The sequence below is a fragment of the Marinobacter sp. SBS5 genome, assembly GCF_048285575.1.
Taxonomy (GTDB): domain Bacteria; phylum Pseudomonadota; class Gammaproteobacteria; order Pseudomonadales; family Oleiphilaceae; genus Marinobacter.
The window spans coordinates 852996-910666 of the sequence record NZ_JBLWAZ010000001.1 but is presented as its reverse complement, the minus strand read 5'-3'; the positions used below and the strand labels follow the sequence as shown (position 1 = coordinate 910666).

The following is a 57671-nucleotide window of genomic DNA, read 5'->3' as shown; positions in this document are numbered from 1 at the left end:
CTGAGCTTTCAGAACCGTTATACTTTACCTCACGCGAACGGATGCACGGAGCATGGGGAAATGTCCGACAGGAAACAGTTTCTTACGGTAATGATCGTCGCCGCACTCTTTGTGGGCTGGATTGGTTGGCGTGGCTTTGAAGTCACTAGCCTCAACAACCAATTAAAAGCCGACAAAATGGTGTCCAGCTACCCCTATCAGCACCGGGTACTGCGTGTAGAAGGCGATACAGCCACCATCAGCTCGCTGCGATCCCATACCGTTTCAACACAACGAGCTTTATCGGTGGTTTTTCCCGGGATGACCCATCTGGCCGACACCCATCGAGACTGGCAAAAAGCTGAACGAGAACTGGCTCAGGTGCAGGCACGGGCTGGTGACATTGTTTTGGCATCTCCGAGCATTAACCGCGTACGCTGGGAGCTTGATGAAAACTGGTACCATCTGCAATTCATGAAATCTCAACAACACTCGGCCTTCTGAATACTATGCAACATGAGCCTTCTGACATAACCGCTTCTACCCACCCGTACGACACTCTGACGCCGGAAGTTATTCTGGATGCCCTGGAAGAAGCAGGCTTTGCTGTCAGCGGGCGACTTTTTGCGCTGAACAGTTATGAAAACCGGGTGTACCAGATCGGATTGGACGAAGGCTCGCCGGTCATCGCGAAATTCTATCGCCCCGGCCGCTGGTCTGATGCTGCCATCCGTGAAGAACATGAATTCACGCTCGATCTGCAGGCTGCAGACATCCCCGTGGTCGCCCCACTGACTCTGAACAACGGCGATTCATTAGGCCACCACGGTGAGTTCCGATTTGCGGTCTTCCCCCAACGCGGCGGGCAAGCACCAGACACCAGCATAACCGACACGCTCTACCGTCTTGGCCAATGGTTAGGCCAGATCCACAATCTGGGCGCGACTAAAACATTCGAGCACCGCCCGGGGTTTAACCTGATTCAGGGCCTGGAAGAACACAACACACTACTGGTCAACGGCGGCTGGATTCCTGATGATCTACGGCCAGCCTGGGACAGCCTGATTCCCGATTTGTTAGATGGCTGCAAGCAACGAATGGACGACGCAGGGGATGTGAGCACCCTCAGAATCCACGGGGACTGCCATGCAGGCAACATTCTCTGCCGGGACGAATCCATGCTGTTTGTCGATCTGGACGACTGCCGCACCGGCCCGGCCGTGCAAGACATGTGGCTGCTACTGAACGGCGAATACAATGAACGCGGCAGCCAACTCGGGGAACTGCTCGAAGGCTACGAGACCTTTCGGGATTTTGACCGTCGAGAGCGGCACCTGATCGAGCCACTCCGCTGCTATCGCCAGATTGCACACTGCGCTTGGCTGGCACGACGCTGGGAAGATCCTGCTTTCCCCCGATTTTTCCCATGGTTTGCTCAGCCCCGGTTCTGGTCAGACCAGATCCTGTCCCTGCGCGAACAGCTTTCAGCCCTGCAAGAGCCCGCCCTGACGCTCCCGGGCCAATTCTGAACTCTGACAAGAGGTAACCATGAGCGAAAGTGAAAACCGCTATTCGGCGCGCGCCCTTATTGTGACTGCGGTGATTGCCATCATCGGTACAGTAACGGCACTGGAAGTCGGCGGCCGCATCAAGCATTCGGACAACAAAGACCATGTTCCAGTGGGTGATTTCCAGGCCATCCATGTGGCACCCGGCGAAGAATTCCGCATGTCTCGCAAGCCCTCAGGGCTGCACGCTGTCTGTGAGAACGGTTACCTTGCTATTGCTGCCGACGTAGACCCTTCCTTCCGCGGCATCCTGGTGGATTACAAGAATCGCGGTGTACGTTGTGCCCGCCCTTCACCAACTGACCGGGATCCGGCACAACCAAAGCCCGGGGATAGCGATGAGCAGTAAAAAACCAACCCCTGCTCCACAGATGACTGACCGCCTGTTTGCGACCGAGCGCAACCCAGAAGACTTTCGTTTCGATGCCTCCGTGGCTCGGGTCTTCCCAGACATGATTCGCCGCTCGGTACCCGGTTACACCACGATCATCCCGATGATCGAAGTGATTACCGAGCAATACGTGCAACCCGGCTCCCATTGCTACGACCTGGGCTGCTCATTGGGCGCCTCTACGTTGGCCATGCGGCACGGAATCCCCCACACCGATTGCACTCTGGTGGGCGTGGACAACTCCACCGCCATGATCGAACGCTGCGAACACTATGTCGCACTGGACGATCACGAACTGCCGGTCACCCTGCGCTGCGAGGACATTCTAACAACCGAACTGAGCCAAGCCTCGGTGACCACCCTGAACTTTACGCTTCAGTTCGTGCCGCCAGAACGAAGAAAAGATCTACTAACACGAATCGCCAATGCCACCCTCCCCGGTGGCGTATTGATTCTGTCTGAAAAGATCCGTTTCGAATCCGAGACAGAACAGAATACCCAAACTCAGCTGCATCATGAATTCAAGCGCGCCAACGGTTACTCCGACCTAGAGATCAGCCAAAAACGTGCTGCGATTGAAAACGTCATGATTCCCGAAACCCTGAACACCCACAAACAACGGCTTCTCGACACCGGTTTTGACCAGGTGCTGGTGTGGTATCAGTGTTTCAACTTTGTTTCCATGCTGGCCATCAAGAACCCTTAACCCCCCGGATACCGCGAGACCTATGGCTGCTTTCGACTGGCGCACACATTTCTCCCCGTTTATCGATTACCTGAATCACAGCGACCAGACAGCTTGGGCGGAGCTTATTACCGGCCAGCTGATCCGCCGTTTTGAAGACAATCCCCACGGCGACATGGCGCGCTGGCAGGCAGCACTTGAGACCCTGCCCACGAACTTTCCAACCAACGTCGACCTAACCTCGTCCGCCGTCACCGTGACCACGGATCAGCCCTTGAGTGAACAGGACGCCGAAAGTCTGGAGCACGGACTGCGCGGACTGATGCCCTGGCGCAAAGGGCCCTTCAATTTTTTCGGCACCCACGTGGATACCGAATGGCGCTCAGACTGGAAGTGGGACCGAGTGGCCCCGCATCTTGCTGATTTAAAAGGGCGAACTATTCTAGACGTCGGTTGCGGCTCCGGTTACCACTGTTGGCGCATGGCTGGTGCAGGCGCTCGACAAGTTGTTGGCATCGACCCCGGCTTGCTGTTCATGTTTCAGTTTCTAGCAGTCAAAAACTATCTCGGCGAAACCCCCGTCGACCTGCTGCCGATACGCATGGAAGATCTGCCGGAAAACCTCGAGCATTTCGACACCACCTTCTCGATGGGCGTGTTGTACCACCGGCGTTCACCAATCGACCACCTGTTGGACCTGAAAGGCACCTTGCGCCGAGGTGGCGAGCTGGTTCTAGAGACACTGGTTGTGAATGGCCCCGAAGGCTTCAGTCTGATGCCGGAAGATCGTTACGGACAGATGCGCAACGTCTGGTTTTTACCCAGCTGCCCCACGCTGATTCGATGGCTCGAGCGCGCGGGCTTCCGGAATGCTCGCGTGGTGGATGTCAGCGACACCACCACCGAAGAGCAACGACAAACCGACTGGATGCGGTTTAACTCACTGGCCGACTTTCTAGATCCGAACGACCCCACGAAGACCATTGAAGGTTACCCGGGCCCGAAACGGGCAACGATCATTGCCGAGAAGCCCTAGCGGGCTATTCGGGGCATAAAAAAACCGCCTGAAGCTCACGCTAAAGGCGGTTTTTTTGACTCTGAAGTTTATTCCCCGAACGGGTGTCTCAGAGTGATGGTCTCTACCCGGTCAGGGCCAGTAGAGATGATGTCGATCGGCGCTTCGATCTGCTCTTCCAGGAAGCGGATATAAGCTTTCGCGTTCTCCGGCAGTTCCTCAACGGTGGTCAGACCAAAAGTGCTTTCGCTCCAGCCTGGCAGCTCTTCGTAGATGGGCTCGATGTCTTTGAAGGTGTCACAACCGATAGGCGGACGGGTAATTTCCCCGTTCGGCGTTTTATAGCCGACACAAACCTTCACGGTTTCCAAACCGTCCAGAACGTCCAGCTTAGTCAGGCAGATGCCGGACACACTGTTGATCTGGATCGCATGGCGCAAAGCCACGGCGTCAAACCAGCCACAACGGCGGGAACGACCGGTAGTCGTACCAACTTCATTACCTTTGACTGCCAGGTGTTCACCCATGTCGCAAAACAGTTCCGTCGGGAACGGGCCTGAACCCACGCGGGTTGTGTAGGCTTTGGTGATGCCCAGCACGTAATCCAGGTACAGAGGACCAAAACCGGAACCTGTAGCTGTTCCACCCGCGGTGGTGTTGGAAGAGGTAACGTACGGGTAGGTACCAAGATCGATATCCAGCAGAGAACCTTGAGCACCTTCAAACAGAATGTGCTCACCACGCTTGCGGTGGTCATGCAGGATGTCGGTTACGTCGGCAGCCATCGGCAGAATTTCTTCGGCCATTTGCTTCAGCTCAGCCAAAGCCGCATCGATGTCTTCAGCTTCTTCCTTGAAGTATTCGGTCAACACAAAGTTGTGGTAAGACATGATCTCGCGAAGCTTAACTTCGAAGTCTTCCATGTTGTGCAAATCGCCTACACGAACGCCACGGCGAGACACTTTGTCTTCGTAAGCAGGTCCGATACCACGGCCAGTTGTTCCGATTTTGTCTTCGCCCTTCGCCCGCTCACGCGCCTGATCAATGCGAACATGGGTGCGCAAAATGATCGGGCAAGCCAAGCTGATCTTCAGACGATCACGAACTTCAACACCATTGGCTTCCAGTTCACGCACTTCTTTGAGCAGCGCTTCCGGCGACAGTACAACGCCGTTGCCGATCAGACAGTGGACATTCTTTCTCAGAATACCAGACGGGATCAGGTGCAAGGCCGTCTTCTTGCCCTCGATGACCAGTGTGTGGCCGGCATTGTGACCGCCCTGAAAGCGCACCACTGCTGCCACTTTTTCTGTCAGAAGGTCGACGATCTTGCCTTTACCTTCATCACCCCACTGGGTACCCAGCACAACAACATTTTTACCCATGATTCTCTCTCACATCAGGCCGCCCGAAGGAACGCGCCTTGCACATTTACTCAGGAATATTCGTTAAACACTGGTACTAAAAATCAGCCCAGCATCTCCACAACCCATTGCCCGTCTTTTTTCACCAGCTGACGATCACAACCTTGCAACGCGGGATCTGCAGGTTCGTCACCCGGTAATTGTCTAATGACTGTCTCGGTCATTCGCAGGCCGGAAATAACACCTTCCAGTGCTGCATCTTCAACGGCAGGCGCCCAAACAGCACCCGAACGATGGTGCACACGCTCACCCAGAGCCACCAGCGCGCGAATATCCAGACTGAATCCGGTAGCCGGCCGGGCACGCCCGAAATCACTGCCAATGGCATCGTAACGACCGCCTTTGGCAACCGAGTCGCCATGACCGGGAACATAAGCGGCGAATACCAGACCGGTGTGGTAGTTGTAACCACGCAATTCGCAAAAGTCGAAGCCTAGGCTGACTTCCGGGAAATCGCGACTCAGCATCTCGACCACACGAGAAAGCTTGTCCAAAGCTGCGTCAAGCGCCTCTGAAGCACCACCCAGAATCACTCGGGCTTGCTCCAGAGCTTCAACACCACCGCTCACACGAGCCAGCTCACGCAACAGTGCACCGGATGACCCGGCTTCACAGTCGCCCAGCAACCGATCCAGCTCAGGCACCGACTTTCGGGCCATCGCGTCAAATACAGCGGCTTCAGTGTCTTTATCAAACCCGGAGCTGGCAATCAGGCTTTCATAGATAGAAACGTGGGCCAGATCCAGATGCACCCGTGGCAATCCGGCAACCCGGAGGGCTTCCAGCATCAAACTGATGATTTCCAGATCCGCCGCTTCCGAGGTGCTGCCAAACAACTCGCAGCCCGCCTGAATCGGCGTTCGGCCGGTCAGCATATGACGAGGACGGGTATGCAGCACATGACCAGCGTAGCAAAGGCGGGTAATACCTTCCTGGCCCAATGTATGCGCATCAATCCGGGCAGCCTGCGGCGTCATGTCCGCACGCACACCCATCATGCGACCGGTGAGTTGATCAGTCAGCTTGAACGTCTGCAACTCCAGGTCGTGTCCGGTACCTGTAAACAGGGACTCTAGATACTCAATCAGGGGCGGGATCACCAATTGGTAACCCCAGCGTTGGCAGGTGTCCATTACATCCCGGCGCAGGGACTCGATCCGTCCGGCCAGCGGAGGAAGAATGTCTTCGACTCCATCTGGCAGTAACCAGCGATCAGATACTGTCATGAGATTCAGTTGTCCGTTTTTCCGTCACCGGCAAAGGCGCCGGGGGAATGACTCAGGGTTCAGGATGTTCAGGCGAAGAAATGCCCAAACAAAACCGCAAGGATTCTACACCCTTGGCAGACACAAAAAAACCGGAATACCTACGTATTCCGGTTTTCCACCTGAACCAGCGGATTTAGTTAGCTCCGGCAGGGTCCTTCAGATACTTCATGAAAGCACTGTTGGTGTCGATGACCATGATGTCATCCTTGCCGGCAAACGTACTCTGGTACGCCTGCAAGCTCCGGTAAAAGCTATAGAATTCCTCGTTGCTGCCATAGGCGTCGGCGTAGATCTGGGCCGCTTCACCGTCACCTTCACCGCGAGTTGTCTCAGCTTCAGCGAACGCATTCGCCAAAGTTACGGTTTGCTGACGATCCGCATCGGCACGGATACCTTCGGCCAATTCCAGACCACGGGAACGGAATTCCTGGGCTAGTTTTTGACGTTCGGTCGCCATTCGACGATAAACGTTTTCACTGACCGAACCCGGGAACTCAATGGCTTTTACTCGAATATCGAGAATCTCGATACCGAATTCTTTAACCGCCGTCTCGTTGGCACGATCCCGCAGAGCGTGCATAAGCTCGTCCCGCTGGCCCGAAACCACCTCGTGCATGGTGCGCACACCAAACTCATCACGCAGGCCGTTGTCCACACGAGACAGGATCAAGGTTCCGGCACGCAGCTCGTCACCACCGGTCGCACGGTAGAACTGATCCACATTACGGATCTTCCAGGCCACGTAAGAATCCACGTCCAGTGGTTTCTTCTCGATGGTCAGATATTGGCGTGACGGCAAATCCAGCGTCAGTACCCGGATATCAAATTCCCGAATCTGATCAATCACCGGAACTTTGAAATGAATACCAGCCTGGATATCGGTCTCTACCAGCTCACCAAACCGCAGTTTTACGCCACGGTGTGTCTCTGGAATGATAAACACACTCGACAATACAAGCAGGACGACGATAAGGACGCCTGCAAGGCCCAATACACCTTTAGGTCCCATAATTTATCTACTCCTCCGGGTACTTCCGTCCTGACGGGCGCGCAATTCTTGCAGAACCTGGTCAGTCAGCGCCTGAACATCAACCTGCTGGTTACCCGAGCCGGATGATCTGGCTCGAGAGGACGGCACACGCCCCTCTGTCAGCTTGTCCAAAGGCAGGTACATCATGTTGCCGCTGCTCTTGGTATCCACCAGAATCTTGCTGCTGTTACCCAGAACTTGCTCCAGAGCCTGAATGTACATACGCTCACGCGTCACCACGGGTGCTTTTTCGTACACCGCCAGCAGCTGGTTGAAACGGGCAGTTTCACCTCGTGCACGCTCGATCACCTCAGCCTTATAGGCGTTCGCTTCTTCAATCAAACGCTGAGCCTGGCCTCGGGCTTCCGGAACGATTTTGTTCCGGTAGGTTTCCGCTTCTTCCTTCAAGCGTTGCTCGTCTTCACGGGCACGCTGAACTTCGCGGAACGCATCCTGTACCGCAGCGGGGGGCTGAGTACTTTCAACGTTCACTCGGACGATTTCCAGACCGGTCCCATATTCCCTCAGGAAACTCTGCAACCGCTGCTCTACCCTGACCGCCAACTCGGCACGACCTTCTGTCAGCACATCGTCCAGCGAGGAGCTGCCAACTTCGTGTCGAAGCGCACTGTCGGTAGCAAACGCCAGAGCCTGGTTAGAGTCCCTAACGTTCAGTACATAGGCTTTAGCGTCGCCTACCCGGTACTGAACCTGCAGATCCACGGTGACCAGGTTTTCATCTTGGGTCAGCATCTGGCCCGATGAGCGAGCAGTCCGCACGTTGGTGACCAGCACCTTGGTCGCGGAATCAATCAAAGGAACTTTGAAACGCAGACCCGGGCTTTCAGTCCGGTTGTATTCGCCGAAGCGCAGCACAACGGCCCGCTCCTGCTCGTCCACGGTGTAGAACGACTGATACAGCACATAACCAACCGCCAGAATGGCGACCACAGCGAGAATGGCACCAAAGCCACCGTTGCTGCTACCTGAGCCTGAACTGCCGTTATTGCCAGAGCCGCCTTTGCCGCCCAGCATGCGGTTGAGCTTGTCGAGGCCCTTTTTCAGCGCTTCGTCCAGGTCTGGTGGACCCTGATCATTGCCGCGACGACCACCACCGGTTCCCCAGGGATCATTGTCGTTACGGTTACCACCCGGTTCATTCCAGGCCATAATACTCTCCGTTCGTGTTTAATCTAATGGCTGCAAATACTAGGGATTTATCAAGCCCCCGGCAATAGGCGAGCCGCTTCAGAGCTGCCGGTCTTCCAACCGAACTCGCTCTGGGCTAACACCTGCGCGACTCAGCAACTGCATCCAGTCGCGGTGTTGCAGCCGAACCTCAACTACCGTATCACCGCTCTCCCGGTACTCCTCACTCAACACCGAGCCCGCCTCATGAAGCAGTGCACGTAGCTTGCCATCCTCAGGGCCCACCAAAACAAAGTGATGAACCACATCTTCAGCAAGGCGCTCGACAACGGCATCAAAGAGCAGATCCATGCCTGCTCCGGAAATCGCCGACACCCAGACTCTGACCGGAATTCCTTCTTCGTTACGGTCAATTCGGGGCGCGAAGTCATCCAGTAGATCTATCTTGTTGAAAACCTGCAACTGGGGCACCTCATCGGCACCGATTTCCAGCAGCACATTTTCCACTTGCTCGATGTTTTCGTCGCGTCGCTCATCATGACAGTCAATGATGTGCAGCAGCAACGATGCCTGCCGGGTTTCTTCCAGAGTCGCACGAAAGGCTTCCACCAACTTGTGAGGCAAATGGCGAATGAAACCTACCGTATCCGCGACTACGACCGAGCCGATGTCTGGAAGTTCCAGCTTGCGAAGCGTTGGGTCCAAAGTCGCGAACAACTGGTCAGCAGCATAAACCGTCGACGTGGTGACCTGATTGAATAATGTCGACTTACCGGCGTTGGTGTATCCCACCAACGACAGGGTTGGAATGTCAGCGCGCTTACGAGCCCGCCGCCCCTGGTCCCGCTGCTTACGAACCTTCTCCAACCGTTTATGAATCGATTTGATGCGCTCACGCAGTAAACGACGGTCGGTTTCCAGCTGCGTTTCACCCGGACCGCGCAGACCGATACCACCCTTCTGACGCTCAAGGTGGGTCCACCCACGAATCAAGCGCGTGGACATATGTTCAAGCTGCGCCAGCTCAACCTGCAATTTACCCTCATGGGTACGGGCACGCTGAGCAAAGATGTCGAGAATAACCCCGGTTCGGTCTAACACCCGACACTTAAGTTCACGCTCGATATTTCGTTCTTGGCTCGGGCTCAATGCGTGGTTAAACAACACCACATCGGCTTCGTTGGCGACAATCGCATCGCGAATTTCCTCAAGCTTACCTTCGCCGACAAATAGCCGTGGGCTCGGCTGCTTGCGCGTACCGGTGACCATATCCACGGGCTCGACACCCGCCGAGGTCACCAGCTCATGAAACTCACCCGGGTCTTCAGAACCATCATGGGCGGTGAATTCGATGTGTACGAGAACCGCCCGTTCTCCAACGTCAGGACGTTCAAACAAAATATTATCAACTCCATAAAAACAAACACCCGCGGCCAGCTCAGCTCAAAGGCTGCCCTGCACCGCGGGTGTCAGAACCGGAAACACCGGAATTTAATCTTCAGTTTCTTCCTCTCCGGCCGGATTCGCCTGCGGCAAACGCACATTGCGAGCAGGTACAACCGTGGAGATAGCGTGTTTGTACACCATCTGGCTAACAGTGTTCTTCAACAAGATCACGAACTGATCGAAAGACTCGATCTGGCCCTGAAGCTTGATGCCGTTCACCAAAAAAATAGAAACGGGAATGCGTTCCTTGCGCAGCGCATTGAGGTAAGGGTCTTGTAAGGAATGCCCTTTTGACATGAGTATTCTCCTGTTAGAGGTAGGTGCAGATCGTCAATTTGCAGGTTTAAATGTGGTGTGTAGACCTGATTTTTTCAAGGTTTCCAGCACCATTTGTATGTTATTACTATCCAGCCACTGTACATCTGGCCATTTTCGTAACCAGGTGAGCTGGCGCTTCGCCAACTGACGAGTTGCCGCCATGCCCTTGTTCAAATAGGTGTCATGGTCGCACTCGCCGGACAAGTATTCCCAAGCCTGGCGGTAGCCCACGCAACGCATGGAGGGCAAATCAAGGTTGAGATCACCTCGTCCCATCAGGCACCGGACTTCGTCCAGAAACCCTGCATCTTGCATCGCCAGAAAGCGCGTGCGGATCCTCTCGTGAAGGATCTTGCGGTCTGTCGGAGCAAGCGCAAACTGGAAAACAGTATACGGCAGGTCGGCACTTTCGTCTGCCTGCCACTTAGTGAAATAGGTGTAATCCTTAATGTCAGATGTTTTTTGTTCGGCAGCCGTTCCCGAACTAGCTTGCCAATACGCCGAAATGGGCTTCCCGGTTAACCGAATAACCTCAATCGCACGCATCAGGCGTTGACGATTGTTAGGATGAATAATGTCGGCGGCAACCGGGTCTTTGGCAACCAATTCTTCGTACAACGCTGGCCAACCCTGCTCCTCAGCGTCTTTTTCGATCTGGACCCTCAGCTCCGGATCGGCCGATGGCAAGCTCGACATACCGTTCAACAAAGCCTTGAAGTACATCATCGTGCCACCGACCAGCAGCGGAATCCGACCACGCTCGGTGATATCGGCCATTTCCGCCAAGGCATCTCGAACAAAGTCTGCGGCTGAATAGGTGTCTGAGGGATCACAAATATCGATCAGCCGGTGAGGCGCCTTCGCCAATTCGTCCGCCGTTGGCTTGGCGGTTCCGATATCCATGCCGCGGTAGATCATGGCGGAATCCACGCTGATGATCTCGCACGGCAAATGCTCGCATAGGGTCATGGCCAGATCGGTTTTACCCGAAGCCGTAGGCCCCATCAGGAAAATGGCTGGAGGAAACACAGCCTGTTGCTCGTCTGCCATGCTGTTTACCGCCCCCTCAGGAACAATTTATCCAGCTCAGACAATGTCATCAGTGTCCAGGTCGGGCGACCGTGGTTGCACTGACCACTGCGCTCGGTGGCTTCCATATCCCGCAACAGGGAGTTCATTTCCGGAATGGTCAACTGCCGGTTGGCACGCACAGAACCGTGACAAGCCATGGTGCCGAGCAATTCGTGGGTTACCGCTTCAACACGGTCGCTTTGGCCGTTCTGAATCAAATCGGCCAGAACATCACGCACCAACTGTTCGGTATCCGCTCCGCGTAACAACGCGGGAATCTGCCGAACAGCCAGCGTTTCGGGCCCAATCCGCTCGATTTGCAGCCCGAGCTGTTGCAACTCGTCACCGTGACTTTCCGCCAGTGCAGCTTCTTTCTGGCTGACCGCCAGAGAAACCGGCACCAACAGTGGCTGACTCTTCAAATCCTGCTCTACCAGAGCCCGCTTCATACGCTCGTAAGTGATCCGTTCGTGGGCTGCGTGCATGTCCACCACAATCATGCCGGTTCGGCTTTGAGCAAGAATGTAGATGCCATGAAGCTGTGCAATGGCATAACCCAGCGGGGGTTCCTCTTCGCCGTCTTGCGGCGGCGTGGGCATTGGCTGACTTTCAAACCGATCAGGGCGCGGTTCCTGAGTAACACCGCCACCGGCATTGAGAGAACTATAGAAGGCCATTTGATCACTGGCTTTCCAGTCTTGCTGGGGCTGCGCAGGTGCAGCATTGCCGTACCCGGTAGTGTACGAGGATGCTTGCGAAGGTTCGGCCCCCTGCGAGAGTGGGAACGCTGCTGAGCTATTTCCTGTCTGGGACACCTCTGGTTCACGACTCAAGGCCTGTGCTTCAGCCCCCCTGAAGTGATCAGCCGGGCGCACATCAGCCAGCGCCCGGTGCAGCGTGCGGAAAATGAAATCGTGCACCAGCCGGCCATCGCGGAATCGAACTTCGTGTTTGGTCGGATGGACGTTGACATCAACCGTGGCCGGATCAACTTCAAGATAGAGCACAAACGCCGGATGGCGGTTATTGTAGAGCACGTCCCGGTAGGCTTGGCGCACCGCATGAGCCACCAGCTTATCGCGTATAACCCGACCATTTACGAAGAAATACTGTAGATCGGCCTGGCTGCGGGAAAAGGTCGGCAGCGCCACCCACCCCCACAAGCGCAAACCACTGGCTTCGGCCTCGATAACAACGGCATTATCAATAAATTGCTGGCCGCAGAGCGAGCTGATTCGACGCTCTTTATCGATATTCGATTCAGCCGGCCGCAAGCTTTGAATGACACGCTGGTTGTGGCGCAGGGTAAAGCCTGCATCAAAACGGCTTAGGGCCTGCCGGCGGATAGATTCATCGACGTGATTGAATTCGGTCTTTTCGGTGCGCAGGAACTTGCGGCGTGCGGGGGTATTGAAGAACAGATCCCGCACTTCAACGGTGGTGCCAACAGGATGCGCGGCCGGCGAGATTTTTGCATCCATATCCCGGCCTTCCACTTCCACCCGGGCAGCGGCTTCCTGATCCGCCGTGCGGGAAGTCAACGAGAGACGAGAGACAGAACTGATACTGGCCAGCGCTTCACCCCGGAAGCCCAGAGTGCCAACGGCCTCTAGGTCATCCAACGTCAGAATTTTACTGGTTGCATGCCGGCTTAAGGCCAACGGCAGGTCAGACTCAGCGATCCCGAAACCGTCATCCCGGACTCGGATCAGCTTCACACCACCTTGCTCCAGTTCAATATCCACCCGGCTAGCGCCGGCATCCAGAGCGTTTTCGACCAGTTCTTTAACAACAGACGCGGGACGCTCCACCACTTCACCGGCGGCTATCTGGTTGGCAAGCCGGGGCGAGAGCAATTGAATGTGGGGCATAGCCGGGAACTACCTCTTGATCAGGATGAGGGGATACGTATGGTTTGCCCTACCATAACACGATCGTCGTTCATCCCGTTAAAGCGCATCAGCTCACTGACGGTGGTCTGATTTTCACGCGCCACCCCTGACAAAGTATCGCCTCGCTGAATACGGTACTGCCCCAAACGGCCATCGCCTTTGCGATTCTCTTTTTGCCACGCCAATAACGTTCCCGGAGGCGGACTGCGTCGGAAATAATCGTGTATTCCGTCCATCATCGCCTTAGCCAATTTCTCGCGGTACCACTCTGCCGACAGGTTCTTTTCTTCTTTGGGATTAGAAATAAAGCCCGCTTCAACCAAAATCGAAGGAATATCCGGCGACTTAAGCACCGCAAACGCCGCTTGCTCTACGCCTGGCTTGTGCAGCTTAGCCACACTGCCGAGCTGCCCCAATACGGAGCTGCCGACCCCCAAACTGGCGTTGATGCTTGCGGTCATCGACAAATCGAGTAACACGCCTGCCAGCATTTCATCTCGCCCCTCCAGAGACAGCGCGCCGGCACCACCAATCAAGTCAGAACGATTTTCGCTTTGGGCCAGCCAGCGGGCCGTTTCACTGGTTGCTCCGCGCTGAGAAAGAGCAAACACTGAAGCCCCGCTGGGTTGCGGTGTGCGGAAGGCATCGGCATGCACCGACACAAACAAATCGGCATTGTGCTTGCGGGCCAGAATCGTTCGGTTTCTCAAACCAATGTAGTAATCCCCGGTGCGCGTGAGCTTAGCCTGGAAACCGGGCTGCTTATTCACCAGCTCAGCTAAGGTTCTTGCCATTTTCAGAACCACGTCTTTTTCGCGGGTTCCTCGCGGCCCTATTGCACCCGGGTCTTCGCCGCCATGCCCGGCATCGATCACCACAATGATGTCGCGCTTACCCGCGGAGTTCTGCGTGACCGTTGGACTGACGTCTTTTTCAAGCCGCGTTCCCGACTCGTCTATCAAGTCCACCACCAAGCGGTGACCGTATTGCTGATTAGGCTCAAGCACGAAACTGCGAGGCTTGATGTCGCTTTTCAGATCCAGCACGACCCGAAGATCCGTACCATTCCGCGGTGCACTGCGAATGCGTTTGATGGGGCTGCCCGACAGATCTACCTTACTGAAATCAGCGCTTTTGGCGGTATTTTTCAGATCAATCACCAACCGGGACGGCCCGGAAAGCGAAAACATGTTGTGATCCACCTTACCGACCGTATCCAGCACCAAACGGGTATGGTCTGGCGCAGGCCAAATGCGCACGCCCTCAACTTTGGTGACGGCATGAGCAGCGCTTGCCGCCAGCGACAGCAATATACACAGTGCGATTCTCATGAATCCGGACCTATTAATTCAATTTGATTGAGCAACGAGGCACCCCACTCGGAACGCGCCCTCAAAATCACCACTCGACCTTCGCCGTGCCGCTCCATGTGGATCTCGATATCGGGCTCTGGCAACACCCCTTCCCCTCGCTCGGGCCACTCGATCAGGCAAAAATTTGTTGCTGAAAAATAATCGCGAATCCCCATGTATTCGAGCTCTTCCGGGTCACCCAACCGATACAGATCGAAGTGATAAACCGGCGGCACCAAGTGCTCATAGGGCTCAACTAAGGTGTAGGTCGGGCTTTTCACAGCACCCACATGCCCCAAGCCACGCATGACACCGCGACTAAGGGTGGTTTTCCCCATCCCCAAATCACCTTCCAGAAATACCGTAAGGCTCTGCTCCGACTGCTTTGCCAGCCGCGCCAGCTCGCCGCCCAAGCGTTCGGTTTCAGCTTCGCCCTCCAGAAACAACCGGCGTTCGTTACCTACAATGCTCATTCTTCCTCCCGGTCATTTCTGAGGCCGTTAACTTCGGTTTCTTTCAAAACAAAGGGCAAACTTTCGATGACATCGGTGGGGACCAGCCCCATATACCCCAGTCGCTCAGTAGCCCTATTCGCCGCGGCCAGGTGGGCCGATGCAGCCGCAATCGTCGCGTTCCGGATATCGCCTAACTGGCCAATAAAAGCACCCAGAATTCCAGACAAGATATCGCCCATGCCACCCGTGGCCATGCCCGGATTCCCTCCGGCTATAACAACAGGCACTTCGGAGTCAGTGGCGACAATGGTTCCGGCGCCTTTGAGCAACACCACGCCGCCCCAAATTCGCTGAATCTTCGCCGTCGCAGCCAACCGGTCAGCTTCAATCTCCGCAACACTACACCCTAGCAATCGGGCAGCCTCACCCGGGTGAGGAGTAAGTACGTGATTACTGACAGGAACCGCCACCCGGGTTGCCATGAGGTTAAGGGCATCCGCATCCAGCACTCGGGGTTTAGCGCTATCAATCACCTGTTGCAACATCTGCTGCCCCCAGGCCGACTTGCCAATGCCGGGCCCGCACACAACCACATCGGCCTGTTCTATCAAGGGCGCCAACTCAGAGCCATGTATCACCCCGTGCACCATCACGTTCGGACACCGAACCAACGCCGGAGTTACATGCTCTGGCCGGGTTGCCAGCGATACAAGGCCGGCTCCCGAGCGCGAGGCAGCTTCGGCGGCCATGATGGCCGCACCGCCAAAACCGCGTTCGCCCGCAACAACCAAAACACGCCCGAAATCGCCCTTGTGCGCATTAAGAGGCCGCACCGGAAACCATGCTTTACAGTCGCTCCATACGTTTAGCTGCGCGGCAGCTTGCTCTTGGCACCCCTGCATTTGCGCTTCGGTTGCCAAAGATTCATACACCACGTGGCCACACACTGCTGGCCCAAGCCCAGTGTAGAGCCCGGTTTTGGCGCCGATAAAGGTGACCGTCAGCTCTGCATGGACAACGTCCCCTTCGCCCGCGCCTGTTGTGGCATTAAGCCCCGATGGCAAGTCAACCGCCATCACTGCCCGCTGCGCCTGATTGACGGCGTGAATAGCCTCCGAAAACGGTGTTCTCGGCGCACCGGTGACACCTGTTCCCAGCATGGCATCCACAACCACGTCTGATGCCGCAAGCTTCGCGTGAAGTCCATCCTTCGGTAAATCGGAAATTTCCGTAACCGGCACGCCTTCCGCCTTCGCAACTTCGAGTGCTTTCAGGGCGTCACCCGTCAGTTTCCCGCTCGGGGCCACGGCGACACACTCTACGAAGATACCGACACGCTGGGCATTGGCCGCAATCAGATAGCCATCACCGCCGTTATTCCCCGCCCCGCATAACACCAATACCGATTTAGGCGAAGGCCAGTGTTTTCTGAGCTGCCGGAAGCCGGCTCGGGCCGCGGCCTGCATCAAGTCAAAGCCATCAATGCCCCGTTCATCAATAAGATAGCGGTCCATCGCTCGTACGGAGTCGGCGGAATACAAGGCTTCTGGTAGACTGTCCGCGTAACGCATGGGGCATCCCGCTAAAGAAAACGGTTTAAGTAAATTGGCCAGATACCTGTAAAGCATAGCAAAACAGGAAAAAAGGTCATAACTTAATCAAATTAAATCTCCGCAGGCTTTCACCGCCGAAGGCTCCGTCATGGTCACCAGTACAGACAATATGCCCTCGAACGCCTCTTTGGACGCGCTGCCAGACAAAATCCGCCAGTGGGCTAAAGAGCTAGGATTCGCGGATGCCGGCATCACTTATGCCGATACCGGCCCCCATGCTGAGCGCCTGAAGCAATGGCTCGCCGCCGGCTATCACGGCAACATGACTTACATGGCCGATCACGGCGACAAGCGCTATACCCCGGATTCTCTGGTGCCGGATACCCAACGGGTGATTTCGGTGCGCATGGACTACCTGCCCTCACCCGACAACCCGAAACAAGCGCTTACCAACCGAGAAACCGCCTACATTACTCGCTACGCCCTCGGCCGGGACTACCACAAGCTGATACGAAAGCGGCTCGCCACCCTGGCCAAATGGATTGACGAAGCGGTCGCCGGTTACGACTACCGGGCTTTTGTCGACAGCGCGCCAGTGCTGGAGCGCGGCTTGGCACAGCGGGCCGGGCTTGGCTGGATCGGCAAAAACAACATGGTGATTCACCCTAAGGCGGGTTCGTTCTTTTTTTTAGGTGAAATTTTTACCAGCGCGCCTTTGCCGGTGGACGAACCTTTCGAGAAGCAGCACTGCGGTTCGTGTTCTGCCTGCCTGGAAATATGCCCCACGGATGCTTTTGTTGGCGCTCACTTACTGGATGCCCGCAAGTGCATCAGCTACCTCACCATCGAACTGAAAGGCCCTATTCCGGAAGAGTTGCGCTCGAAAATGGGCAACCGGGTGTTTGGCTGTGACGACTGCCAGATTGTGTGTCCGTGGAACAAGTTCAGTAAACCCACTGCCGAGAGCGATTTCCAGCCACGGCATGGTCTGGACAACACCGAACTTGCCGAGTTGTTTCTGTGGACCGAGCAGGAGTTTCTGAAGCGTACCGAAGGTTCGGCGATTCGCCGCACCGGTTATGAGAACTGGCTGCGCAATATTGCGGTGGGATTGGGCAACGCCCCGTCGACCATTCCGGTCATCGAGGCGCTGAAGCAGCGGGCGGAGCACCCATCAGAGGTGGTACGTGAGCACGTAGTCTGGGCGCTACGCCAACACGGTTTATAGTTTAAAGAAGTGTTCGCGGTAGTGACGCAGTTCGTTGATGGAGTCGCGAATGTCGTCCAGCGCCAGGTGGCTGCCTTTCTTTTTCACGCCGTCCAAGACATCCGGACGCCAGCGACGGGCCAGTTCTTTGATGGTCGATACGTCCAGATTGCGGTAATGGAAGAAGCCTTCCAGCTCTGGCATGTATTTCACGAGGAAGCGTCTGTCTTGGCCGATGCTGTTGCCGCACAGCGGGGATGCGCCGGCTGACAGGTGTTGCTTCAGGAACTCCAGTGTCTGCTGCTCGGCTTCCGCTTCGCTGACTTTGCTGTCTTTAACCCGCTGGGTCAGGCCGCTTTCGCCATGGGTTTTGGTGCACCATTCGTCCATGGAGTCTAGCAAACTGTCCGGTTGCTTAATCGCAATCACGGGGCCTTCAGCGACCAGTTTCAATTCCGAATCGGTAATAATCGTGGCCATTTCAATGATCCGCTCTTTCTCGGGATCCAGGCCGGTCATTTCCAGGTCTATCCAGACCAAGTGGTTTCCGTTGCTCATTCTCTTTTACACCTATGCCATTGTTCTTGGGTGCATGTGCAGGTGTGGGCCGCTTTTCCGGAAACCGCTACAAGCACATCCCTGTGCGCTTCTCTCCGGCCATCCATGGCCTCCGACATTTCCGGAAAAGCGGCCCACACCCGCACGCCAAACTTGCTACTTACCGCCCCACAAATCCGAGGCCCGCAATTAAGTCGGGGCGCTGGGTCGGGAATGCCTTTTCGGGAGTATCTGAAGCCATGGATGGCTTCAGCTAAGCGCACAGGGATGTGCTCGTAGCGTCTCCCGAAAAGGCATTCCCGACCCGGCGCCTGCACCAAACCCGGAAGCCCCGAAAACTCAAATGCGACGAGTTTTCCAAAACTCTGCCTATTGTCCATGATTCACGTATCATGTGGTACACAACTTCCCCGGAATACTAAAGAGCAGATGGCAAAACGCAAATTGAACAAACGCCAGCAATGGCGAATCGAGAAGATCCAAAAAGAACGCACCACCCGAATGGCCCGTAAGGAAAAGGCCGTCGAGGCTCAAGCTGAAGCCGGTGAGCTGGGGCCCGAGCAAGAAGGCCTGATCATCGCTCATTACGGCCAACAACTGGACGTTGAGGCTCTGCAAGGTGATGACGCGGGACAGGTATTTCGATGCTTTGTTCGGGCGAACATCAGCAGCTTGGTGACCGGGGACAAAGTCGTGTGGCGACCTGGCAAGAGCGAAACTGGGGTCATTGTCGCTCGCTGCGACCGGGACAATCTGCTTCAACGGCCCGATAACTTTGGCGCCCTGAAGCCTGTGGCCGCCAATATTGACCACATTATTCTGGTGATTGCTCCGGAACCAGAACCACACGACAGCTTGATTGACCGATACCTCGTGGCCTCCGAAAGCTCGGATATTCCCGCAGTGCTGCTGCTCAACAAAACCGATTTGATAAACGATCAGAACCGGCCGCAGATCGAAGCCCTGCTCGCTCGCTATGAAGCGCTGGGTTATCAGGTTGAGCGCACGTCTGCTGCTGCTTTCGACGGGGAACCTGCGCCGGAGGTGGAGGCCTTGGTTCGCAACAGAACCAGTGTCTTCGTCGGCCAGTCGGGTGTGGGCAAGTCGTCGATTATTCAAACGCTGCTGCCGGATGAGCAGCTCCGGGTGGGTGCGGTTTCGGTGAGCACCGGTAAGGGTGTGCATACCACTACCACCGCCAAGTTGTTTCACCTGGCCACTGGCGGCGACCTGATTGACTCACCGGGTATTCGGGAGTTTGGTTTGTGGCATATGACGCCGCAAGAAGTCGAGTACGGCTTCCGGGAGATTCGGCCGTTAATGGGGTTGTGTAAATTCCGAAACTGCCGTCACATGGGCGATCCGGGGTGCGCGCTGGATGCGGCGGCCGAGAGCGGGGAGATTTCCCGGGAAAGGCTCAAGAGCTTCCATCGAATCCTTCAAGACATGGCCGAACAGCAAGCGCGCGGGCTAAAGCTTACCTGAGCGCGCACCAGCTATCGCCAAAGCGGGTTACCAGTTGAGCTCACCCGGACCAGGTTCCGGGCGCTCTTCTCGCCAGTTCCCCTCTTCCAGCTTATTCAGAGCCTCTTGCTCCTGCTCTGCGCTGGGGCGCGTCAAGTCAATCAATGGTGTATCGGTTGGGCCAGCTCCGGCACGAATATCTCCGACGCTTTTGTTTTTCAGAACAATGATGGAGATTCGGCGGTTGATCGGCGCTGTCGGATTATCGGTATCGAACAATACCGAATCGCTCAAGCCGACCACACGTGCAATTTGCTCCAGCCTTACGCCGCCTGCTACCAAGGCCCGGCGAGCCGTATTGGCGCGGTCAGCCGACAGCTCCCAATTGGTGTACCCCGGCCGCCCATTGAACGGCGTGGCATCTGTGTGGCCAGTCAGGCTCAGCTTGTTATTGACAGAACCCAGCGTTTTCGCGAGTTCAAATAACAACTCCTGAGTGTAGTACTTGAGTTCTGCCCGGCCAGAATCAAACATCGGGCGCCCTGAACGGTCAACGATCTGAATGCGCAGCCCTTCATCGGTGATATCAATGAGTAGCTGGTCTTTGAATTCTTGCAGCGTTTCGTTCTGCTCTATTCGTTCTTTCAACTCCTGAAACAACGCCTCCATGCGACGTTGTTCCAGTGTATCGGCCAGCTCATCGATCACCTGCTCTTCGATCTGAACCGTGCTCGACTCAATATCCAGGGCGCTCTCATCAATAACCGACGCACTGCCACCAAGGTCAATTGGATTCTTCGATCCGCCCTCTGTAAAACCGATGGGGTCTTTGAAATAGCCTGTGACAGCTTGCTTCTGTTCCGGCGTGGCGGTCGCGGTTAGCCAAAGCACCAAAAAAAACGCCATCATAGCAGTGGCGAAGTCGGCAAACGCGACTTTCCAGGAACCGCCGTGGTGGCCAGCGACAACTTTCTTCTTGCGCTTGATGATGATCGGCTGCTGTTCCACGCTTAACTCCGGCTAGTGATGTTCGGCATCATTTGGAGCGAACGTGATCGTTCAATTCCTGAAAGCCCGGCCGCTTCTCCGTCGGCAAGGCTTTACGTCCAAATTCGATCGCCATTTGAGGCGCTTGCCCTGCAACTGTCGCAACGATGGCCGACTTCACGCATTCGTAGGCTTTCAATTCGTACTTAGCCGTGTGCTCTAGTGCGATGGATGCCGGGCCCACAAAGCCATAGCCCATCCAGATACCCAAGAAGGTACCAACCAGCGCAGCCGCCACGCTCAAACCAATTTTTTCCGGCCCTTCAGTCAGAAAGTTCATGGTGATAACAATACCCAGAACCGCGGCAACGATCCCCAACCCCGGCAGTGCATCCGCTATTTTATTCACCGCGTGCGCCGGCTCTTCCAGCTCATGCTGGCGACTCTCGATCTCGCTTTCCATCATGCCTTCGAGCTCATGGGGCGCCATGTTGCCGGAGCTGATAATGCGCAAATAGTCGGTGATGAAATCGAGCAAATGCCTGGACTTCATAATGGCTGGGTAACGAGTAAAGATCGGGCTCTCTTCCGGGTTATCTATGTCTTCTTCAATAGCCATCACGCCCTGCTTACGGGACTTATCGAACACTTCATAAAGCAGGCTGAGCAGATCCATGTAATACGATTTATTGAACGGCGAACCTGTAAGCAACCGCAACAACCCACTGAACACTTCTTTAACGGTGTGCATTGGATTGGCAATGACGAACGAGCCTACGGCAGCGCCACCAATGATCAGCACTTCTGTCGGCTGCCAGAGCACCGCCAAATTCCCGCCGTGCAATGTATAACCGCCGAGAACACTCGCAATAACAATAACCGCACCAATAATCAGCAGCATAAAAAAGTAATCGCCTTTATAAATTCTGTTAAAAAGCAGCGCCCGATGATAGCAAGCCCTCGGCGGAACCGCGAAGGGGAGAAACAATTTCTATACACTACGCCCAGTTTGTTAAACTGCCCCGCTTTATAGAACCGAGAGATGTCTCAAATGCTTGATAAACTGTTCGTCCTGAGTCAATACGTCACTCCGCAGCTGACGCTATCCCGCTTGGCCGGCCGCCTCGCAGACTATGACAGGACACCAGCCCTGAAAAACCGCGTAATCAGCTGGTTTATCGACCGCTACGGCGTAAACATGAGTGAGGCCGCCGAATCAGACCCCACGGCTTACGACAGTTTTAACGCATTCTTTACTCGCGCGCTCAAGCCCGGCGCACGCACAGTCGACCATACCCCGGATGTTTTTGTCAGCCCGGTTGATGGTGCCATCAGCCAGCTTGGCCAAGTCACTGCAGACGACCGGGTGTTTCAGGCCAAAGGCCAGTCTTTCAGCCTGACTGAACTGCTCGGCGGCGATGAACAGCGTGCGGAAGCCTTTCGCGAAGGCGAATTCGCCACAATTTACCTGTCACCAAAAGACTATCACCGCATTCACATGCCCGTGGCCGGCACGCTGAAAGAAATGGTGTATGTTCCCGGCAAACTGTTTTCGGTCAACCCTGTAACGGCAGAGAACGTGCCGAATCTGTTCGCGCGTAACGAACGGGTAGCCTGCATTTTTGATACCGAAGCAGGCCCTATGGCGCTGGTTCTGGTCGGCGCTATGATCGTCGGCAGCGTAGAGACCACTTGGGCAGGTGTCGTTGCCCCCAAACCGAGCAAGGTGACCGAGTGGCAATACTCCGGTGACCAGGCCGTGCGTTTCGAGAAAGGCGATGAGATGGGCCGGTTCCGCTTAGGCTCCACCGTTGTTCTGGTGATGCCCAAAGGCGCCGTGAACTGGAATGCCGACCAAGTCGCCAGCAAGTCCGTACAAATGGGCGAGTCGTTTGGCCAATTGAAGCCCGCTAAGTCCTGATAAGGTCAGGCCCTCTCTATCGGGAAGGCCAGAACCTCTTCAATGGCTTTTGCGCCCACCTTAAGCATCAGCAGCCGGTCTAATCCCAATGCCACGCCCGAGCAATCGGGCAGGCCGGCTTCTAGCGCCGCCATAAACGCTTCATCCACGGCCATTTCAGCTTTACCAGCAGCCTTGCGCTGCTGGTTATCCGCTTCAAAGCGTAGCCTCTGCTCTTCAGGGTCAGTCAACTCCCAATAACCGTTACAGAGCTCTAACCCATTGATGTAAAGCTCGAACCGGTGCGCAACTGAATGGCCGTGTTCTTGGGAAACTTTTGCCAGTGCCGCCTGTGCTGCTGGATAGCGGGTAATAAAAATTGGCCGCTCGAAGCCAAGCGTTGGTTCGACGGCAAAACTCATCACCAAATCCAGACAGTCGTTTCGACTTAGATCCGCTAGCTGCTCACTCTCCAGCCATTGTTTACAGTATTGCTTCAAATCTTTATCGCTGATTTCCATAGGATCGAAACCAGCGCTAGCGATAACCGCCTGACGATAACTCACCTGATCGGGGCGCTCACAGCCTAGCCAACCGCACACCAGATCCGACACTTCAGCCATTAACGCCTGATCGTCCATCCCTATTCGATACCATTCCAGCATCGAAAATTCTGGATTGTGACGGCTCCCTCGTTCACCGTTACGAAACACTCGGGCAATTTGGTAGATACAACCAGACCCAGCAGCCAGCAGCCGTTTCATGGGGTATTCGGGGGATGTCTGAAGCCAGCCCCCTTGAACACCGCCGGCCCGAACGTCCGCCGATATGCCATCGAGATTCAAGTCGGTGACGCCGTGGCGGCCAAGCACTGGTGTTTCTACTTCCAGCACGTCCCGCTCACAAAAAAAGCCGCGCACATACGCAAGTTGCTGTGCACGGCCTTTTAACACGTCCCGCGAGGCAGTAGGCTGCCAGACAGGAGAGTCGGTCATCGGGAATTAACTGCTTTTTACGCGGTTTACATACTCACCGGAGCGAGTATCCACTTTCAGCACTTCACCAATCACGATAAACAACGGTACGTTCACCACCGCGCCCGTAGACAAAGTCGCAGGCTTGGAACCGCCTTGTGCGGTATCGCCCTTCATGCCCGGATCGGTATCCACGACCTCAAGCTCAACAAAGTTAGGCGGTGTAACAGACAAAGGAGCACCGTTGTACAGAGTCACGGTGTACACGTCCTGCTCTTTCAGCCACTTGACGGTATCGCCAACGGCTTTGGCGTCAGCAGCATACTGTTCAAACGAACCATCCGTCAGCATGAAGTGCCAGAACTCACCATCGGAGTACAGGTACTCCATGTCCTGCTCCATTACATCCGCCGCCTCGAGACTCTCGCCCGATTTGAAAGTACGCTCCCAAACCCGGTTGGTCATCAGGTTGCGAAGCTTTACACGGTTAAAAGCTTGCCCTTTACCGGGCTTAACGAATTCGTTTTCCAGCATGATACAAGGATCGCCATCCAGCAAAACCTTGAGCCCGCCACGGAATTCGTTGGTAGAATATGAAGCCATGAAATGTCCACCTGACATACTGTCGTTAAAAATTCAAAGGCCGCTATGATACAGCGAACTCCGGTCCGTATAGAAGCCCGTGACACCAGTCATCTTGCAGACAACGGTACTTACGCACCCGAAACCCAAAGCTGGCAAGCGATCCTGAGCCGCTCCGTCAGCAGTCCTGAGCAATTGCTGGAGCGTCTGAATTTGCCGGCAGAAGGCTGGTTTGAAGGGGCCCGCAACGGCCACGATCTGTTCCCTATTCGGGTACCGGAACCCTTTATCCAGCGCATGGAGTCCGGTAACCCAAACGACCCCCTGCTACGTCAGGTGCTGCCTGTTGCCGACGAAAAGATAGAACTGTCGGGGTTTGTCAGAGATCCGCTAGAAGAGAATTCCGCGATTCAGACAACGGGCCTGATCAGAAAGTACCACAGTCGGGCCCTGTTAATGGTGACCGGCCAGTGCGCCATCAACTGCCGCTACTGCTTCCGACGCCACTTTCCTTACAACGACCACAAACTGAGCCGAGAAGACCGCACCCAAGTCATCAATACGCTGACCGCCAGCCCCGAGATCAACGAAGTTATTCTCAGTGGCGGCGACCCGCTGGCCGTGAATGATCGCCTGCTTTCGCAGTGGGTCGACTTGCTCGATGCTGTACCGCACCTGAAACGACTTCGCATCCATTCCCGATTACCGGTCGTCATCCCCCAGCGAGTTTGTGATGACATGCTTGCTTGGCTGAACCGTACCCGGCTCCAGACGGTACTGGTCGTTCACGTAAACCACCCCGCCGAAATTGACCAGACCACACGTGACGCTCTCCAAAGGCTAAAACAAGCAGGCGTCACCCTGCTGAATCAGAGTGTCATTTTGAAAGGCGTGAACGATAATGCGGCCATACTGTCTGAGTTGAGCGAAGTGCTGTTTGATGCCGGTGTATTGCCGTACTATCTACACGCTTTCGATCCGGTGGCCGGTGCTCACCACTTTGACGTCAGCGACAACGATGCCGCTACTCTGGTGCGCCAAATGCTGGAAAAACTGCCCGGATTTCTGGTTCCGAAGCTGGTGAGAGAGGTTCCTGGCGAAACCAGTAAAACACCAATACCGGTGATTTAGTGAGGCGTGTCGCAAAATTGAACCGTTTTTAACTTGTCAAAGATTGTCAACTTATGACTTTCTCGCTTTTTGTCATCGCTTTGCTACTTTAAAGTCTAGAGTTACGAAACAATAACAAGCTGTATTTTCGATAATTTCACTCAAACACTCACCGTAATTCAGCCACTGGCACGAGATCATAAAAGGCATGACTCTGAAACCCGAACTCAAGGTACCTGAGCAAAAAACAGCCAGCCTGTCTTTTTGCGACACCACGCCCAAAGCGTTCCGTGCCTGGACTCGACAGTTGCCTATGGCCAACATTGGTGAGACCTCGCGACAGCTTTACCACGCGATCATAGAACTCAATCATTTGTTTTTGCCCCCGCAACAACGCATGCAGTTCCTTGAACTGGCCCGCGACAAAATACACTTTGTGTGTACTGAACTGTCCAGGCACTTCTTGGGGCTAGCCATTGCATTACCTGAAAAACAGCGCAAAATCGCCAATCTGACTCAAGCTCTGCAACTGCACCTTGCCAGCGGATACAAACTCTGTGTACTGGAATTCATAGACAACGGCGGCGTTGCTAAAAACAAGCGGCACATCGGCATAGCCACACACCGAGCAATTTCCGAGCTTGGGGCGACCATCCTTCGCGCTCATCAACTGTACGGCCCCAGCCCGGCAAACAGCTGGCTGGAATGCCACCGATTATTCCGTTTTGCCAATCACTACAAGCTCGACGAGTATGATGTCGATGATCTTCTTCTTAAACACCGCAGTGCCAGCACCATAGCCGACAGCTATAAACGCGTTTTGTTATTAGGCTGCTCACGCCCTAACCAACTGCGGCAATCCGAGCTGACACAGGTCTACGATCTGTTTGAAACCTGGACAAGCTATTGTGAATGCGGCCCTGAGCTTGGACCAGACAGTCTGTTCGTGGTCGATCTGGAAAAAAACTCCTCGCCGATCTACCGAAGCCTGCTTGAGAACACCCTGGGGAACGACAGTATCGGCTTCGATACCCGCGAACTTTCAGGCTTCCTGGCAGATACCGCAAAGGCACGCCGCGACAACTCTTCGACCACCACGCCATTAAAGATTCCCGCAACCGTCAGTGACACCTTGCTGACCCACTTAAGCCAAGCACTGGGAATTCTGGCAACAAGAAACTTCAACCGAATTAGCAGCCAAGGGACGCTGGAAATCTGTGTTGGCCTGACTGCTGCTCACTATTTTATAGCAGGGCAGAAAACCTTCCCGGAGTTCATTGACGGCAATGACAGTGCGCACCATGAAGAAGACAACCTATTTATTCGTAACTCCATGCAGAAGCCCGATGCTTGGTCCGGCGCCCACGATGCCAGCATTCTAGACCGAAGCCTCCCGCCCTCTGACGCTCCGATCAATTTCCGAAACAAATCGGGAGCTAAACCCGGTAAAGCCAAACCTGTTTCACAAAAAGCTGCGCTAATAAACACCAGCCCCGGCGGCTACTGTGTGAGCTGGGAAGCCAATATCCCGGCCTCTCTGCAAGCCGGAGAGGTACTGGGGGTCAGAGAACAAAGCTCGCACCCATGGAGCCTCGGGGTCGTCCGATGGTTACGGCAGGTTCGAAATCAGGGTACCCAAATCGGCATCGAGTTACTCGCGCCCAGTGCGGCACCCTGTGCAGTGCGCCTAATACAAAAAGTTGGCAATAGCAGCGAATACCTCCGCGGCCTCATGCTGCCGGAGATTAGCGTGGTTAACCAACCCGCAACACTGATCACGCCCCGCCTGCCGTTCCAGAGTGGAAGCCGGATATCACTACTGCACGATGGCTGTGAAGACCAAGGCCAATTGCTGAAGAAAGTTTCCGCGACCGGGAGCGTTAGCCAATTCGAGCTCAAGCTACACACCTCGGCAACTCCCCCGCGGCACAAGGGCGCCCAAAACTCCGGTTCAGGCACCACAGAAGACGAATTCGATTCCTTGTGGCCGTCGCTTTAAGTCGACCCGTCAACAGTGTATAGGCATCAGGGTTGTTATTAATCGACAACCCCTTCATCATTCTGTCTCAGTGATAAGCCGGTTATCTGTCTAAATGCGGAAAACACTGTATCTTCCGTTTTACTGCAGACAAGCGAGCAGGCACCATCAAACGGCATTATGAGACATCGTACGAATGCAGAAAAATAACTCCACGGTACAGTTGCTGATCCTTGATCCATCACAAAACGATGCCGAGTCACTGGTCAGTTTGCTCCGCAACGCCGGCAAAGCAACCCGAGCCCACCGCATCACCTCGGAAGAAGATCTCGAAGAGGCCCTGAAAGCCTCTCGTTGGGATTTGCTGCTTGCCCGGGACTTGGAGGAATTGGAGTTTGGGCCTGACGCTGCACTTGCCATGATCAAGCGGATGGACAAAGACATTCCATTCATTCTGCTAACCAGCGAGCCCAACCGTGAACGAGACCTGGAGATCATGCGCCTCGGCGCTCAAGATGCCGTACCGTTCGAATATACAGAAATGCTGGTACTGGCGATCAAACGTGAATTGGGCTCACTGAACGAGCGTCGCAGCCGCCGTGTTTTGGAATCTCATCTGCGCGAAGCCGAGCAGCGCTGCCAACTTCTTCTGGAAAGCTCTAAAGATGCCATCGCTTACATCAACGACGGCATGCACATCTATGCCAACCAGTCGTATATGGAATTTCTTGGTTACGAAGACATTGACGACCTGATCTGCGTACCGGTACTGGACACGCTGAATCAGGAAAGCCAAGAGCAATATAAAGAGTTCATGAAAGCGTTTGAGGAAGCCGGGACGAACGGCATGACCTTCAATTGCACTGCGCGGCGGAGCGACGACAACGAACTCAACGTCACCATGTCGGTGTCGGCCGCTACCTACGACGGCGAAGCTTGCACCCAAGTGGTATTGCAACCAGAGCACAGTGACGCAGAGCTCGAAGAAAGACTCAAACAAATCAGTAGCCAAGACCTTCTAACCGGGCTATATAACCGTCAATACCTGATGGAACAGCTCGCTCAGACTCTGGCATTATCCGCCAAGAACAACGAAACCGGTGCCCTCGCCTACATTGGCATCGATAATTTCCTGAGCATGAAAGGCGACGTTGGTATTGCCGGTGCAGACCTGTTGCTCGGCGACCTGGCTTCGCTACTGAAAGACCACACCCCCGAAGATATGACTCTGGCGCGACTGAGCGATGACGCTTTCTGCATGATGTGCCTTCCATGCAACGACAAAGGGCTGGCAGAGCTCTGCGAAACGCTTCGCAAGGCCGTGGATGACCACCTGTTTGAAATCAATGGTCGCACGGTATCACTCACTGTCTCCATCGGTGTTTCCGCCATTACCGAAAATTCTCCCAAGGCTGAAGAACTCCTCAGCCGGGTGCACCTGGCCTCGGCCGAGGTCAGGAAACAACCTGGCCACGAAAATGGCAACGGAGTCGTGATCTACAACCCCGTTGATTTTGAGGTGCCGGACGAGTCCAACGCCATCGAAATGATCAGCAAAGCCATGGACGAAGATCGTCTGCACCTGCTGTTCCAGCCGATCATCAACCTGCGCGGTGAAGGCGAGGAACACTATGAAGCGCTGGCACGCATGATGAACAGCGATGACGAAGTGGTGACACCTTACGATCTTTTGCCGGCCATCTGCCCTCCGGAAACAGCCATCAAGATCGACCGTTGGGTGGTCCTACAATCCATTAAACAGCTGTCCAGCCATCGCTCGCGCGGACATGACACTCACCTTTTCGTGAACCTTTGTGCAGAAACTTTGCAAGACGCAACCTTCAGCCCTTGGCTCAGCGTTGCCCTCAAAGCGGCACGACTGCCTGGCGATGCGCTTATCTTCCAGATTAGCGAAAACAATGCCAACAACTTCATGAAGCAGGCGAAAGACTTCACCAAGGCGGTGCACGAACTCAATTGCAAAGTCTCGATCAAACACTTCGGCCGCACCATTAACCCGTTTAATGCGCTGAAGCACATCGATACAGACTACGTGAAGTTTGACGGCTCCTTCACAGATAACATCCAAAAGGATGACAAGATCAAAGAGCAAGTGAAGGAGATGACAACCTCACTGCAAAGTTCTGGCAAACTCACCATCGTGCCACATGTAGAAAACGCCAGCATTCTGGCCACGCTCTGGCAGGCAGGGGTTAACTACATTCAGGGCTACTATCTGCAAGCTCCGGCACCTGAGATGAACTACGATTTCGGCGACCACTGATCGCCAAGCAAAGCAGCCAGACATAAAAAAGGGGTGGAGAACCAAGTCTCCACCCCTTTTTTTGCACTCAGTACCTACTGCCCTACAACGTCTGGTTGGTCTCACTCTCCCGGAAACCGATCAGATACAAAATCGCATCCAACCCAAGCGTTGATATCGAGTGTTTGGCCGACTCTTTCACCAAGGGTTTCGCGCGGAACGCCACGCCCAGCCCAGCCTGACTCAACATCGGCAAATCATTGGCACCATCCCCCACTGCAATCACTTGCTCTCTGGCGATATGTTCCTTCTCGGCAATCTCAAGCAGCAGTTCCGCCTTGCGCTGACCATCAACAATCTGACCTTTCACTTCCCCGGTCACCTTGCCATCGACGATCTCCAATTCATTCGCATAAACGTAATCAATACCCAGCTTGCTCTGCAAATGGCGAGCAAAGTAGGTGAAACCACCCGACAGAATGGCTGTACGGTAGCCTAGCGCCTTCAAACTGCGAATCAGGTGCTCCGCTCCTTCCGTCATCCGAAGGCGGTTAGCGACGCCCTCAAGTACCGACTCGTCCAAGCCCTTCAGCAGCGACAAGCGCTCGGCAAAACTCTGACTGAAGTCCAGCTCGCCCTGCATAGCCCGTTCAGTGATCTCGGCAACACGGTCACCGACACCCGCTTCCAGAGCCAATTCATCGATCACTTCCGCTTCAATCAGTGTCGAGTCCATGTCGAACACCACCAATCGACGATTACGCCGGAATATCGAATCCGCCTGGAAAGCAATGTCTACGTTCATCTCGCCGGCAATGTGCAAAAAGTCAGAGCGCAATTGCTCCAGATCCAGCGGCGTTCCGCGCACTGAAAACTCGACACAAGCGATCCGGTTCTCTGATGCATTCAGAGACGGCCGTGCCGACAAGCGGGTGATGTTGTCGATATTGAGGCCGTGGCGAGCGGTAATCTCGGACACTCTGGCAATTTGTTCTGCCTTGATGTCCCGAGACAACAGCGTGACGATGTAACAGGCTCGGTTTCTGCCTTCGGCCCAAGATTCATATTCCTCAACCGTGATCGGCGCAAAGCGCACCTGCAAATCCAGCGCGTGCAAACGGAACAAAATATCGCGGATAACCGGAGAAGACTTAGACGCGTCGGGAATCTCGATCAAGATGCCCCAGGTCAAATAATCGTGAATAACGGCCTGACCGATATCGAGAATGCGCACATCGTATTGCCCCATAATCCCCGTTATTTCAGAGGTCAGCCCAGGCTTATCTCGCCCGGACACATTCACCAGCACCAGCTCACTCACTGTCTACACTCTCCTCTTCCTCGGCCCTGGCGGCGGAGGGAATGACATCAATACCGTCCACGCGCTGCAGCCCGCGGGGCAATTTATGGCCTCGGCGACCACGCTCTCCGAGATAATGCTCAAGGTCACTGAACTTCAAGCCCAGCTTGCGTTTCCCGGCGCGAATTTCCAGTTGATCTTCTTGGCCAAACACGGCCACAGCGACCACAAACTCTTCGCGATTTTGCACCCGTGCCGAGGGAATACTAATGATCTTGTTGCCCTTTCCTTTCGCTAGCTCCGGCAATTCATTGAGCGGAAAGACCAACATTCGGCCTTCGTTCGAAATAGCGGCAAGATACAAAGTTGAAGCTGTCTCCGGCACCGTCACAGGGGGCATAATCCTCGCACCCTTGGGCACCGACACAACGGCCTTACCTGCCCGATTTTTGCTGATCATATCGCCTAAGGAGGTCACAAACCCGTAACCGGCGTCTGTCACCAGCAGGGTTTTACGCTCCGGATTCCCCATCAGAAGGCCGGAGAAGGTAGCTCCAGACGGCGGATTGATCCGCCCGGTCAGCGGATCCCCCTGCCCTCGAGCTGACGGTAAGGTATGCGCCATCAAGGCGTATGCTCGCCCGGTGGAATCGAGGAATATGGCCTGCTGGTTGTTACGCCCTTTGGCAGCCAGAGAAAAACGGTCGCCGGATTTGTAGCTCAGGCCTGCGGGGTCAATATCGTGACCTTTGGCAGCTCGCACCCACCCTTTGTCTGACAGCACGACCGTCACCGGATCGTTAGACACCAGATCGGTTTCACTGAATGCCTTAGCTTCTTCACGTTCAACGATGGGCGAGCGACGATCATCACCGTAGGTTTCTGCATCTTGCTGAAGCTCGGTTTTGATCAACTCCCGCAAACGGTCTTCAGAACCCAGGATTGACTGCAGCTCATCACGCTCCAGAGCAAGCTCATCCTGCTCGCCGCGAATCTTCATCTCTTCCAGCTTGGCCAGGTGGCGCAATTTCAGCTCGAGAATCGCTTCCGCCTGTTCCGGCGACAAACCAAAACGGGCCATCAGCTCCACTTTCGGTTTATCTTCGGTACGTATGATCTCAATCACCTCATCAATGTTGAGGTAGGCAATCAATAAACCTTCCAGCAAGTGCAGGCGGGCCAGCACTTTATCCAAGCGATGCTGCAGGCGGCGAGTCACGGTGGTTTTCCGGAACGCCAACCACTCCGTCAGCATCTGATACAGCCCTTTAACCCCGGGGCGGCCATCGTTACCGATAACGTTGATGTTCACCCGGTACGTCTTCTCAAGGTCCGTACTGGCAAACAGGTGCGCCATCAAACCGTCGAGGTCCACACGATTCGAACGCGGCACAATCACCAGCCGAGTCGGATTCTCGTGATCCGACTCATCCCGCAAATCCGCCACCATAGGCAGTTTCTTGGTTTGCATCTGCTGGGCAATTTGCTCGAGAACACGATTGCCAGATACCTGATGCGGCAAGTCAGTCACAACGATCTCGCCACTCTCTTTGATCCAACGGGCCCGCATTCTTAATGAGCCCCGCCCCGTTTCATACATCTTACGAAGGTCATTACGGGGAGTAATGATCTCGGCGCGCGTTGGGAAGTCAGGGCCTTTCACATGCTCGCACAGCTGATCGACGGTGGCCTCTGGCTCATCCAACAAACGAATACAAGCGGCTGTAATTTCCCGCACGTTGTGGGGAGGAATGTCGGTGGCCATACCAACAGCAATACCGGTCGTACCGTTCAGCAACACGTGCGGCAAACGAGCCGGTAAAACAGAAGGTTCGTCCATGGTGCCATCAAAGTTGGGCACCCAATCTACGGTTCCCTGTCCCAACTCGCTCAATAACACGTCGGAGAAACGAGCAAGCCGGGATTCGGTGTAACGCATGGCGGCAAACGATTTCGGATCATCCGGCGACCCCCAGTTGCCCTGCCCATCCACCAACGGATAGCGGTATGAAAACGGCTGAGCCATCAGCACCATGGCTTCATAACACGCGCTGTCACCGTGCGGGTGGAACTTACCCAGAACGTCACCCACGGTTCGAGCCGACTTCTTGTACTTGGAGGTGGATTTCAACCCCAACTCCGACATCGCGTACACAATCCGCCGCTGCACCGGCTTGAGACCGTCACCCACATTGGGCAAGGCTCTATCCAGGATTACGTACATGGAATAGTCGAGGTAGGCCTTCTCGGTATAATCGCGTAGCGCTACCCGCTCGAAACCTTCATCGGTCGTCTGAAACTCTGGCATGGACGCCCCTTTGCCTTAACTGCCTGATTTGGAATGTCGATTCGTTACCCGAAAGAGACACCGGGAAATGTGGCCCACATTATATGGACGCCAGCCGCGATACACCAATTTCCAATAGCGGAATTCCCGCATGGAGAGTCTGTAAGGCGCACCGTATTCTCGCTGATCTAGTTAGATTGCCGTCTTATCTCTGAGCAAGCGGAAACCTATGATTCCCAATCTTAAAGCCTGCGGGCACGCTATGATAACGGCTCTGGTAAATGCCACTCTTGCGGTTATTCTGATGCTGTTGGTGGAATTTGCCATCAGTGGCACGTTTCAACTTCCAGCCCCCTATCTCTGGGCTGGGCTTGTCATCTGGGTCGTTATTTTTGTGGCTCAGTTTCTTCGCCAGCGCCATCTTTGCAAGGCAAACGAGCAGCCAGAGAACAACTGATACCCTACCGACAAGGAACATTGGCGATTGAATCGCCGAAGGGAAAGCAGCCTGAGGGTCCGCCACTCAGGAACCTCAGGCTAAACATTGCAGAGCAGAACTTACTGGCGAATACCTTCTACAGAAATTTCTATCTCAACGGTTTCGGATGCCTTGCCCAGATCCATCGGAATACCGAAATCCTTCAACTTGATCTCTGTTTCGGCTTCGAAGCCCATGCGGTAGCCACCCCAGGGGTCCTTACCGTGGCCCAACATCTCGGCCTCAAGGGTCACTTCGCGAGTTACGCCACGGAGCGTCAAGTCACCGATGATGTCGGCTTCACCATCGTCTTCCATCACAATACGCTTACTCTTGAACGTCGCTTCGCCGAATTCGCTGACAGCCAGGAAGTCATCGCTGCGCAAGTGCTTGTCCCGCTCCGCGTGATTACTATCAACACTCGCTGTATCGATGGTAACAGACACAGAGCTGTTCTCGGGATTTTCAGCGTCGTAAACAAACTGGCCATCGAAATCATTAAAACGGCCATACAGCCAGCTATACCCCAAATGAGAGATCTTGAAGGTAATAAACTGATGCGTTTGTTGGTTATCAAAGTCGTAGGTACCGCTGTGCTCGTCAGCTTGGGCTGAGGCCATTACGGCCATGGAAACGGCTGAAGCCAGTATCAGTTTTTTCATAACGTTCTCCTTAATTAGCTTTGGTATTACACAATGCTTGAATTCGACAACTCACGATTTTCCGAGCATCCGGCGTAAGGTCGCGTCTTTATCAATAAAGTGGTGCTTCAGCGCGCCCAGCGCGTGAACGGCCGCCAACGCAATCAATGCCCAAGTGCTCCAGTAGTGCACAAGGCCGGCGGTGTCTTCCATACCTTTGATGCGCCCGGTAATGGAGGGCACCTGAAACCAGCCGAATACATCAATTGCAGAGCCATCGGCGGTTGAGATCAAATAACCGCTGATCATCGCAACAAAGATCAGGACATAGAGCAAGCCGTGAGCTATATGAGCAGACGCTACTTCCCAGCGTTTGTGCTCGGGCAGCGGCCTAGGCGAAGGCGTACAAAAACGCCAGAGCACACGGAACAGCATGGCACAAAACAACAAAATACCCACTGAACGATGAATATCCGGGCCTCGGCGATACCATTCGTCGTAATACGACAAATCAACCATCCAGAACCCCAGACCAAACAACCCGATCACCGCGGCTGCAACCAACCAATGCATGAGTATGGATAACCAACCGTATCGGTCGTCAGAATTCCGAAATGCCATGTTTGCTCCTGCCTAATCACTCATCATACGGGCCAACAACATTCACCCAACCTATGCGTTACCAGTCTAAATGCCTGATGCAACCAATCAAATCGAAATGTTTTGCTCTCATTATTCAGTTTGTTTGAACAACATATACCACTCTCAGGGTATCGCCTCGGCCACTTTGGTCGTATAGGGGTTTTACGGATTGTCGGAATTCATCGCTGAGATAGAATTTCACCAAACTTATGAACGGCCCCACTGCGGGGTGTTAATGACAGAGAGAGACCGATATGGAACTCGATTTCGACGAATCCGTAGTAATCCCGAGCAACAACTAATGACTCCAGAATCCCGGCTTTGCCGGGATTCTTCTTTCTATTCCCCTATCTCATTTCCCCAGATACAAACTGTTTCCCCACTTTACACATTAACCAGTGGCAATCAGTTCCGTTTTTTGGCACTCTCCTGCTCTGTAACGTCTTGAAATAAAATGAACCGTGCCAAGGATATAGGCACTCTGGCGACTAGTTCAGCTATCTACCTTCTATGCTCTCAATAGCTGTTTGAATCTACTACATGGCCCAGACACACCTATGTCCTACAGCCTTAATGAAATGCTAGCGGATCCTGAAGCAGACTTACTGTCGCCAATGCTCAGCCAACAGGACGACATGTGGACCGCCTCATTTCGAGGGCTAACCCTTCATACAGCACTCCAACCTATCTACAGCATCGCCCACAAACGCACGGTGGGCTATGAAGCACTGATCCGAGCTTTCGATAACGACAATGCCGCGGTTTTGCCTCCGCACCTGTTTGACCTCCCGTCATCCGACGCAGAAAACTTGCTGCTCGACCGACTCTGCCGCTATCTCCATGTCCGCAACTACAGCAGCATCAAAGACCAGCTGAATTGGCTGTTTCTGAACGTCTCACCACGAGTCGTGACCCATGGAAACCAGTCAGACTCTTTTTTCGGGCAAATTCTCGAGAAGACGGGACTGCCTGCGCATCGAATCGTTATGGAAATTGTAGAACAGCCCACCGACGATGCTGAGAAGCTAAGAGAAACGGTCGCCTATTACCGTAAACTGGGCTGCCTTACGGCGATCGATGACTTCGGGGCAGGCCACTCCAACTTTGAGCGCATCTGGAATCTGTCACCGGATATTGTAAAGCTGGACCGCTCTTTGTTGATGCGTGCCGTTGAAGACCGCCGCGCCCGACAAATCCTTAACGGCATCGTATCGCTACTCCGCCAATCGGGCTGTTTGGTTCTGTTGGAGGGCGTTGAAACGCGCGACCAGGTCATGATCGCCATCGATGCTGGGGTCGATTTTGTTCAAGGCTTCTATTTTCAGCGCCCCAGTACCGACCTGGGAGCTCTGTCTAAAGCACCTGCAGATCTGGACGATCTGCTAGCGGAATACAAAAAACGGAAAGAGGTCACGCAAGACCCAACACGGCAGCTGGTCAACTATTTCACCGCTCCGTTCAAGCAAGCAACCGAGCGGCTCCAGCAAGGCCTCACCATGAGCCAGGCTTGCAGTGAACTCATCACTCACTCAGTGGTATCACGCTGCTATCTGGTCGATGCCAAGGGCGTGCAAATAACCGATACCCTCCTGCCCAACGGACGCCTTGAAAATCAGGATCCCCGCTTCAAACCGCTCGAAGATACGGCCAGTGCGGACTGGTGTCGACAACAATACCTGAGCCAAGCGCTTGAGCAACCCGGGAGCCTGCAAGTGACCGCACCTTACCTGTGCGTAACAGGCGCTAATATGTGCGTTACCCTGTCACTTGCCTACGACTTCCAAGGTAGCCTGAAGGTCCTCTGCTGCGACATTCTGACGAACTCGAATCAGATGTTATAAATCAGCGCGATCACGGTCACAGCAACCATCCCCACGAAGACGTTCATCGGTAAACCCACCCGCAAGAAATCAACAAAACGATATCCACCAGGCCCGAACACCATCATATTGGTCTGATACCCCAAGGGGGTCGCAAAGCTCGCCGATGCGGCCATCATCACAGCGATAATGAACGGCTCTTCCGCCACTCCCATTGCCTGCGTAAGTGACAACACAACTGGCACAATCAACACCGCGGCAGCATTATTGGTGATCACTTCCGTCAGAACAGACACCACCACATACACTAGAATCAGTGCCAACAAAGGGCTCCCCTGACTCAATCCAAACACGGCATCGGCCAAATACCCAGCCGCGCCGGTTTGCTCAAGAGCACCCCCCAAAGCAAAAGATGAGGCGATGGTCAGTACAACCGGCACATCAACCGCCTTCTGAGCCTGCCCCACGGAACAACAACCAGCGGCAATCATCAAAAAAGCACCCACCAAAGCGGCATTCAGCATCGTCATAACGCCACAGGCCGCCAAACCTACCAGCACCAACAGAATAGCCCAGGACAGCCAGGCGCGATCGTGCCGGGGTGCCTCGGTCTCCAGATCGTTGATCAGCAAAAAATCCTTGTTATAGCGCTGACGACTGACGAACGCCGGGCGGGCTTCAAGCAACAGCACGTCGCCAGGGCGCAGTCGTATATTTCCAAGATTCCCCGGCACCCGCTCCCCGCCTCGGGCAACCGCCAATACTACGGCCCCATAGCGATCCCGGAACCGGGCATCACGGATGGTCTGCCCGAGCACATCACACTGAGGCGACAGCACCGCTTCTACCAACCGTCGCTCCGCACGATCTTTACTCAAAGCCGGCTCATCATCATGAACCGAAGGCACTATTCCGTTAATTCTGAGCAGATCTGAAATGGCCTGAGTGTCACCGGCAAACACCAGTCTATCGCCACCACGAAGCCGCTCTTCAGAAGGCACCGCCGTAACCACGCTGCCGTCACGTTCGATTTCCACCAGATAAAGCCGCTCCAACTCACGCAGGCCCGCTTCACCCACCGACTTACCCACCAAAGGACCGTTCACTGCAACCGCCACTTCAAGCGTAAACTCTTTAACCGAGCCAAACTTTTGCAGGTCTTTTTTATCAGGCAGAAATCTTGGCAAGAAAAGCAGCATGGCCGTGACACCAATAACCGCCACCGGCAGCCCGACTTGAGTGATCGCGAAAATGGAAAATCCGTCACTGCCGGTCAGCTGCTGATACTGGCCATTTACGACGAGGTTGGTACTGGTGCCAATCATCGTCAGCGTGCCACCGAAAATGGCGGCGTAGCTAAGCGGAATCATGAGTTTGGATGGGGCAACACCAATCTTTCGTGACCAACCATGAACAGCTGGAATCATGGTCGCCACAACAGGCGTGTTATTCAGAAAGCCACTGAGCAGCGTAACCGGCAGCGCAATACGGGCCTGAGCCGCCCGCACGGTTTTGGGTTTGCCAAGGATATAGCGAACGAGAAGATCGACGCCTCCGGAGTGGTGGACTCCCGAGGCAACGACAAACAAGGCAACAACGGTGATCAGGCCCGGGTTACTAAACCCGATCAACGCTTGTTCGTGGCTGAGAATACCTGTAGCACTTAGCAAGACCAGCACCGCCAGCATCACCAAGTGCGGCGCAAAACGCCCCGACACCATCAGTGCCAGTGCAGCACCCGCCAAAAATAGAGAAAACCAGCCTTCCCAATCCATAAGCCTGTCTGTTCCACCCGGAAAACAGACAGGATAACGAGTCAGCCAAAAACTTAAAAAGAATAAGGAGAACTTTTAATAGCCCCGAAAGGCATATCAGCCTGCTACGTCGGCCATATTACCGTAGGCTTCCAACCAGGCTTTTCGGTCTGAGGCGCGCTTTTTACCAAGCAGCATGTCCATACACTCATCGGTGTCGTCACCCTCTTCCAAGGTGAGCATCACCAAACGACGTGTATCCGGAGCCATGGTGGTTTCACGGAGCTGCAGCGGGTTCATTTCACCCAACCCCTTAAACCGCGTGACTTGCAGCTTGCCTTTGCGATTTTCCGCCGCCAACCGGTCAATAATGCCCTGCTTTTCATGCTCGTCCAGAGCATAAAAGGTTTCCTTACCCAGATCGACCCGATACAGGGGCGGCATGGCCACAAAAACATGGCCAGCACTGACCAGAGGCCGGAAGTGTTTCACAAACAATGCACACAACAGCGTGGCAATGTGCAGCCCATCGGAGTCCGCATCGGCAAGAATGCAGACTTTGTTGTAACGCAAGCCAGTTAAGTCATCCGAGCCTGGGTCTACACCAATCGCTACCGCGATATCATGAACTTCTTGAGAGGCCAGAATCTCACCGGAATCGACCTCCCATGTGTTCAGTATCTTACCTCGCAGAGGCATCACGGCCTGAAACTCCCGATCACGAGCTTGTTTCGCGGAACCACCCGCCGAATCCCCCTCGACCAGGAACAGCTCTGAACGATTGGTATCTGAGCCAGAACAGTCCGCCAGCTTGCCAGGCAGCGCGGGGCCGGAGGTGACTTTTTTGCGAGCCACTTTTTTGCTCGCTCGCAACCGGCGCTGGGCATTGCTGATAAACAGCTCGGCCAACACTTCGGCCACATCTGTATGCTGGTTCAGCCACAGGCTGAACGCATCTTTGACCACACCCGAGACAAACGCCGCTGCCTCGCGGGAAGACAAACGCTCTTTCGTCTGGCCCGAAAACTGCGGCTCCTGCATTTTGAACGACAATACGTAAGCAACCCGCTCCCAGATATCTTCCGGGGACAGCTTAACGCCACGAGGCAGTAGGCTGCGGAACTCACAAAACTCTCTCATGGCTTCCAGCAAACCGGTACGAAGCCCGTTAACATGGGTGCCGCCCTGAGCCGTCGGGATCAAGTTTACGTAGCTTTCCTGAACCGCATCGCCGCCTTCAGGCAACCACTGAAGCGCCCAATCTACTGCTTCATGGTTTCCAGAAAAGCTACCGGTGAACGGGTCCAATGGCACCGCTTCAATATCGGCCAGTGCGGTGCGCAGATAATCGCGAAGACCATCCTCATACAGCCATTCATCCTTCTCGCCGGTCTTTTCCTGCAGGAAAGTCACCGTCAGGCCGGGGCAAAGCACTGCTTTAGCGCGCAAGTTATGGCGCAAACGGCTAACCGAAAAGTTCGGGCTGTCGAAATATTTAGGATCGGGTGAAAACCGGAGCCGGGTGCCCGTGTTGCGCTTGCCAACCGTGTCGATCACTTCAAGCTCGGTGGCTTTCTCACCGTTCTCGAACGTCATCCGGTGGACTTGGCTGTCTCGGCGGATGGTGACTTCAAGCAGGGTCGACAGTGCGTTAACGACAGATACCCCCACACCGTGCAAACCACCCGAGAAGTTATAATTACCTTCCGAGAACTTACCCCCAGCGTGCAATCGCGAAAGGATAAGTTCGACCCCGGGAACACCTTCCTCTTTATGAATATCTACCGGCATCCCCCGGCCATCATCTTCTACACTCAACGAGTTATCGCTGTGGAGGATGACCTCGATCTTGCGGGCATGGCCAGCCAAGGCTTCATCAACACTGTTGTCGATCACCTCTTGCGCCAGATGATTTGGCCTTGATGTATCGGTATACATCCCCGGGCGCTTTCGTACCGGATCAAGGCCGCTAAGAACTTCAATGGCATCGGCGTTGTATTGTTGCTGGCTCATAGAAAGGGCATAACTCCGAAAATGATCGTTGCGCCATAGCTTATTGATTGACGCTGAAAGATCAACGATTGATTTTTAAGCTGCGCGGCAGAACTCAACGTTTAACGTGTTCTACCAGCGGTTTATCAGTTAATCCTGTCACTTCGACTCGATCCCAGTCTCCACTGGCGGCCGCGAGTACCACACAGGGCGAGGTAATCACCTGAGCCACCATCATACCCGGCGCTGGTGCTTTCAACTCCATCTGCAGTTTCAGGGTGTTATTTTCCAAGCTCACATCCGCCAGCCCGAGGCTGTAACCGGCCGAAGGCTTCTGGCCCAGCGTCACAAAAATAAGTTGTTCTTCCGCGAGATTGACCTGGCGAATTACACCGGTCGACATATTTTGCCCCCGCACGTCCAGGAAAGACGCTAAAACCTCCCGCGAATCCACATAAGCAACACCGGGGCCGGTCAATCCACAATGGGCGGATTGAGTAATCTGCCGAACCTGAGAACCCTTCTCAGGGGCCGTTTGCCCCGATGATGCACAGCCGGTTAATGCCAATAGAAGTGCCGGTATCGTGAATGCCTTAATCGAAAAACTTGTCATTGCAATGCCTTTACATTTGAACGCGTTGAGGCCTGCCGGTCTTCGCGACTCATTAACCGGTAGCCCTTAAATCCGGGTCTTGGCAACATATCCGGAGTAGCGGCGGAAATGGTCGGGCGGCTAAACCCTGTGGTCATACGCAGGTCGTTAATGGCTTGGCCTTCTTTAACCGTAAGCACTTCCCGTAAACCTGATACAGGGTATTCAGCGCAGGCTTCTCCAGACTGACAGATGAACCCATCACCATCGATGTCGGTGCCGGCGACCAGATAATAGTCACCCGGAGTGACCTCATTGAGCGCCCGGGGCTCCTCGCCATCGTCCGCCTCAAAATGAAACGAATACTGGCCATCTTCCACCGTAACTGTCACCTGCGCCTCGGCCAGATATACACCTTGGCCATTGGGCTCGATATCCACCAGCAACACAAAATGCGTTCCAGCATTCCGAGCCTTTTCATCGGTGACTAGCTGACCAATAACCGGTAGACGCAGCTGCTTGGTCACATTGTAGTCCACCACAATATCCCCTCGGGCGGGGACATCGGGGGTTAGCTTGTCTCGCAGTAGAGCCACCTCAAGAATAAATGGCTCCTGAGCGAAATCTGCGTTCACACTCAACCAAGCGGGATGAGACGCCACAGAAGCACCTGTCACAGGAGCCGAACCGTATGCGTTAAGTTCGACCTCCTGCCTTTCGACACCTTCATTACTCAACGACACCACGGCGGGCGACGCCGACAACACCGGCCCCGTGAAACCATCGCTGGCTGCTGACACGGCTTTGGCAGCATCCAGAACACCATACCCTAGTTGATCAGAACGCCGACCCTCATACTCCGTCAATTCACCACTTTCGAGCAACGCCCTCACCCCGCCATAATTGAGATCAGGCTTTTCGGCTTTCATCATCGCCAGAACGCCGGAAACATGGGGTGCGGCCATAGATGTTCCCTGAAGGCCTCGATAATCCGGTTCATACTGACCGGATTTAAAGGCCGCACTGGCGCTCCACACGAGATCCGCCTCACCATCCGTGTTCGCATCACGACCCGCGTCGCCACCCGGAGCGGCCAAATCGATCCAGCTGCCGTAATTCGAATAAGACGCCAGATTCCGGGCACCATCCACCGCACTCACCGCAAGCACATTCCGAGAGGCCGCCGGATAGGACTTTTGAGCACCCGCACCATTTCCTGCCGCAGCCACAAAGAGCATGCCTTTATTCACACCGGCGGCAATGACCGATTCCAACTGGGGAATCTCCGGCAATCCGCCAAGACTCATATTGACAACCTGCGCCCTTGGCAACTGCCCACTGCTCCCGTTGACCAACCAGGCGATGGCATCGATCAAATCAGCGGACGAACCCGTGCCCCCTTCGCCCAGCACCCTCACCGGAAGCAAATTAGACCCAAAAGCAACGCCACCGCTGCCTTTGTTATTAATAACAGACGCAATGGTGCCCGCTACGTGGGTGCCGTGAAACACATTGCCGCCGATGCTGCTTCCGGGATCTCCGGGATCGTTATCGTCATCAACAAAATCCCATCCTGTCACAACATTCGGGTGCAGATCCGGGTGCCATCTTGACGAGCCCGAAACCCGAAACAGCCCGGTATCCAGCACGGCAACGTTAACCCTCGACCCGCCACTCGGTTCAATCTGCCAGGCAACCGGCCCATTGATCATCCCGTAGTGCCATTGTTTGCTGTATAGCGGTTCACTGACCGGAGACTGGCTCCGCATCCGATAATTAGGGCTGACAGACTCAACGTCTGACTGCTCCCTCAGTGAACGAATCCATTTCAGCGTATCCCCGGGGCGACGATCACCCTCCATCGCGCGAGCGTTGACGGGCATAACGCGTAACCAGGTTCGCTCCCCAATTGCGCGGCCGATGGCTCGGGGTTGCACACTCATGGCTGAGGCTTGTTCAGATTTGGGGGCCGCCAACGTAACAATCGCTTCGCCTTCCACAAAATCGTGGTTTGGCCAGTCGTAAGCCGCATTTTGTTGGGTGGTTCCAGCGGTTTTCAAAAGCACATAGCGTGCAGGTATATTGCCGACATTCCTAACCACGACTTGATAGTCGCGTGTTTCGTCCGAGCTCAAACGAAACTGTGCCGTTTCGTCCTGGCCCGATGTCCTCACCGGAGGATAGCCATCAACCTGCAACTCCAGGGCAGCCTCTATCCCACAGGTACCAAAGCTCTTGAGCACCAGTGTCTCACCAATTGCCATGGGCACCAAAAACGTATCCGAGAGATCGAATTCGTAATTTAGTGCCTGGCAAGCCCTGGCAGGAGCCGGGTATGTGCCTGCGTTCGGGCTCACATAACCCGCGAGAACGAAACTTGCCGGTAATTTTTGGGTGCCACCAGCGGGAGACGCGCCCTCTCTGCCCAACTGATCCATTGTGTCCTGATCAATCCGGCTATTGGCCTCGATGGCGATGGCGCCTGACAGCGGGCTCGAAAGGCGTTCCGGTGCTCCAGCAACCGAGTGACCCGAATCACTGCAGCCGGTCAACACCACCATCCATGGTGATAATAAGCAACACACAATTAAAACTCTCACTGGCGCTCCATAAGTCAGGAGGTTACAAATCTTGTGTTAAGAATAGCGGACCTCACATCCCTGTGTCCGATCGCATCTCATCCACTATCATCTTCGTAAAACAAAAAAACCCGCGGAGCAGGACTCTCGCGGGTTTTGAATCCAATGCTTTTATAGAGCGTAAAACAGCATCGGAACAAAGGCCACCAATAACAGGGTCGGCAACATAACCGCCAGCGGCAACAGAAGTCGCTCATACCGGTGCCAGAAGGAACCGGTACGCTCTGCGGCCAACACCTCAGACTCACCGACAACCTGTCGTGTAAGCAAGTGGTTAAGCGCCACCGGTGGGCTCAAATAGCCGAGTTCAAAGGCCACCAAACACACAATCCAGAAATGCAGAGGATCGATACCAATCTGAATAGCTGGCTGAGCAATGGTCGCCGAAACCAGGATAACGGCGCCAAACGGATCCATCACCATACCAATGAACGTGAGCATCACAACGATGACCAGCATAGCCAACCATGGGCTGGTGAGGCTTTCCGGGAACAGGAAGTGCACGATATCCGAGCGTTCCAGAATCCCGCCTAAACAGATCGAAAAACCGATCAACGCGAGCAGTGCACCAATGTGAACCGCGGAATCACTCGCCGCTGCGCTGCTGCGTGCGAAAAACTCCTGGACTCTGGATGCGCCCGGTGATTCCTCCCGAACCTTGCCAGCGTCGAGCATCACGATGGCCAACATGACCAAGGGCAGAATCAGAGGCGCACTGTATTCGTTGAACTTGAGCCCCAAGACGCCCCAAATCACCAAGATGACCGCGGCTGCCACCGCGACATAAGGAAACAGCGGTTTGGTTGCGCGCAAGGATTCTCGCAAGGCACCCGGTGCGGGCCGAGGTTTCCAGTTACCCTCGGTTTTACAGACGATAAAGGAGAACAAGCTGGCCGACATGATGAACACCCAGAAGCCCCAGCCATACATTTCAGACGTGGTTACTTCTTTGTTCAGCGCGGCAACCACCACAATCAACAGGCAGGGGTTTAGAACCACACCCAAACTGCCGGACATAGCGGTCGTTGCAAGAGACAGCTGACGACCCGCACCGGCCCGGCGCAATTCGTCATACACAACACCACCAACCGCAAGGATAAAGATGCCCGAGGCACCGGTGAACGCGGTCGGGAACGCGGTGGCAAAGATAATGACAGATGCCAACAACGGAGCCGGCAAGTTGAATGGCTTTATCAGCCCCAACAGCAGTTCCGGCACTCGCGTTTGCTTCAGCATCATACCGACCAACACATACAGGCCGATGTTGATGAACATCGAGGACAGGTTGGACATCATGCCAAAGTAGATCGCCAGGCCCGACGCGTAGCCATCTACAAAGAAAAAGTAGCTCATGGCGATCAAGCCCATGGTGCAATACAGCGGCACCACGAGGCCGGACGCTAGATCCATGCTGCCAGACTTGATCCGCTCAGGAATGGCGACAAATCGAACGGCGTTAATGATCATAAACAAACCGAACACCAAGACCCAGGCATACTGGAGTGTCATGGCACTAGCGGAATCAGGCGTGCGCTCCAAATTCCCGAGATAGGCATTCAGAGACAGCATCATCAAACCATTCACAACGAATTGTGAGCCCTGGCTTAAACGCCACTCCGCACGATTTCGGGGCAGCCTTAGGGCAATATGATCGGCATCGAGCGCAGAGATAGCCGCAGCCATCGCAAACATGCCGATAAACAAAAACTTGGTCAGGTCGATATTGCCAAGCAGGAAATTAGCCAGCCCTTGTTCAATGTCTTTGAAGACACTCAACCCCCAGGTGGCGTGCTTCTGATTCTCGGCAAATTGCAGGTGGCGCTGTTCACATAACGCCAGATTGCTTTCCAGAGATTGACGAATCGCTTGAGCATTCGGCGGTGAACTGAAGAGATCGTCGGGGTCAGGCTTATAGGCCTGAATCCGACGTTCCACTTCTTTGTCCACATCCATGGTCAAGTTACAACTGGGCTCAACCGCATCCGGGTTAAGCAGATAGTAATTCGGCCAAACTTGCTCGCCTACCCAAAGCAGCCGGGAGTGAAGCGAATTACCCATCCCGAGCAACAAAGTCGCCAGGAGCAACAGCAGGAGAATCACCCCGTGCAGTCTGTGCACGGGATACAGAGTCCTTACGCCTGTCGCAGTCATTGCACGCCAGTTCATGATCAGAGTCCCCGTTTATTCGCGATTATCGGCGGTGCACTCTGAAGCGCCCGGATTGCTGGAACACCGGATTTTGCTCATCAGACCCAGCATTTTCGAGCTGTAAACAAGCGGCGCGCCATTAACCCCATCACGCATTTCCAGGCGGTTTTCCCGGAACATTTCCTGATACCCGACGATGTCCTTCTCAGGGATACGAATCCATTTATCCTCAGGAATCGCTTTTTCGAGCCCGCCAATCATATTCATTGCCTGCGGGAACATACCCCAAGCCACTTCGCGAGCCTTCTGTGCCACGTCATCTTCCAACACTTCATCACGGGCAATGATCTGAACCGTCAACTGGGCAAGTGGGTAGTCCACGATACCGCCCTTGTCACCGATACCTTTATAAAGCTCCAGAGCCTCATAGGCGAACGCCGGGGCGTAGGCAGTATCTACCGAACCATTGTTGAATTTGCCCGCGAAGTTGGTGATATCGGAAGGAACAACGGTTGCTTTCACATAGTTAACCATGTGAATGGCGTCTTTCTGGTAATCCAGAGTAGCAACACGCTTACCCGCCAACTCAGCCGCAGTATCAATTTCCCGATCGTTCACGAACAGGTAACCTGCGCCAGCCGGAACAATACCAAGCACCTCATAACCGTTTTCTTTCATCAGAGGAGCCGCTTTCGGCTGAGCAAGTGTTGCCAGCAGGGTTTCCAGATCACCGTAGGTTGGTAGCGCACCTACCGCACTGATGCTTCCGGTAAAGCGGTTAAAGGGACGGGTTCGCAGGTCAGTGGCCGCCACAGCGTCACACTGTCCGGAGTTGAAATCACCGATCGCAACCCCCTCATCGGTATAGGGCTTCAAATCAAAGTCGATACCATGGGTTTTCAGCTCAAGGGCGAAGTCTTTCACCATGTTATAGACGTCACCATTGGCACCGATAACATCGAATACGCACATGGTGGCGGCTTGAGCAGACGAAAATGGCACAACGGCTGCAATGGACAGGGCTGCAAGAGTTTTTCGGATCACAATAACCTCCGGATCATTTTTATGGTTGTAAATGCTAATAAAGAGGGTCGATAGCGCTGCTCGTTAGAGCAGGCCATCCAAACTCATGGTTTCGATATTGCTTGTGTCACGTTCCGGACTCATTTTGCCGAAGAACCGTGTCGGTGTACGGTGACCGTAGTTCTTGGTCCAGTGCTTATCCGAAGAGAAGGTCACAACCGTGCGTGCAACTTCATCGAGAAGAACATAGTCCTCGAGAACTTCAAACCCTTCTTCAGCGGCAACAAAGCTTGCAATCGCATCAGCCAAAACATCCGGGCGACCAAATGTTTCTGCAGCAACAATCTGCAGCGCGTGGGATGTTCTGAAGCCTGTCTTCACACCTAGGTCAGCACTGTTCTGAAGCACCATCCAAGGGTCTGGAGACAACGCTGGGCGAGTATCCGGAAGCAGCAACCACACCAAAGCTCGAACCGCATTCGGCAAGCCGCCCCACTTTTCGTTATCGACACACTGTGCCGCACGCTCGGCTTGCGGCGCGATATTACGAGGAACACCAGCCATCGCGCCAGAGTTGGCATCATTCACGATAGCCTGCATACCTGTAAGGAGCCCGGCCAGGAACGTAATCTCGTCCTGATCTGTAAACAAAAACGGGCATTCCATCGGCTCTGCCGCCGGGTCGAAATCGTAAGCGGCCATGGCGCGACGGAAGGCTTCATAGCGGCGAGTCGCTGTCTGCGCGTACAAACGCTTTGAAACTTCACGGGCGTCTTTGGCGGCGGGCACGTTACTACTGTAATCGTGCCTTAAGTAATCCAGTTCCGCTTCCCAAGCTCTGTACTCCATGCAATTGCCAGCCAGCAGCATCAGCAAAGAGCCCGTGCTATCAGGCGCGTCCACAACCCGAGAGAAAGAGTACAGCAGCGGATCAATCCCTTCGCCTAATGAACACGCCATCTGCGTGTCGGTCATCTGCATGACGTAGGGGGTAGCCTCGGATTCAGAATAACCGGAAAGCACGACACCCGTCGTATGATAAATGGGGTTAACCGTACAGCCAGAAAGGACCAGTACCAAGCCTGCGGCAATCAGTTTAGGCATACGAGCCGAGAAACGGTACGCCTGGGTGAGCTTAGAGGAGATCATAATGCGACCTGTCTTTACTTTGTATGTTTGTTTTTTTTAAGTGACCATTGCTGCACGGACTAGCACGCAAACTCACAACGATCCGTGAACCAGATCACCGAAAACACGGAGACTTTCATTCACAGAACGAAGGATGAGGGGAAAGCAGGCAAACAGAAATGGCTTGTTTGCCGAAAGATAATGCCGATCAGGCCAATTACGTATACAAACTTAAAAATAGGACCTTTCTACTATAGAAAATCGTGCAGAAAACTGGCGTTTGCCGAGAGCGCCCGGCGCTTTAAGCACGAAATTTTATGCAGATTGATAACCCAGCATGGCCATAATCTGATCTGTCAGGCCATCCAGAGTTAAGCCGCCACGCTCAGGTCGATACCAGGTTACCGTCCAACTCAGAGCGCCCGTCAACATCCGGCGAACAATAAAGACATCCGCACTCAAGCTACCCTCGTCTTTTAGCTGGCCCAAGACCGACAACCACAATTCTTCGTAAACATCTCTTAGCGCCAACACTTCAGCCTGAGAATTCTCCGACAAACTCCTCCATTCATAAACCAGCACCGCCATGGCCTCTCCGGTTTGGCCGTTGATTGACTCGAGTTCGGCGCGAATCAGCGCCCTAAGCTTAGCCTCAGGAGTAGACTGCTGATCAACCGCCGCCCGCATCACTGCAGTGTTCAAGCGGATGGTTTCAACCATGACCGCCTTCAATATCTCCTCTTTCGTCCGGAAATGATGAAACAAGCTTCCCGACTGAATACCCACTGCAGCCGCCAGGTCTCGAACGGTCGTGCGTTCATAACCTTTATCCCGGAACAAAGTAGCGGCTTCCGCCAGTAGCCGCCCACGAGCGCTGGCAGGATCTGAAACCAACTTATCTTGAATAAGTGCCTGAAAAATATCGCCGTGCTTCACAAAAATACCCAACCGCGAAAGAGATTTAACTATTTTACCCGACTCCAGCCTATTTACAAACCAAGCGCTTGCTTGGTAATGTCCTGATCAGTGTTTGAACATCGTGATTAATAGCCACAAAGAACAGGGCCAAAAACATGTCAGAAGCCAACAAAACCATCCGCATCGGCTGCTCATCGGCGTTCTGGGGTGATACCGAAACCGCGGCCGCCCAATTGGTTCACAAAGGTAACATCGACTATTTGGTGGCCGATTACCTTGCTGAGGTCACCATGTCGATCATGGCCGGCCAGAAGATGAAAGACCCCAGCCAAGGCTACGCCCGGGATTTCGTGCAGACGGTCATGGGGCCGTTGCTTGGCGAGATCAAAGAAAAAGGTATTCGGGTACTGGCTAACGCGGGCGGCGTTAATCCCGTCGCTTGTCGAGATGCCCTTCAAGCTTTGTGTGAAAAAGCGGGTGTCGACCTGAAAATCGCTCTGGTTCTAGGTGACGACTTGATCACCAAGAAAAAGAAGCTGGCGGAAGACGGCATTACTGAAATGACCACCGGCCAGCCCTTCCCTGCCATGATGGTGAGCCTGAATGCTTATCTGGGCGCTCCCGGACTAGCCGCTGCACTTGACCAAGGCGCCGACATTGTCCTGACCGGACGCGTTGCCGACAGCGCGCTGGTTTTGGCGCCGCTAGTGCACGAATTCGGCTGGCAATGGAACGACTACGACAAGCTGGCCCAGGGCAGCCTTGCGGGACACCTGCTGGAATGCGGAGCTCAATCCACCGGCGGCAACTTCACCGATTGGGAAGCGGTGGCAGACGGATTCACCAACATGGGCTTTCCGATTGCGGAAGTCAGTGCCTCTGGCGACTTTGTGATGACCAAGCCCGACGACACGGGAGGCTTGATTAGCCGAGGTACCGTGGGTGAGCAGCTTGTGTATGAAATCGGCGACCCAAGAGCGTACCTGCTACCCGACGTCGCCTGTGATTTCACTGAGGTTACGCTGGACGAAATTAGCACCAACCGGGTTCGCGTGTCTGGCGCTAAAGGGATGCCTCCCAGCAGCAGCTATAAGGTTTCAGGCACCTGGCCGGATGGATTCAAGTGTACCGCAACCTTTTTGCTAGGCGGCATCGACGCTCCGGCTAAAGCACAGAAGGTCGCGGAAGCTATTCTGGCAAAAACGTCGGCTATGTTTAGCGATCAAGGTCTGCCGGACTATTCAGAAACCAATATCGAGTTACTCGGCACTGAAGCCACCTACGGCCCGCACGGGCGCCGCAGTGACTCTCGCGAAGTGGTCGTGAAAATTGCCGTGGCCCATCCGAAAAAAGAAGCTCTGGTGTTGTTCTCCCGCGAGATTGCGCAAGCAGCAACAGGAATGGCCCCAGGCCTTACGGGCATTGTGGGCGGTCGCCCTTCAGTCTTCCCTAAGATTCGCCTTTATTCCTGTTTGGTGCCGAAAACTGAGGTGGCGGTTTCAGTGGATATTGCCGGCAAGGCGGCGCCCGTCGATATCGCCTGCGATGGAGGTTTTGATCCTGCACAGCTAACACCTGAATCAGAAGCGAATACTGAGGTTTCAACAGATACGACGGTGCCGCTGATTCGCTTGGCGTGGGCGCGCTCAGGTGACAAGGGCGATCACAGCAATATTGGTGTGATCGCACGAGAGGCCGAATTTGTTCCGTACATTCAAGCAGCGCTAACGGAAGAGGCGGTCGCAGACTGGATGGCGCATACGCTTGATCCGGAATCGGGCAAGGTGACTCGCTGGGCTCTGCCCGGACTGAATGCTTTTAACTTCTTGCTAGAACACAGTTTGGGTGGTGGTGGGATCGCCAGCTTGCGGATTGACCCACAAGGTAAGGCGTTTGCGCAGCAGCTTCTGGAGTTTCCAGTGCCGGTGCCATCGCAACTTTTTGAGTCTTAATTCAGTGCAAGCACCCCGCCGAAGGAGGACTGTTCAAAAAACGCTCCTTCGGCACATCCATGTGGCGCTTGGGCTCCGCCATCCATGGCTCCGCACATTTTTGCACAGTCCTCCTTCGGCGAGGCGCCCAAACGTTCTACTTGGATTCATCAGGTTCAGACAGGAATTTGCTTATGAGTTATCAGTCCGTTTTACGGCCAGGGTTGTTTGAAGGACAAGTCTTTATCGTCACCGGTGGCGGCTCTGGCATTGGCCGTTGTACCGCTCACGAATTGGCTGCACTGGGCGCTCGGGTGGCGCTTGTCGGGCGAAAACAGGAAAAAGTCGACGCCGTTAAAGCAGAAATCGAAGAAGACGGCGGTATCGCCAGCGCTCATTCCTGCGACATCCGCGAAGAAGAGTCTGTACAAGCCACGATTAAGGCCATCATTGCCGAACATGGTCGCTTGGACGGGCTGGTGAACAACGCCGGCGGGCAGTTTGCCTCACCGCTGACCGGGATTAACCAGAAAGGCTGGGAGACCGTTGTTAGAACGAATCTGACCGGCGGTTTTTTGATGGCTCGGGAAGCTTACACCCAAGCGCTCAGCAAGAATGGTGGCGCTATTGTGAACATTGTCGCGGACATGTGGGGTGGCATGCCTGGCATGGGCCACTCCGGGGCTGCACGGGCAGGCATGGTGAATTTCACACAGACCGCCGCCGTGGAATGGGCTCCGTCTGGCGTTCGAGTGAATGCTGTTGCTCCTGGCTGGATTGCGTCGAGTGGTATGGATAACTACCCCGCTCACATGAAGTCGTGGATTCGGAGTCTGGCCGACGCGGTTCCCATTAAGCGGATGGGCACGGAATCGGAGGTCAGTTCAGCCATTTGTTTTCTGCTGAGTGAAGGCGCGGCGTTTATCAGTGGAGATTGCTGGCGCATTGATGGTGGCGCTTCCCAGGGCGGCCGGGTTTGGCCGATGCCGAAGGCCAAAAATAACAATGCTTATAACGGCTTCCACCGGGCCGTCACTCCCAAAGTTCTATCGGACGACTGAGGATCACTACATGCAGGTAATCGAATCCACCATCGCGCCCCAGTCCAGCGAGTTTCAGGCGAACACTGAGGCCATGGAAGCCCATATCAGAACGTTTCGCGATGTAGAGCAAAAGGTTTTGGATCTAGCGGAAGCTGCTCGGGAAAAGTTCACCAAACGCGGCAAGCTGCTTCCTCGCGACCGCATCAACCGTTTGCTGGATCGCGGCAGCGAGTTTTTGGAGCTTTGCTCGCTCGCTGGCTATCAGATGCACGATGACAAAGACGGCTCTATGGCCGGCGGCGGTATTATTGCCGGTATTGGCCGGGTGGCTGGCATTCGGTGTTTGGTAGTCGCCAGCAACAGTGCGATCAAGGGCGGCACCATAACGCCTGCAGGGCTGGATAAGACGTTGCGCCTGCACCAAATCGCCAAGGAAAACAAACTCCCCATCGTGTCCCTGTCCGAGTCTGGCGGCGCCAACCTGAACTACGCAACGGATATTTTCGTGCCGGGTGCCCGGGGCTTTGCCAACCAAGCACGGCTGTCCGCGGCGGGTATTCCGCAGGTCACCGTTGTTCACGGTAACGCGACTGCGGGTGGCGCTTACCAGCCCGGTTTGTCGGATTACGTCATCACGGTTCGTGATAAAGCGAAGATGTTCCTTGCCGGCCCTCCACTGCTGAAAGCCGCGACGGGCGAAATCGCGAACGACGAGGAACTCGGCGGTGCCGAAATGCACGCCACCGTCGCAGGAACAGCCGAATATCTTGCGGAAGACGATGCCGATGGCATTCGCCAAGCGAGGGAAATTCTGGGTGCCCTGCCCTGGAATGAACACCTCCCCGTGCAGCGGGATGTCAGCTGGGATGAGCCGCTATATCCAGCCGAAGAGCTTTTAGGCGTTATCCCGGCGGATGCCAAAAAGCCGTATGACGTGCGCGAGATCATCGCACGCATTGCTGACGGCTCCCGTTTTCTGGACTTCAAGAACGAGTACGACAACCAGACAGTCTGCGGCACTATTCGCATTGAAGGCCACAGCGTAGGCGTGATCGGCAATAACGGCCCCATCACCACAGCTGGCGCCACCAAGGCAGCACAATTCATCCAGTTGTGTGACCAGGCTGGTACGCCCCTCGTATTCCTGCACAACACCACTGGCTTCATGGTGGGCACCCACTCTGAGCAGAACGGCATCATCAAACACGGATCCAAAATGCTTCAGGCCGTCGCCAACTGCCGTGTCCCCAAAATTGCCGTTGTGGTGGGTGGCTCCTACGGCGCCGGCAACTACGCCATGTGCGGCCGAGGCCTGGACCCCAGATTCATCTTCGCTTGGCCCAACAGCCGCACTGCCGTAATGGGCCCTGCCCAAGCCGGCAAGGTGCTGCGCATTGTGGCAGAAGAAAAACAGCGCAAGAGCGGTATAGAGCCAGACGAGAAAACGCTGGCCTTCCTGGAACAGGCAACCGCTAAAAAACTGGAAGACGGTTCTACCGCACTGTTCGGTACCGCCAGATTGTGGGACGACGGTTTGATAGATCCCCGAGACACCCGACGCATTCTAGCTACAACGCTGTCGGTCTGTCGCGAAGCAGAACAGCGAGAGCTACGCCCCAACTCTTATGGCGTTGCACGTTTCTAATACAAAGCCCAAGCACCGGCTACCTTTTTGAGTGAGACAGGAGAACAACAATGCACTTTACCCCTGAACATGAAGCTCTAAGAAAAACCGTAAGAGACTTCGTTGAGAAAGAACTCAACCCGCACATCGATGAGTGGGAAGAAGCAGGCGAATTCCCTATCCATGAAGTCTTCAAAAAATTGGGCAACCTGGGACTTCTCGGCATCCATAAGCCAGAAGAGTACGGCGGCATGGGGCTGGATTACAGCTACAACCTAGTTGCAGCTGAAGAACTGGGCATGACGAAATGCGGCGGCGTTCCCCTGGCCATTGGCGTACAAACCGACATGTGCACCCCGGCCATTTCTCGCTTTGGCTCTGACGAGCTCAAGCGCGACTACCTGGCGCCAGCCATCGCGGGTGACATGGTTGGCTCCATCGGCGTCAGTGAAGTCGGCGCCGGCTCAGACGTAGCAGGGCTGAAAACCAGCGCCAAGAAAGACGGTGATGACTACGTCATTAACGGCTCAAAGATGTGGATCACCAACTCCCCTAAAGCCGACTTTATCTGCTTGCTGGCAAACACCAGCGACGACAAACCACACAAAAACAAGACATTGATTGTGGTTCCCATGAACACCCCGGGCATCACCCTTAGCCCACACCTGAACAAGCTGGGCATGCGCTCATCAGAAACGGCACAGGTATTCTTCGATGACGTTCGCGTACCACAGCGCAACCGCATCGGTGCAGAAGGCACTGGGTTCATGTGTCAGATGATCCAGTTCCAAGAAGAGCGCATGTGGGGCGCGGCCAACATGCTCAAAGCATTAGAAAACTGCATCGATCAGACCATCGAATACTGCCGCGAGCGCAAAACCTTTGGCCAGCCACTGATCAACAACCAGTACATTCACTTCCGCTTGGCAGAACTGCAAACCGAAGTGGAAGCCCTACGAGCACTAACATACAAAGCTTGCGAACTGCACATCGCCGGCAAAGATGTCACTCAGCTGGCGTCCATGGCTAAGCTGAAAGGCGGCCGTTTGGGCCGCGAAGTAACAGACGCGTGCCTGCAGTACTGGGGCGGTAACGGCTACATGTGGGAAAACCCCCTCGCCCGCGCTTACCGTGACGTTCGCTTGGCCTCCATCGGCGGCGGTGCAGACGAAATCATGCTGGGCATTATTTGCAAGACAATGAACATCTTGCCGGGCAAGCAAAAGGGCTAAGGCGTCTAGAAGGCGGAAGGCCATGGGGCGGGTGTCCCCATACATTTTTCGTGGAGTCTGTTATGGAACTGGAATTACCAACGTGCGAAACGCTCGCACTCGAACAGAATGGCCCAGCGTTATTGGTCACCATCAACCGCCCGGAAGTTCGAAACGCAATGAGCCTGAAAATGGTCGCCGAACTGTCCGCCATTTTCACCCAGGTTGAAAACGACGACACCATCAGAGCCGTCGTCATCCGCGGCGCCGGCGGGCATTTCTGTGCCGGTGGCGACATCAAAGACATGGCGGGTGCTAAAAATCAGGAAGGCGAAGGGCGCGACAACCCGTTCTACAAACTGAACAGAGCCTTCGGCGAGATGATTCAGCAAGTCAACGAATCCTCAAAAATCGTCATTGCCATCACCGAAGGTGCGGTCATGGGTGGCGGCTTCGGACTGGCTTGCGTCTCCGACCTTGCCATCGCCGGCCCGACCGCAAAATTCGGCATGCCAGAAACCACACTGGGCATCATCCCCGCCCAGATTGCACCCTTCGTGGTGGCCCGTACAGGCCTAACCCAAGCCCGCAGACTAGCCCTACTCGGCCTGCGAGTGGATGCCAAAGAAGCGCAATCCTTGGGCATCGTGCACCAAGTCGCCGAGAACGACGAGCAGATCGACACTCTACTGGCTGCAGCTCTGGATCGCGCTCGCCTTTGCGCCCCGCATGCCACATCCCAAACCAAGGCTCTTTTGCACAGAGTCGGCAACGAAAACATGGGCGAACTGCTGGATGACGCGGCCGAGATGTTTTCCGCCGCCGTTCGTGGCCCCGAAGGGGCCGAGGGCACCATGGCATTTGTGCAGAAACGCGAGCCGAAGTGGGCCAATAATTAGAACCACCTACACCTACGCGGACGAGCTCCAAGGTAAGAGAACATTCAAATGCTAAAAAAACTACTCATCGCAAACCGTGGCGAAATCGCCTGCAGAGTCATACAAACAGCCAAAGCGCTGGGATACCGGACCGTCGCCGTCTACTCAGAAGCCGACGCCAACGCCCTGCACGTTGAACAAGCCGATGAAGCCGTCTGCATCGGCCCGGCCCAAGTATCCGCGTCTTACCTGAACGCAGATGCCATACTCGACGCCGCCAAGAAAACCGGGGCCGACTGCATCCACCCCGGCTACGGCTTCCTGTCCGAAAACGCCGGCTTCGCAAAAGCCATCAAACAAGCTGGCCTGACCTTCGTTGGCCCACCCGAAAACGCCATCGAACTGATGGGCAGCAAACGCCGCTCCAAAATCGCCATGCAAGAAGCTGGCGTACCTGTGGTCCCCGGCTTTGAAGGCAACAACGCCAGCGATGCAGAACTTATCGCAGCGGTGAAAGACATCGGCTACCCGCTCATGCTTAAAGCCTCCGCAGGTGGCGGTGGACGCGGCATGCGACTGGTCGAAAACGAAAGCAATCTTGCCGACAGCATCAAACGAGCTCGCTCCGAAGCCAAGCAAGCCTTCGGTGACGATGAGATGATCATCGAAAAAGCCGTGATCGAACCTCGCCACGTCGAAATCCAAGTCTTCGCCGACCGCCACGGCAACGCGGTCTACCTCGGTGAACGTGACTGCTCCGTTCAACGCCGACACCAGAAAGTCGTCGAAGAAGCCCCCTCCCCCTTCGTAACGCCCGAACTTCGCCAAGCCATGGGCGAAGCTGCCGTTAAAGCAGCTCTGGCGTGCGGCTACGAAGGCGCGGGCACCGTCGAATTTCTGGTCGATAAAGATCGTAACTTTTACTTCCTGGAAATGAACACCCGCCTGCAAGTAGAACACCCGGTCACCGAACTGATCACCGGCCAAGACCTCGTCGCCTGGCAGCTAATGGTCGCCGAAGGCCAAACTCTGCCGCTGGCACAGGATGAAATCCAGCTTAACGGCCACGCCATCGAAGTTCGCCTTTACGCAGAAGATCCCGCGACCGACTTCACACCGCAAACCGGCACACTACATGCATTCACACCAGCAGAAGGCGAAGGCTTACGTTTCGATACCGGAGTTCGCTCAGGCGATGTGGTCAGCCCTCACTACGACCCCATGCTGGCCAAAGTCATTGCCTGGGGCCAAAACAGGGATGAAGCGCGTCGTCGACTGATTCGTGCCTTGGAAGACACCACGGTATTCGGCGTGACCACTAACCGTCACTTCCTGAGCCGCATCATCGCAGATGAAACCTTCGGTGCGGGCGAAGCAACGACCGCCTTTCTCCAACAGTCGTTTAAAGACGATCCATCCCTTACTCCGCAAGCGCTCAGCATTCGCGAACTGGCTCTTAGTGCCTGCGCGCTTAGCCTTGGCAATTCAGGCCAAGATGGCTGGAGTAACGCCCCGGCAACGGTTATGCCTATGAGCCTAGAAGTACAGGAACAGGCCGTCGAACTGCTCGTCCGCAAATCGGACGAGAAGCTCATCGTTTCCCATGACGATGCACACTGCGAGCTGCAGATTCACAGCCAAAAGCCAGGCACGTTGTGCATTATCGACAACGGCGTTCGTCACCGGTGCCAATACTACTGCCATGGCGATTCCCTATATTTGCAAGCCTTTGGTCGCTCTTGGTCCGTTATTGACCGAACCCATCAGCCCGCGGCTGGCGCCCAAGGGGCTGGCAGTGGCCGCATACAAGCCGCAATGGATGGTGCCATCATTGACGTTCTCGTCGCTGAAGGCGAGGCCGTTACCCAAGGCCAGACTCTGGTCGTACTGGAAGCGATGAAAATGGAACACCCCGTCAAAGCCGACCGGGATGGTGTCGTGGCGGGACTGCATACAAATGCAGGAGATCAGGTAAAACGCAGCCAACTGCTGGTTGAGTTAGC

At 54.8% G+C, this 57671-nt stretch carries 47 protein-coding genes (1 of these 47 only partly in view); 19 read left to right on the top strand and 28 right to left on the bottom strand.

Going from position 1 to position 57671, the window contains the following annotated elements:
* Positions 1-60 precede the first annotated feature (60 nt).
* The 5 genes from ACNQ6O_RS04370 to cmoB are packed head-to-tail and all read left to right on the top strand — an operon-like array spanning position 61 to position 3659.
* Positions 61-483, top strand: a complete 423-nt coding sequence (locus tag ACNQ6O_RS04370) for a hypothetical protein (protein ID WP_418052015.1) — start codon at positions 61-63, stop codon at positions 481-483.
* 5 nt (positions 484-488) lie between these two features.
* Complete coding sequence (locus ACNQ6O_RS04365) at positions 489-1508, top strand: serine/threonine protein kinase (RefSeq protein ID WP_418052014.1); 1020 nt, start codon at positions 489-491, stop codon at positions 1506-1508.
* Between the two features lie 19 nt (positions 1509-1527).
* Positions 1528-1896, top strand: a complete 369-nt coding sequence (locus ACNQ6O_RS04360; RefSeq protein ID WP_418052013.1) for a kinase — start codon at positions 1528-1530, stop codon at positions 1894-1896.
* On the top strand, positions 1886-2644 hold the full coding sequence (cmoA, locus tag ACNQ6O_RS04355; protein WP_418052012.1) for a carboxy-S-adenosyl-L-methionine synthase CmoA: 759 nt from the start codon (positions 1886-1888) through the stop codon (positions 2642-2644). Before ACNQ6O_RS04360 ends, cmoA begins: the two co-directional genes overlap by 11 nt.
* 22 nt (positions 2645-2666) lie before the next feature.
* Positions 2667-3659 (top strand): tRNA 5-methoxyuridine(34)/uridine 5-oxyacetic acid(34) synthase CmoB, encoded by a 993-nt coding sequence (gene cmoB, locus ACNQ6O_RS04350; protein WP_418052011.1) that lies wholly within the window; start codon positions 2667-2669, stop codon positions 3657-3659.
* 68 nt (positions 3660-3727) lie between these two features.
* On the opposite strand, the gene ACNQ6O_RS04345 is transcribed toward cmoB, so the two are convergent.
* The 11 genes from ACNQ6O_RS04345 to ACNQ6O_RS04295 form a co-directional block, all read right to left on the bottom strand.
* Complete coding sequence (locus ACNQ6O_RS04345; protein ID WP_418052010.1) at positions 3728-5023, bottom strand: adenylosuccinate synthase; 1296 nt, start codon at positions 5021-5023, stop codon at positions 3728-3730.
* A gap of 83 nt (positions 5024-5106) precedes the next feature.
* On the bottom strand, positions 5107-6288 hold the full coding sequence (locus ACNQ6O_RS04340; RefSeq protein ID WP_418052009.1) for an ATP phosphoribosyltransferase regulatory subunit: 1182 nt from the start codon (positions 6286-6288) through the stop codon (positions 5107-5109).
* Positions 6289-6463: 175 nt separating this feature from the next.
* Positions 6464-7339 carry a protease modulator HflC gene (hflC, locus tag ACNQ6O_RS04335; protein ID WP_418052008.1) on the bottom strand — a complete coding sequence of 292 codons (876 nt, stop codon included), beginning with the start codon at positions 7337-7339 and terminating at the stop codon, positions 6464-6466.
* 3 nt (positions 7340-7342) lie between these two features.
* Positions 7343-8530 (bottom strand): FtsH protease activity modulator HflK, encoded by a 1188-nt coding sequence (gene hflK / locus ACNQ6O_RS04330; RefSeq protein WP_418052007.1) that lies wholly within the window; start codon positions 8528-8530, stop codon positions 7343-7345.
* 78 nt (positions 8531-8608) lie between these two features.
* Positions 8609-9910: a ribosome rescue GTPase HflX gene (hflX, locus tag ACNQ6O_RS04325; RefSeq protein WP_418052266.1), complete on the bottom strand. Its 1302-nt coding sequence runs from the start codon at positions 9908-9910 to the stop codon at positions 8609-8611.
* A gap of 90 nt (positions 9911-10000) precedes the next feature.
* The gene (gene hfq / locus ACNQ6O_RS04320) at positions 10001-10252 is read right to left on the bottom strand and encodes an RNA chaperone Hfq (protein WP_418052006.1); all 252 of its coding nucleotides are present in this window, start codon (positions 10250-10252) and stop codon (positions 10001-10003) included.
* Between the two features lie 33 nt (positions 10253-10285).
* Positions 10286-11323, bottom strand: coding sequence for a tRNA (adenosine(37)-N6)-dimethylallyltransferase MiaA (gene miaA, locus ACNQ6O_RS04315; RefSeq protein ID WP_418052005.1), 1038 nt, complete (start codon positions 11321-11323; stop codon positions 10286-10288).
* A 5-nt stretch (positions 11324-11328) separates the two neighbouring features.
* The gene (mutL, locus tag ACNQ6O_RS04310; RefSeq protein ID WP_418052004.1) at positions 11329-13215 is read right to left on the bottom strand and encodes a DNA mismatch repair endonuclease MutL; all 1887 of its coding nucleotides are present in this window, start codon (positions 13213-13215) and stop codon (positions 11329-11331) included.
* 20 nt (positions 13216-13235) lie between these two features.
* A complete protein-coding gene (locus ACNQ6O_RS04305) occupies positions 13236-14567 on the bottom strand; it encodes an N-acetylmuramoyl-L-alanine amidase (protein WP_418052003.1) in 1332 nt (443 codons plus the stop codon).
* A complete protein-coding gene (tsaE, locus tag ACNQ6O_RS04300) occupies positions 14564-15061 on the bottom strand; it encodes a tRNA (adenosine(37)-N6)-threonylcarbamoyltransferase complex ATPase subunit type 1 TsaE (protein WP_418052002.1) in 498 nt (165 codons plus the stop codon). The genes ACNQ6O_RS04305 and tsaE overlap by 4 nt, the downstream gene beginning before the upstream one ends.
* A complete protein-coding gene (locus ACNQ6O_RS04295; RefSeq protein WP_418052001.1) occupies positions 15058-16614 on the bottom strand; it encodes an NAD(P)H-hydrate dehydratase in 1557 nt (518 codons plus the stop codon). The genes tsaE and ACNQ6O_RS04295 overlap by 4 nt, the downstream gene beginning before the upstream one ends.
* 130 nt (positions 16615-16744) lie before the next feature.
* On the opposite strand from ACNQ6O_RS04295, the gene queG reads away from it, so the two are divergent.
* Positions 16745-17824 (top strand): tRNA epoxyqueuosine(34) reductase QueG, encoded by a 1080-nt coding sequence (gene queG, locus ACNQ6O_RS04290; protein WP_418052000.1) that lies wholly within the window; start codon positions 16745-16747, stop codon positions 17822-17824.
* On the opposite strand, the gene orn is transcribed toward queG, so the two are convergent.
* Positions 17819-18361, bottom strand: coding sequence for an oligoribonuclease (gene orn / locus ACNQ6O_RS04285; protein WP_418051999.1), 543 nt, complete (start codon positions 18359-18361; stop codon positions 17819-17821). The genes queG and orn overlap by 6 nt on opposite strands.
* Positions 18362-18790: 429 nt before the next feature.
* On the opposite strand from orn, the gene rsgA reads away from it, so the two are divergent.
* Positions 18791-19846: a small ribosomal subunit biogenesis GTPase RsgA gene (gene rsgA / locus ACNQ6O_RS04280; protein ID WP_418051998.1), complete on the top strand. Its 1056-nt coding sequence runs from the start codon at positions 18791-18793 to the stop codon at positions 19844-19846.
* A 27-nt stretch (positions 19847-19873) separates the two neighbouring features.
* Here rsgA and motB read toward each other — a convergent pair whose 3' ends face one another.
* Positions 19874-20833 (bottom strand): flagellar motor protein MotB, encoded by a 960-nt coding sequence (motB, locus tag ACNQ6O_RS04275; RefSeq protein ID WP_418051997.1) that lies wholly within the window; start codon positions 20831-20833, stop codon positions 19874-19876.
* 28 nt (positions 20834-20861) lie between these two features.
* Positions 20862-21713, bottom strand: coding sequence for a flagellar motor stator protein MotA (gene motA, locus ACNQ6O_RS04270; protein WP_418051996.1), 852 nt, complete (start codon positions 21711-21713; stop codon positions 20862-20864).
* A gap of 150 nt (positions 21714-21863) precedes the next feature.
* Here motA and asd point away from each other — a divergent pair, with 150 nt between their 5' ends.
* The gene (asd, locus tag ACNQ6O_RS04265) at positions 21864-22733 is read left to right on the top strand and encodes an archaetidylserine decarboxylase (RefSeq protein ID WP_418051995.1); all 870 of its coding nucleotides are present in this window, start codon (positions 21864-21866) and stop codon (positions 22731-22733) included.
* Positions 22734-22738: 5 nt separating this feature from the next.
* Here asd and epmA read toward each other — a convergent pair whose 3' ends face one another.
* Positions 22739-23707, bottom strand: a complete 969-nt coding sequence (gene epmA / locus ACNQ6O_RS04260) for an EF-P lysine aminoacylase EpmA (protein ID WP_418051994.1) — start codon at positions 23705-23707, stop codon at positions 22739-22741.
* Positions 23708-23713: 6 nt separating this feature from the next.
* The gene (gene efp / locus ACNQ6O_RS04255; RefSeq protein ID WP_323751297.1) at positions 23714-24289 is read right to left on the bottom strand and encodes an elongation factor P; all 576 of its coding nucleotides are present in this window, start codon (positions 24287-24289) and stop codon (positions 23714-23716) included.
* 45 nt (positions 24290-24334) lie between these two features.
* Here efp and epmB point away from each other — a divergent pair, with 45 nt between their 5' ends.
* The 3 genes from epmB (at position 24335) to ACNQ6O_RS04240 (ending at position 29640) form a co-directional block, all read left to right on the top strand.
* Positions 24335-25399, top strand: a complete 1065-nt coding sequence (epmB, locus tag ACNQ6O_RS04250; RefSeq protein ID WP_418051993.1) for an EF-P beta-lysylation protein EpmB — start codon at positions 24335-24337, stop codon at positions 25397-25399.
* Between the two features lie 178 nt (positions 25400-25577).
* On the top strand, positions 25578-27377 hold the full coding sequence (locus ACNQ6O_RS04245) for a GTPase (RefSeq protein WP_418052265.1): 1800 nt from the start codon (positions 25578-25580) through the stop codon (positions 27375-27377).
* A gap of 175 nt (positions 27378-27552) precedes the next feature.
* Positions 27553-29640, top strand: coding sequence for an EAL domain-containing protein (locus ACNQ6O_RS04240; RefSeq protein ID WP_418051992.1), 2088 nt, complete (start codon positions 27553-27555; stop codon positions 29638-29640).
* Between the two features lie 82 nt (positions 29641-29722).
* Here the strand turns inward: ACNQ6O_RS04240 and serB are convergent, their stop codons facing one another.
* Together serB and parC are read right to left on the bottom strand one after the other, a co-directional pair.
* On the bottom strand, positions 29723-30940 hold the full coding sequence (gene serB, locus ACNQ6O_RS04235; protein WP_418051991.1) for a phosphoserine phosphatase SerB: 1218 nt from the start codon (positions 30938-30940) through the stop codon (positions 29723-29725).
* Complete coding sequence (gene parC, locus ACNQ6O_RS04230; RefSeq protein WP_418051990.1) at positions 30933-33227, bottom strand: DNA topoisomerase IV subunit A; 2295 nt, start codon at positions 33225-33227, stop codon at positions 30933-30935. Before parC ends, serB begins: the two co-directional genes overlap by 8 nt.
* Positions 33228-33435: 208 nt before the next feature.
* On the opposite strand from parC, the gene ACNQ6O_RS04225 reads away from it, so the two are divergent.
* Positions 33436-33663, top strand: a complete 228-nt coding sequence (locus ACNQ6O_RS04225) for a hypothetical protein (RefSeq protein ID WP_418051989.1) — start codon at positions 33436-33438, stop codon at positions 33661-33663.
* A gap of 101 nt (positions 33664-33764) precedes the next feature.
* On the opposite strand, the gene ACNQ6O_RS04220 is transcribed toward ACNQ6O_RS04225, so the two are convergent.
* Both ACNQ6O_RS04220 and ACNQ6O_RS04215 read right to left on the bottom strand, forming a co-directional pair.
* Positions 33765-34346: a YceI family protein gene (locus tag ACNQ6O_RS04220; RefSeq protein ID WP_418051988.1), complete on the bottom strand. Its 582-nt coding sequence runs from the start codon at positions 34344-34346 to the stop codon at positions 33765-33767.
* 51 nt (positions 34347-34397) lie between these two features.
* On the bottom strand, positions 34398-34946 hold the full coding sequence (locus ACNQ6O_RS04215; protein ID WP_418051987.1) for a cytochrome b: 549 nt from the start codon (positions 34944-34946) through the stop codon (positions 34398-34400).
* Between the two features lie 578 nt (positions 34947-35524).
* Here ACNQ6O_RS04215 and ACNQ6O_RS04210 point away from each other — a divergent pair.
* A complete protein-coding gene (locus ACNQ6O_RS04210) occupies positions 35525-36808 on the top strand; it encodes an EAL domain-containing protein (RefSeq protein WP_418051986.1) in 1284 nt (427 codons plus the stop codon).
* Here the strand turns inward: ACNQ6O_RS04210 and ACNQ6O_RS04205 are convergent.
* The 8 genes from ACNQ6O_RS04205 to ACNQ6O_RS04170 all read right to left on the bottom strand — a co-directional run bounded on the left by ACNQ6O_RS04205 (position 36796) and on the right by ACNQ6O_RS04170 (position 48999).
* Positions 36796-38562 carry an SLC13 family permease gene (locus tag ACNQ6O_RS04205; RefSeq protein WP_418051985.1) on the bottom strand — a complete coding sequence of 589 codons (1767 nt, stop codon included), beginning with the start codon at positions 38560-38562 and terminating at the stop codon, positions 36796-36798. The genes ACNQ6O_RS04210 and ACNQ6O_RS04205 overlap by 13 nt on opposite strands.
* Before the next feature lie 96 nt (positions 38563-38658).
* Complete coding sequence (parE, locus tag ACNQ6O_RS04200) at positions 38659-40554, bottom strand: DNA topoisomerase IV subunit B (RefSeq protein WP_418051984.1); 1896 nt, start codon at positions 40552-40554, stop codon at positions 38659-38661.
* A gap of 94 nt (positions 40555-40648) precedes the next feature.
* Entirely contained in the window at positions 40649-41146 is a 498-nt protein-coding gene (locus tag ACNQ6O_RS04195) for a protease complex subunit PrcB family protein (protein WP_418051983.1), read from the bottom strand.
* Positions 41143-43686: a S8 family serine peptidase gene (locus ACNQ6O_RS04190; protein ID WP_418052264.1), complete on the bottom strand. Its 2544-nt coding sequence runs from the start codon at positions 43684-43686 to the stop codon at positions 41143-41145. The genes ACNQ6O_RS04195 and ACNQ6O_RS04190 overlap by 4 nt, the downstream gene beginning before the upstream one ends.
* Before the next feature lie 189 nt (positions 43687-43875).
* Positions 43876-45930 carry a TRAP transporter large permease subunit gene (locus ACNQ6O_RS04185; RefSeq protein WP_418051982.1) on the bottom strand — a complete coding sequence of 685 codons (2055 nt, stop codon included), beginning with the start codon at positions 45928-45930 and terminating at the stop codon, positions 43876-43878.
* Positions 45931-45945: 15 nt separating this feature from the next.
* A complete protein-coding gene (locus ACNQ6O_RS04180; protein WP_418051981.1) occupies positions 45946-46956 on the bottom strand; it encodes a putative solute-binding protein in 1011 nt (336 codons plus the stop codon).
* 63 nt (positions 46957-47019) lie between these two features.
* Entirely contained in the window at positions 47020-48084 is a 1065-nt protein-coding gene (locus ACNQ6O_RS04175; protein WP_418051980.1) for a hypothetical protein, read from the bottom strand.
* Between the two features lie 294 nt (positions 48085-48378).
* On the bottom strand, positions 48379-48999 hold the full coding sequence (locus ACNQ6O_RS04170) for a TetR/AcrR family transcriptional regulator (protein WP_418051979.1): 621 nt from the start codon (positions 48997-48999) through the stop codon (positions 48379-48381).
* A 137-nt stretch (positions 49000-49136) separates the two neighbouring features.
* On the opposite strand from ACNQ6O_RS04170, the gene ACNQ6O_RS04165 reads away from it, so the two are divergent.
* From ACNQ6O_RS04165 to ACNQ6O_RS04140, 6 genes are all read left to right on the top strand, one after another.
* Positions 49137-50933: an acyclic terpene utilization AtuA family protein gene (locus tag ACNQ6O_RS04165; RefSeq protein WP_418051978.1), complete on the top strand. Its 1797-nt coding sequence runs from the start codon at positions 49137-49139 to the stop codon at positions 50931-50933.
* 173 nt (positions 50934-51106) lie between these two features.
* Entirely contained in the window at positions 51107-51973 is an 867-nt protein-coding gene (locus ACNQ6O_RS04160; RefSeq protein ID WP_418051977.1) for an SDR family oxidoreductase, read from the top strand.
* Positions 51974-51983: 10 nt separating this feature from the next.
* Complete coding sequence (locus ACNQ6O_RS04155; protein ID WP_418051976.1) at positions 51984-53600, top strand: acyl-CoA carboxylase subunit beta; 1617 nt, start codon at positions 51984-51986, stop codon at positions 53598-53600.
* Between the two features lie 50 nt (positions 53601-53650).
* Positions 53651-54811, top strand: coding sequence for an acyl-CoA dehydrogenase family protein (locus ACNQ6O_RS04150; protein ID WP_418051975.1), 1161 nt, complete (start codon positions 53651-53653; stop codon positions 54809-54811).
* Between the two features lie 62 nt (positions 54812-54873).
* The gene (locus ACNQ6O_RS04145; protein WP_418051974.1) at positions 54874-55689 is read left to right on the top strand and encodes an enoyl-CoA hydratase/isomerase family protein; all 816 of its coding nucleotides are present in this window, start codon (positions 54874-54876) and stop codon (positions 55687-55689) included.
* A gap of 48 nt (positions 55690-55737) precedes the next feature.
* Positions 55738-57671, top strand: the 5' portion of a protein-coding gene (locus ACNQ6O_RS04140) for an acetyl/propionyl/methylcrotonyl-CoA carboxylase subunit alpha (RefSeq protein ID WP_418051973.1). 16 nt of this gene lie beyond the right edge of the window; 1934 of the gene's 1950 nt are visible here — the first part of the coding sequence; the start codon lies at positions 55738-55740; the stop codon falls past the right edge of the window.

What these genes read in the sequence shown, in the direction of transcription:
- asd (WP_418051995.1), top strand. Translation starts at nt 21,864, where the DNA reads ATGCTTGATAAACTGTTCGTCCTGAGTCAATACGTCACTCCGCAGCTG.
- rsgA (WP_418051998.1), top strand. Translation starts at nt 18,791, where the DNA reads ATGGCAAAACGCAAATTGAACAAACGCCAGCAATGGCGAATCGAGAAG.
- ACNQ6O_RS04345 (WP_418052010.1), bottom strand. Translation starts at nt 5,023, where the DNA reads ATGGGTAAAAATGTTGTTGTGCTGGGTACCCAGTGGGGTGATGAAGGT.
- orn (WP_418051999.1), bottom strand. Translation starts at nt 18,361, where the DNA reads ATGAGCAACGGAAACCACTTGGTCTGGATAGACCTGGAAATGACCGGC.
- ACNQ6O_RS04145 (WP_418051974.1), top strand. Translation starts at nt 54,874, where the DNA reads ATGGAACTGGAATTACCAACGTGCGAAACGCTCGCACTCGAACAGAAT.
- ACNQ6O_RS04215 (WP_418051987.1), bottom strand. Translation starts at nt 34,946, where the DNA reads ATGGCATTTCGGAATTCTGACGACCGATACGGTTGGTTATCCATACTC.
- ACNQ6O_RS04190 (WP_418052264.1), bottom strand. Translation starts at nt 43,686, where the DNA reads ATGGTGGTGTTGACCGGCTGCAGTGATTCGGGTCACTCGGTTGCTGGA.
- miaA (WP_418052005.1), bottom strand. Translation starts at nt 11,323, where the DNA reads ATGGCAGACGAGCAACAGGCTGTGTTTCCTCCAGCCATTTTCCTGATG.
- queG (WP_418052000.1), top strand. Translation starts at nt 16,745, where the DNA reads ATGGTCACCAGTACAGACAATATGCCCTCGAACGCCTCTTTGGACGCG.
- hflC (WP_418052008.1), bottom strand. Translation starts at nt 7,339, where the DNA reads ATGGGACCTAAAGGTGTATTGGGCCTTGCAGGCGTCCTTATCGTCGTC.
- hflK (WP_418052007.1), bottom strand. Translation starts at nt 8,530, where the DNA reads ATGGCCTGGAATGAACCGGGTGGTAACCGTAACGACAATGATCCCTGG.
- ACNQ6O_RS04220 (WP_418051988.1), bottom strand. Translation starts at nt 34,346, where the DNA reads ATGAAAAAACTGATACTGGCTTCAGCCGTTTCCATGGCCGTAATGGCC.
- ACNQ6O_RS04225 (WP_418051989.1), top strand. Translation starts at nt 33,436, where the DNA reads ATGATTCCCAATCTTAAAGCCTGCGGGCACGCTATGATAACGGCTCTG.
- ACNQ6O_RS04185 (WP_418051982.1), bottom strand. Translation starts at nt 45,930, where the DNA reads ATGAACTGGCGTGCAATGACTGCGACAGGCGTAAGGACTCTGTATCCC.
- epmB (WP_418051993.1), top strand. Translation starts at nt 24,335, where the DNA reads ATGATACAGCGAACTCCGGTCCGTATAGAAGCCCGTGACACCAGTCAT.
- cmoA (WP_418052012.1), top strand. Translation starts at nt 1,886, where the DNA reads ATGAGCAGTAAAAAACCAACCCCTGCTCCACAGATGACTGACCGCCTG.
- ACNQ6O_RS04165 (WP_418051978.1), top strand. Translation starts at nt 49,137, where the DNA reads ATGTCAGAAGCCAACAAAACCATCCGCATCGGCTGCTCATCGGCGTTC.
- epmA (WP_418051994.1), bottom strand. Translation starts at nt 23,707, where the DNA reads ATGACCGACTCTCCTGTCTGGCAGCCTACTGCCTCGCGGGACGTGTTA.
- mutL (WP_418052004.1), bottom strand. Translation starts at nt 13,215, where the DNA reads ATGCCCCACATTCAATTGCTCTCGCCCCGGCTTGCCAACCAGATAGCC.
- parE (WP_418051984.1), bottom strand. Translation starts at nt 40,554, where the DNA reads ATGAGCCAGCAACAATACAACGCCGATGCCATTGAAGTTCTTAGCGGC.
- ACNQ6O_RS04175 (WP_418051980.1), bottom strand. Translation starts at nt 48,084, where the DNA reads ATGATCTCCTCTAAGCTCACCCAGGCGTACCGTTTCTCGGCTCGTATG.
- ACNQ6O_RS04370 (WP_418052015.1), top strand. Translation starts at nt 61, where the DNA reads ATGTCCGACAGGAAACAGTTTCTTACGGTAATGATCGTCGCCGCACTC.
- ACNQ6O_RS04305 (WP_418052003.1), bottom strand. Translation starts at nt 14,567, where the DNA reads ATGAGAATCGCACTGTGTATATTGCTGTCGCTGGCGGCAAGCGCTGCT.
- ACNQ6O_RS04360 (WP_418052013.1), top strand. Translation starts at nt 1,528, where the DNA reads ATGAGCGAAAGTGAAAACCGCTATTCGGCGCGCGCCCTTATTGTGACT.
- motA (WP_418051996.1), bottom strand. Translation starts at nt 21,713, where the DNA reads ATGCTGCTGATTATTGGTGCGGTTATTGTTATTGCGAGTGTTCTCGGC.
- ACNQ6O_RS04160 (WP_418051977.1), top strand. Translation starts at nt 51,107, where the DNA reads ATGAGTTATCAGTCCGTTTTACGGCCAGGGTTGTTTGAAGGACAAGTC.
- ACNQ6O_RS04205 (WP_418051985.1), bottom strand. Translation starts at nt 38,562, where the DNA reads ATGGATTGGGAAGGCTGGTTTTCTCTATTTTTGGCGGGTGCTGCACTG.
- ACNQ6O_RS04295 (WP_418052001.1), bottom strand. Translation starts at nt 16,614, where the DNA reads ATGCGTTACGCGGACAGTCTACCAGAAGCCTTGTATTCCGCCGACTCC.
- tsaE (WP_418052002.1), bottom strand. Translation starts at nt 15,061, where the DNA reads ATGAGCATTGTAGGTAACGAACGCCGGTTGTTTCTGGAGGGCGAAGCT.
- ACNQ6O_RS04340 (WP_418052009.1), bottom strand. Translation starts at nt 6,288, where the DNA reads ATGACAGTATCTGATCGCTGGTTACTGCCAGATGGAGTCGAAGACATT.
- ACNQ6O_RS04210 (WP_418051986.1), top strand. Translation starts at nt 35,525, where the DNA reads ATGTCCTACAGCCTTAATGAAATGCTAGCGGATCCTGAAGCAGACTTA.
- hfq (WP_418052006.1), bottom strand. Translation starts at nt 10,252, where the DNA reads ATGTCAAAAGGGCATTCCTTACAAGACCCTTACCTCAATGCGCTGCGC.
- efp (WP_323751297.1), bottom strand. Translation starts at nt 24,289, where the DNA reads ATGGCTTCATATTCTACCAACGAATTCCGTGGCGGGCTCAAGGTTTTG.
- ACNQ6O_RS04150 (WP_418051975.1), top strand. Translation starts at nt 53,651, where the DNA reads ATGCACTTTACCCCTGAACATGAAGCTCTAAGAAAAACCGTAAGAGAC.
- ACNQ6O_RS04155 (WP_418051976.1), top strand. Translation starts at nt 51,984, where the DNA reads ATGCAGGTAATCGAATCCACCATCGCGCCCCAGTCCAGCGAGTTTCAG.
- ACNQ6O_RS04195 (WP_418051983.1), bottom strand. Translation starts at nt 41,146, where the DNA reads ATGACAAGTTTTTCGATTAAGGCATTCACGATACCGGCACTTCTATTG.
- ACNQ6O_RS04365 (WP_418052014.1), top strand. Translation starts at nt 489, where the DNA reads ATGCAACATGAGCCTTCTGACATAACCGCTTCTACCCACCCGTACGAC.
- parC (WP_418051990.1), bottom strand. Translation starts at nt 33,227, where the DNA reads ATGCCAGAGTTTCAGACGACCGATGAAGGTTTCGAGCGGGTAGCGCTA.
- ACNQ6O_RS04240 (WP_418051992.1), top strand. Translation starts at nt 27,553, where the DNA reads ATGCAGAAAAATAACTCCACGGTACAGTTGCTGATCCTTGATCCATCA.
- cmoB (WP_418052011.1), top strand. Translation starts at nt 2,667, where the DNA reads ATGGCTGCTTTCGACTGGCGCACACATTTCTCCCCGTTTATCGATTAC.